Source organism: Methanosarcina sp. (genome assembly GCF_035390745.1).
Classification (GTDB): Archaea; Halobacteriota; Methanosarcinia; order Methanosarcinales; family Methanosarcinaceae; genus Methanosarcina.
On record NZ_DAOOUJ010000015.1, the window covers coordinates 1 to 44,871 of the forward strand.

A 44,871-nucleotide genomic window follows, 5' to 3' on the forward strand; every position below is an offset into this window, starting at 1 on the left:
ATTATATAAAAACACATAGAGAAGAGCTTGTCTAACGCTTAACCGATGACGCATGAAGGGCTAATGCGTATAAAGACTGCATAGCTCTGTCATACATTGTGGGAATACCTAAGGGACGTTTCTTCTTCTTACCAGGTTTATCGATGAAGACTCTTTTAAGAGGTTTTGCTTTGTATCTTTTACCAGTGAGACTAAGGGCAGCTTTTATCTTGGAGTCAGGTGTTAACCATTTCTCGCCATCGATTCCGGATGTCCTTTTTCCTTTATTTTGGGTGACTCTTCTTACTGCCAGAAGTTTGGCGAAGTAGGAATGAGTTAATAGATACTGTAATCTCTTGACAAGGTTCCATTTGTTTTGTAAGACTGCTTTTGTAATTCGGGTTTGCAACTTATTAACGCTCTTCTCTACTTGATACCAGTTGATACTTTTCCATTTCTGGGAAAGGTGAGCGTCTGTAAGCTTCTTATCCTGGAGGGATATCGTTGAAATACTTACATTCAAAAGTTTGCCTCCTTTCATACAATAGAACACCATCAGTAAGTCGGCATCCTTTCGGATCGAGGCAAAGTTTGAACCCCTATCCAATCAATTACAGATTGGCATTCGCTTTTTACTGAATCCTCTACCCTCTATGTCATTGATTCCCTTCACAGGGTCTCTACCTTCTTTTTTTTTTTAATTACAAAAGGAGCATATAGGGTTTACCAAGTTTTATGTCCTAAATAATGCAAATGCTTTAGAAGCCATCTATAGACCGGAAAGCGTCTGTCCATTTTCTGCGATGTCTGTAACACCATCGCAGCCTGCTTTCATACCGTTTGGTTCAAGCGTATCAGTCTAATTTCGCTTGTCAAAAGTCACGACCCGTACAATGGTTCAACATATGTTTCTTCATGGCATTTTTACCCTAGCAGATGACCCAAATTAGACTTTCAGGCTTCTCCACATTGTCTTACGAGCTTAGCACATCTGCATTGCTACTGATGCACCTCATAATAGGGTTACCCCAAATGGAAAGGGTAGCACAAGGCAATTTATGACATAACTTCTTGTCGCACTTACAGAACTTTCGCTACACTGCCACATAAAAACTACTCTCATCCTGGGTGACGAATAAATGGTTAGGATTCAGGAATCTTTTTTTTGATTTCAGCAATAAATTCGTTTGTTAATGCCTGATTTCGCCTTTTTGATTGAGGTCTACATGTAATTCTACTAAACCCTAAATTTTTAATAATTTGTCTCATTCTTGATTTGGAATAAGATATTCCAAATTTTTCTCTGACAAATTGAATTGCATCTTTTGTTTGCCAACCACGAGAAAAGCCATCGTCTGTTGGTATTGGCTCTGATAATGCTTTCCTCAACTCAAAAACTTGTTCTGCAGTTAAAAAAGACTTTACTCCTCGACCAGGTTTACATTTAAGGTTGTACAAACCTTCTTCTTCAGCTCGTTTCATCCAACGGTGAACTGTTGAACGGTGAACTGAAAAATCCTCTGCAACTTTAGCTGGACTCAGACCATTTTTAACCAACAATAACGCTTGAAGCCTCAACTGCTCATTCTTATCACATGAACGACATATAGCCATGGCAATATCGGATGTCGTAAACATTTCCAAACTCATAACTAACTTAATATTATCAAATCAGATATATAAATGTTGCATTATATAGAGGGATGACTATAATTGACTAAGCTTTGTTAAATAGTTTATAATTATCTAACTTTACTTACAAATAGTATAAAGAACAAATTGTTTAAGAATGTTGGAAAAAATATGGGTAATGGGCATGAGTTATTGAAAACCATATCCATAAGAATCTCTTTAAATTTCTCTCAAATACAGAGGATATACTTGCTTTTTCGGAATTGATCAATAACTTATGGACACGACCAAAATATGATAAGAGTAATTAATAAAACTCGGGGGGAAATATGAAAAACATTAATTTATTTATTAAAGTAATAACTGAAAAGAAATATAACTGCCAGCCGATTATTAAAAAAAAACAACTAAATCTGAATCCTTCAAAATTTATTCTCACATAACTTCAGCTTTTTTTTTAATTTTCATTCTTTTGACTATGTCAGATATAGCAGGTGCAACTAACTATTATGTGGCGCCTGAAGGCAACAACAATGACACCGGTTTAAGTCCTGAACATGCATGGGCGACCCCGTCTTATGCTGTTCAGAAAGTCATTGCTGGAGATAATATATGTCTTTTAGATGGAATATGGTATAGTGAGAACATTGTATCTACTAATAGTGGCACCCAAAATAATCCAATCACAATAAGAGCATATAACGGAACTCCAGTACTTGACGGTTTAGATTATAAAACAGGTGGCGTTGCAATTAATTTAAGCAACACTAGTTATTGGATTGTGGATGGGATATCTTTTAAGAATTACGAAAACGGTATTTATCTTAAAAATAGTAAAGAGTGCAAAGTTAATAACTGTACATTCGACTTTATGTATTGGACATCTGTAAGCTTTATAGACACAAAAAATTCGTCAATGGATAACAATAAAATCTCACGTATGCGATGGAACTCTATACAAATTTCTGGGACAAAAGTAGCAACAGAAAATATTCACATCACAAATAACAATATAGGTTGTGGATTAGAGCATGGACTGACAGATCTTATGTACAACTTTACAACCATATTTATCGAAAACAATACCTACCATGATTCAATATGGCCTGCTATATACTCGCATCAAACAACCGTCGATGGGTACAACAATTCAGGATATGTATATATAAAAAACAATACCTGCTATAATGTGAGTTTTGGCATACATCTCGATGATCCAACTAACAATTCAATAATAGAGAATAATACTATATATAACATATATTCACCTAATTCTTCAAATCGTCATATAAAGATAACTGACCCCACATCAAATGTAACAATTTCTAATAACAACATATGGGGAGATGCTTATGCATATCAAATGCAATTGAACGTCTTGGACTCTTTAGTAACTAATAACAATGTTACTGCCATAGATAACGATACAGAGTACAGGTTTTTAAACGGCAACAATAAATTACAAAATGCTAGAATACACGAAAAAACAAAATATAAAGTTTATGTAGATAAGGATGGACTTGATATCGAATATACAGATGGTACAGTATTCACTGCAAATGGGATCAGTGCAAGATATTATCCATATAAAAGCAACTTCACCTGTTCATCTGGCAGTAAGGTTATACAAACATATAACATAAAATTGAAACCTTCATGCGGATATATAGACGGAGTTGCAGTTAATAATTATGATTTGATAAATGATACATACAAAATCACAATGGGCTCGTCCTTTGTGGAAAACCCTACATGGATAAACATAACAGTGAATGAATCAAATAAGATATACGACATCTATATGGACAGTGAGTATTGTGGAAAAGGAGAAAGCAACTCAAAAAGTATTTTAAAGTGGAAATATAACGGTACGTGGAATACAAATCACACATTCATGTTCCAACCCAGCACTGAACAACCAGATACAGATGGCTTGTGCACAATTTCTGGTTATATTAGAGAAACAAACTGTTCTTCAATATCAAATGTTTCCGTATCTAATAATATCACACCTGAAGTAGTCTTAACAGATACTAACGGATACTACGAATTTACTGTACCGTCAAATTCAAAATTAACAATTAATGCTTCAAAAGAAGGGTATAATTCTAGTTCGATATGTTTGAATGTTTGTAAGATTAACATTTCAAACGCAAACATAATCTTAACTCAAAAAGAAAACAAGGACCAAGTAATAACACCAGAAGCAATCATTGAGATCACATCACGGATTCAGATTATTGAACCGAAAAAATCCTTTGATCTCAGCATCAAGGTTGATCCTTCAACTCCAATCTCCGGCACCCAGCTTGACTTTGTGTTCAACAGCTCAAAAACTTCAGTCAATAATGTAACAGAAGGGGACCTTCTCAAACAGGGCGGAGCTTATACAATATTCAGCAAAGGAACTATCAACAACAGCGCCGGAACAGTCAAAAACATTTACGGCTTCATCCTGGGTACATCAAACGTATCTTCACCCGGCACGATGGCAACCGTTAACCTTACTGCAGGAAGCAAAACGGGATTTGCAGAGTTCAGCCTCTCAAATGTGCTTATCAGTGATGCAGACTCAAAATCAGTTCCGTATACTGTTACAAACGCAACCGTGCTGATAGACACTGCTCCGGTAATGAGTACGATTTGCTGCCCCAAATCGGTTGACGAAAAGAGCACCCTGACCTTCAAAGTAAGTGCTAAGGATGCAGACGGAGACCGCCTCGTTCTTTCAGCATCAGGGCTTCCTCAAGGTGCCAGCTTCAACAAAACTTCCGGAAACTTTACATGGACACCGGCTGTAGGGCAGGCTGGAGTTTATACATTGACATTTGAAGTAAGCGACGGATATCTCACAGATTCCGAGAATGTCACTGTAACAGTAAACAAACTGAATAACCCGCCAGTCATCAGTTCTTTCCAGCCCATTAACGGGTCGTCCTTCAGTGAAGGGGAAAGAATAGGAATTTCAGTAAACGCATCTGATGCAGAAGGACAGGCTCTGAACTACTCAATCAGAATCGACGGAGTGGTATGCAGTACCGGCACGGAATATATCTGGGAAACCGACTATTCCAGCAGCGGAAACCACACTATAGAAGTGGTTGTAAGCGACGGAATTGACGAAGTCAAAGTTCAGCACACGATTTACATAAGCGAGTGCCGCCCGCGCTGGGACGTCAATGAAGACGGCGTGGTAAATATCCTGGACGTAACAAACGTCAGCAAGAACTACGGAGCAACTGTAAGCAAGCCTTACCCGCGCTACGACGTTAATCAGGACGGTGCTGTCAATATACTTGACCTCACTCTGGTCGGAAACCACTTTGGAGAACTTGTAAAGTAAAAGAAATGAAAGGATCGGCGCAGGCATAATTTCCTGTGCCAGTCCACTGATTTACTTTCATAATAAAAAAGATTAAGCTTCGATGCTCAATACAAATCTGAGGGGGTTAAGGTATTGAGTAAAAAACAAATTAAAAAGTAAAATTGAAACCTGTTAAAAAACAAGATGGGAGTGGGATAAATGAGAAAGATTATCGTTAGTTTAATTGCATTAATTGCGGTTCTTGCCTTTTTAAGCTCAACTGCAGCAGCGGCATCAAAAGTATCACTTCAGCCGTCATCCAAAAGTGTTTATGCAGGGGAAAATATCACACTGAACGTTGTCGTAACCCCGGATACACAGATCTCAGGAATACAGTTCGACCTTGAATATGACGGTTCATTATTCCAGGTAGCAGGTGTAACTGAAGGAAACTTATTCAGCCAGAGCGGTCAGAACACGCTTTTCAGCCCTGGACAGACAGGAAACGGGACCCTTAAAAACGTATACGGCTGTATTCTTGGAAGTTCCAGCGTTTCAACTCCCGGGACCTTTGCAACCATTACTCTGGCTTCAAACTCCGGGGTGAAGGGTACTTCGCAGTTCTATCTGAAAAACGTAACTATAAGCAGCTCTGCATCAAAGCCTGTGGATGTAAGGCTGGTAAACACGAGCATTACAGTCTCAGAGCCTAAAAGACCGAGAGGAATACTGAGCTCGTTAATCGAAAGCCTTCTGGGCTAAGTTCTGAAGAATCGATTCTTCAGATTTTTCAATTTTCATTTTTTTGAAATACCTTAAATTTTCCAAAAGATTCAAGTTTCCAGGGCTTTCGAATTTTTCTTTTTTAACCTTTCACAGCCTTCCAGGAAGTAAAATTCCTGCAACGCAGAAAACAGAAGTCAATAGAAACATTGCATAGGTCGCCTGTTTTTCATTTAACCTGTAATAGTAAGGCAAAACCCACTTTAAAGTAAGATTATTGGGAACTTCCAGAGTGCCGTCTTCCCTGATTTTTCCAAATTTAACATGAGGATACTTTTTGATTTTCCAGTAGACATACATAAGGAAATTAATCGTGTGCGGGATGAGCATAACAAAGCCGCTTATGATAAAGCCCTGGATAACAATAATAGCCCCGATTGCAGCCCCTACAGTAAGCGACCCGACATTCCCCCAGAAAATTTTAGCAGGGTACCGCTCATAGAAGTAAAAACCCAGAGTAGCTCCGGTGATAGCGACAACAGAGATTATGTTTTCTATATCGTTTATCATAACCGATTTGATAATCAACGAGACCAGAACTATTATAGCCAGTCCTGAAGAAAGCCCATTATATCCGGAATGCATATTAACAAGGTTTGACGCCACCAGCACATATGTAGGGACAATTAACTGCAGATAAATTATTCCGAGTTCGAGATCTCCAACGCTTGGAAGGGTAACCGCAGTGTGGGTTGCGTACTGGATAAGCGGATAAGAACAGTAATACATTATCAAAAACTTGGATGCCCTGCCGATATTGATCATATCGTCAAGAATACCGAATAACCCGAAAAGTGCAATAACAATCATTGCGACATAATTTGTGGACGTGAACTTGAAAAAGAGTGAGTTCATGGAAAGGGAAAGCATTGCAATCAAAAGAATTGCAGTCCCCCCGCGGTCTGCTACGGTTGGAAGGCCTTTTTTGTAAACGTCCTTTGCTACAATATTATTTTCGGTCAGCTTCCGGATAAAGTACGGCATTGATACCGCAGTTATTATTAACGGAACAAGGAAATTGCTTGTAAGCATAATATTTTGAATAAATGAAACAGAATTCAATATCATTTTTTACTTGCCCTCACCGCTTCTTTTCATGTTTTATCTGACGCGAAAATAAAGTCTGCATTTAAACTCGAAACATTTTAAGCATAATTATAGAAAATACTTATCGAAAATATTTATCATAATATATCCAGTCTGGATGCGCAGAATCGCATAACAGCTTTGAGTGGATTAAAAAATATAAGTATTCTAAGAGAAACTTTGAAAACCTCCATTTTAAAGAAGATGCAGTTAAACAATCCTAAACAGTTCTCATTATACATATTGATTTCGATGCACGGAGAAGACATCCACATAAAAGGACAAGGCTAGATGCCCACAGGTTACTTAGAAAATATTTTCCGACTACTGCGCATATTTCAGAGACATATAAACAGAAAGAAATGGTTATCACAATTAAACTTAAAAATAACCCGGAAACCTCTTATTAGATCAATGCTGAAAATAGTAAAAGATACTTAAATCAAAGATGGAAAAGTTAAGAATTATTTCTTACTACCCGAAGATTAAGTTCCAGCAACCAATTTATGGATAATATAAACAGTTCTGATCTATAAAGCAGGAAACTCACAAGATAAATAAGAAGCACTGTTCGAATATTACTGCTAATTGTTTGTTAAAACAAAGCCTTTAAATCCCGTACATGCAATAACCCTTAGAGATAAAATGGTAAAACTTGAAAAATCCCGTTTTTTTATTGTAATTACTGTCTTATATGCGATTATGGTTTTTTACCTCTCAGTTAGTTCCCAGATAGGAGATCTAAAACATTTTCTGAAATTCGGCCTTGGCTACCCGCTTAGAAACGTTCTTGTCGCCAACGACATGTCATCCATATCGAAATTCATGATCGATTGTCTGCACGCTGTCCAGGAAGCATCCTTAGACCCGGGGCATATAGGGATATATTTCGGATTTGGAGTTCTTCTGTATTTTGTATTTTTAACTTCAAAAACCCCTGCACTTGTAAGATATTCGGCAGTCTGTGCAATATTCATCGGAACCTCTTACGGCATATTGAACGAAATATTCCAGAGCTTCCTTTCTTACCGTACTGCAAGTGTTGCAGATGCCGTTTCAAACCTCATAGGGCTGGTGCTTGCACAGATTTTCGTAATCATTTTTGTGCTTGCATTAAAAATGGTTCTGGATAAAAAAAAGAGTGTTGAAGGGCCAGTAGATTAAAAAAATAGAAAAAAAGGCAAAAAATTAAAAAATGAGGAAAAAACCCTGAATAGTTGTAAGAGAAAAGGAAAGCTTTTGCTTTCCTCTGTTTAACTTTCCTCTACTTTTTTCCTTCCCATTTCAAAAGCCCTTACATTAATCTCAATCGTTTTTTGCGGCACAAGTGCCTTTACACCCTCAAGGAGAGCCTCTTTCGGAATTGGCAAATAGCTGGAGACCGCCCCGACCATTGCCACGTTCATTGCAAGCCTGTTCCCGGCTTCATAAGCAAGCTCATCCGCATTAAAGGCTTTAACCACATATTTTTCAGAAAGAACGTCAAGGATTTCCTGAACATCAGGGTACTTTGCAATGCCTGAAGTAACGGTCACAGGGATTATTGGCTGCGTGTTTACTATAATTACTCCGCCGTCTTTCAGGAAATCGAGGTACCGGACTGCTTCCATGGGCTCCAGGGCAAGCATGATATCTGCGCCCTTTTTAGGAATCATTGACCCAAGGTCAGTCCCGAGTCTTATATGGTTTACAACCGAACCTCCGCGCTGTGCCATGCCGTGAGTCTCTGCTGCCCGGATAGGAAGCCCTGAAATAACTGCGGCTTTTCCAATAATATCAGATGCAAGGATTGCACCCTGTCCGCCGACTCCTGTGATAAGGAGATCGATTTTTTTCTCTCCTGTTGCCCCGCTCATCTCTTCACCTCCCTGATAGCTTCAAACTTGCAGATCTGAGCACATACCCCGCACCCGCTGCAGAGGGAAGTAATTACAGCACACTTATTATCCTCATCAAATTCGATTGCAGGACAGCCGAATTTAATGCACTGCTTGCAGCCTTCACACTTTTCAGGATCAACAGTGTACGGGACCCTTCTGATCCCTGCCCTTTTACCTGAAATCACACAGGGCTGCCTTGCAATAACCACTGCTGTTCCTTCAAAGTCCTTTGCAGCTTTGAAAGCTTCCTGAGTCTCTTCAAGCTTGTAGGGATCAACGACAGTTACCGACCCGACTCCCATAGCCCGGCAGAGTTCGGCAAGTGAAACCTCGACAGTAGGTTCTCCTGTAACTGTATAGCCAACTCCAGGATTTGGCTGGTGACCTGTCATAGCAGTTATGCGGTTGTCAAGAATGGTGACAGTGATATTGGCTTTATTGAAAACCGCGTTCAGGAGAGAGTTCATACCTGTGTGGAAAAAGGTAGAGTCTCCTATGGAACAGCAAATTGGGCGCTTTTCCCCTGCATGATAAAGTCCGGAAGCTATGCTTATGCTTGAACCCATACAGAGCGTGGTCTCAACAGTTCCGCTCTGGATTCCAAGAGTGTAACAGCCGATGTCACTCGGGTAGATAGCATCTTTTCCAAAAACCTTTTTCATAGAATAGAAAGTTGCTCTATGAGAACAGCCAGCACAGAGAGCAGGCGGACGCGGGGCAAGTTCAAGGGAGATTTTTTCAGATTCAGGCTCGATTTCCAGGTCAAAAGCTTTCTTCAGGGCATCAAGGAAAGAATTTATGTCCAGCTCCCCTTCCCGCGAAACAAAACCACCTGTTTTCCCTAGAATGGAAACTTGAAGCCCCGACTCCTGTGCAACCATCTTTACCTGCTCTTCTACAATTGGCTCGAGCTCCTCAAAAATGAGAACTGTATCAACAGTGCTCAGCAGTTCCAGAATAAGCTTTTTCGGAACAGGATAGGTTCCTATTTTAAGGAAAGAAGCCTCAAGTTCAAGTTCCTGCAGAGCCTCTTTTGCATAAACGGATGCAATGCCTGCACCTATTACCCCGAGCTTTGCCCCGGGTTTGATTTCAAGAGAGTTCCATGGAGATTCCGCAAGCGCATCCTCCATTGGCTGCTGGATGGAAAGAATATGAGTATGGCGTGGACGTGCATTCTTGGGCAGCATAACCCAGCGGTCGAGAAGTTTTTCGAAATGTGGAGCTGCTTTTTTTACAGGGATTTCTCCGAGCTCAATATCCGACTTTCCATGTGAGATACGGGTAGTCGGCCTGAAAATTACAGGGATTTCGAACCTTTCCGAAAACTCAAAAGCATAGGGAAGCATGTCTTTGGCTTCCTGAGGGGTTGAAGGGTCAAAACAGGGAACAAGGGCAAACTGGGCATAGCGCCTTGTGTCCTGCTCATTCTGGGACGAGTGGCAGGAAGGATCATCGGCAACGATTGCGATCAGCCCGCCTTTTGTGCCTGCATAAGCAAGAGTCATGAAAGGGTCGGCTGCAACATTTAAGCCGACGTGCTTCATTGTCACGGCAGACCTGACCCCTGCCCAGGCAGCTCCGACTGCAACTTCCATTGCGACCTTTTCATTGACCGACCATTCTATGTGATAATCGCGGTCCTTGCGGGAAGCAAGCGTGTCTATAATCTCCGAAGAAGGAGTCCCGGGATAGCCTGCGATAACCTGCAAGCCGCCTTCAAGAAGCCCACGGGCAATAGCCACGTTTCCAAGCATATACTCACGCGTTTTCATAATCAAGATCTCCATATGCTAAACAATAAAATACAACTCTAATAACAGTTTAAATTCAGATATCTGTTAATCAGTGTTAATAAATCAGAAGTCAAGGAAAAGACAGCTCCGGTAAACAAAACCTGCTGTCTGCAAATTAAGTAAACTTTTGCTTTATTCAAATAACACGATCAATAATATACTTTCGGATAATTGCCAGAGAATTACTCCAGCAGGATCAGGTAAAGTACAGACATAAAGCCAAGCATATGGAAGGAAGCTCTGGAATAAACCTTGAAAAAAATATTAGCTTGCTTCAGGTAATTGGAAAAAAATTAGATTTGAGCCGCAAGTACATGGCTGGGTCCAGATACTGGGTTAAGACAGCAGAGGGGTTAAGACTACCATACGACCCCAACTTGATGCATCAAAAAGAAAGGGATGCAGGAGGAGAAAAATACTTCTCAACTGCCAAGAGCCTGTAAACAGTAAATAGATCAATGAATCAATGAACTGACTTTTCCAGAAACTCTGCAAGCTTTGCAATCCCTTCAAGTTCAATATCGAATTCTGCACCTTTCAGGGACGCCTTGAAAAGCTCACGGTCTGCAGGAATTACCGCGGCAACTTTTGAAGAATCAACCGCTTCAAGAAGCTCACCTTTAATATCTTCTTCGACCTTATTCAGCACAAAGAAAACCCTGTTTCCGGCCTGTTCTCCGAGTTCGTCGAACTTTTTGGACAACTTGAGGGATTCAAAGGAAGGGTCAATAACGACAAGGATCGTGTCAAAGTCTTTTGCAACTCCTCGCCCGAAGTGTTCCACACCTGCTTCCGTGTCCACGATAACGATATCATTTTCTGCGAGGTCAAGGTTTTCCAGAAACTCTCTGGTAAGGACACCCATGGGGCAGGCGCAGCCTTCTCCGAACTCGTGGATCTTGCCAATTGCCATGAGCTTTATCTGTCCCTTTTCTTTCACGAATTCCGAAGGCAGATCGGTAAAGCTCCACCGCTCTTCAAAAAAGCGGGACTTCTGCTGGCCTGCGGCAGCTCCTGGAACTGCAAGCCCGCCGAGAGAGGCAGTCTTCGGAGCTCTCTGCTTTTGCTTGAAACCCTGTTTTCCACCGAAGTACTCCATAAGGTCTCTTGGAGCCTCAAGCCCGAGCTGGCCGTGCAGCCCGTAGTTGGATTCATCGGTGTCGAGCACAAGCACGTTCTTTGTTTTTGCCATCTGCTTTGCAAGGAGCGCAGAAATGGTGCTCTTCCCGCTTCCGCCTTTTCCGCATACTGCGATTTTCATATAGAGTTCACCTGCTTCAGTAATTAATCCTGCAGGATTAAAAGTACTTCCTTTAAGTTGTTTTTTGAACGTGAATGAAAAAAAATCTCTCAGAAAGAACGTCGTGAGAACTAAACATAGATTCTTCACATAATAAAATAACGATAATAAGTGATGGATTAAAGTTCAAAAGGAAAATAGCCAAAAATAAAAGAAAAAGTCTAAAGCATTGGTCACAGGTTAAGGAATTTTTACCCAATCAAAGTTGCGCTGGCGCCCCCCGCTTCAAGTAAAGGAGCAGGTTCACGCCACCGCTCCAGAGATGTTCCTTTGCAATAAGCTATTAATTAATATTTATCGGTTAGATTATCGGAGCCTCACTGTCATTTATTGGTTGAAGCGCTATTCCATTAGACCCGGTATAGTATGTAATATTATACTCATAATCAGATTCCAGTGTATCCTGTCCAGCATAATACCAGTTAAGAGATGGATATGTTAGGACGTATTCATCATAATTACCTGAAGGAGCTGTAACTGTGCTGGTTTGCCAAGAAGGAACATTTACCTTGAAGACGGTTTCTTTGGACTCTAAATTTGTCCAGGCTACCAGAATATCTACTCCAAGTTCATTATTTATATGAAGAACCGCTCCACCTGCATAATTTGGAACATAATCTTCAATCCTGTATCCTCCTATAAACTGCCCGTAGGCATAAGGTGAGTTTCCAACAGGTACAGTAGATTCAACAGTTCTGGTGGATGTGTTAATTATAGAGGTGGTATTACTGCCCCAGTTTACAACGCATACTTTTGTTCCATCAGGGGTGATTGCAATTCCTTCGGGATTACTATCTACGTCCACCGTGGCTGTAACAGTATTTGTTGTTGTGTTAATTACAGAAACAGTGTTATCATAATTGTTCGCCACATACAGCTCCGTTCCCTCCGGATTGATTACGACTCCTCCAGGAACGTTTCCTACAGGCACGCTGGCTATAACCGTATTGCTTGTTGTATTAATTCTAGAAACATCGTTACTGATACCATTTGTCACATACACCTCAGTCCCGTCAGGAGTGACTGCAATCCCTAGAGGACCGGTTCCCACGGGAACCGTGGCTATAACAGTGTTTGTCGCAGTGTCAATTACGGAAGTAGTGTTTCCAAAGTAGTTAGTCACATATACCTTTGCCCCTTCAGGTGTGACTGCAACCCCTATAGGACGCGATCCTACACTTACAGTATCAGTAACATTGTTGGTTGATGTATTAATTATGGAAACAGTATCATCGAAATTATTTGCCACATAGATCTTTGATCCGTCAGGGCTGACTGCAACCATGCAGGGATATGCTCCGACACCTACCGTAGACGTGACAGTATTGGCGGTAGTGTTAATAATGGAAATATTGTTACTGTCCTGATTTGCAACATATACCTTTGTTCCATCTGGACTGACTGCAACCCCATAAGGACTGAGTCCTACGGGTACTGTAGCAATAACAGTGCTTGTTGCTATGTCAATTACAGAAACAGTGTTATCTCCATAATTTGCAATATATGCAAAAGGTGATGCGCCTGTAACACTTACTGGCATAATAAGTGCCAGAACAATTACTCCTAAAACAGTTACGAAATACCCTTTTCTTACACTTTCACATGCTATTTCTTTCATTTTAACCCCCCTATCTGGTTAATTATCAGTAAAAAAGTTATCAATAAAAAATAACTGAAAAAAATACAAGTAATCATATAATTTAAATTAATATGTAAATGTTTCCATTTAAAAGAATATATTGCAATATATAATTAATACTTGTATAATATGAGTAATACTAAAACTCAAGATTACATTCTCGAGTATCGAATTAAAAATAATTAGTTGAGTTCCTGATCACGAAAATGGTTCTAAAATTTATGAAGTTGGAAATAAAATCAGTTTTAAAACCCAGAATTTAATCCGTGACTCTCAATTTTCGTGCCTCAGAACTCATAAGAAACTAAAATTGAGTGCCTCAAACATATAGATTATTTGATACAGATGAAGCTGTAGAGTAGACATTATTGCAGACCCAAAAAGCTAAAAGGTGACTGTTTTTTCGTTAAACTTTTTGAAAATTTAATTATCAGTAAGTTCTGATAACTATTATCCATTTACCCAGGCTTTTTTTAAATAAAAAGAGTCGCCGTAAATTTCAACAAAGTTGTTATAATAGAATCTCCAATTATAATATCTTTTTGCAGGTGAGTACCAAATGACGATTACAGAGAATCAACTCGATGAATGGGTACGTGGCAATGCACGTGATGCTCAGAGCGTGATTGTTGAACTAGTCTGGCGTCTCGTTGCTGCATCGTCACCTAAACCTAAAGAACGGCGCTTTCCACTCGGCGACAGTATAGGACAGCATGGTCCTGACGGAATATTGGATGTGGATTTTCCGTTCTATCCATTCGTGCCCGAAGGAAGGTCTTTTTGGGAAATTGGTACCAACTTGGATGCTCATAAAAAGGCCACTTCTGATTATACTTCCCTTGTTAAAGTGACACCTGAAAATATTCGAAAGGAATCGGTATTCGTGTTCGTGACACCTCTTTCAGGGAGACGTGGTTGGGAGCACACATGGGATGAAGACGCACAAGCTGAATGGCTAGAAAAGCGCCGGAAACAGAATGATTGGCGGGACGTTTGCGTCATCGATGGTACTAAGCTGATCGATTGGCTTCATCAATTTCCCTCTGTAGAGCTATGGCTTGCAAAAACCATGAATAAGTATATTGACAAAGTTGATACTCTCAATAACCACTGGGATTCGCTAAAAACAATTGGTGAACCCCCTCTGCTCACACCTCATGTATTCCTAATAAACAGAAATTCTGCGTGTGCTAAGCTCAAAGAAGTATTTGACGGAAATTTAGTGCAACTCAAGTTAAACACTTATTTTCCGGATCAGGTGGTTAACTTCGTTTCTGCATACGTGGCAAACATGGACGAAGAAAGCCAATTGGATATTATCAGTCGCAGTCTTGTAATCTCAGGTTCAGATACATGGAATACGGTAGTTACCCAACAACGTGAAAAGCATTTTTTAGTTGCAGACTTTGATCTGGATCTAGCTGAAGGATCCGGGACTATAATGCTTGAGAGAGCTCGAAGAGCTGGACATGCTGTTATCTTCGGTGGTATTCCGGGGGGTATCCCCCACCCTAATTGCGAATCGATACCAAATCCAAATATATATCAAGTCAAAGAAGCTTTGGAAGAGGCAGGTTATAATGAGGAACGTGCTAGGATTCTAGCACAAAAGAGTGGGGGAGATTTAAATTCTTTGCTTAGATGTCTTCAGAACCTCTCTTTGATGCCAGAATGGGCTCAAAAAACACCAGCTGCAGAACTTGCTATCGCAGAACTTTTAGGATCTTGGAACGAAAATTCAAATGCTGATCTTGGTGCCGTGGAAGCGATATCGGGAAACTCCTATGGGGAGTGGGTAGGAAAGATGCGTGATGTTGCGCTTCTTCCAGGCACTCCCCTAACTCAAAGGGATGGAATCTGGAAGTTTGTTGCACGATATGAAGGATGGTATACTTTAGGTTCAAGGATATATGATGAGCATTTGGATAGATTATTAAAAGTAGCAATAAATGTCTTGAGTGAGAAGGACCCAAAGTTTGAGCTGCCTCAAGAAGAAAGATATGCAGCATCTGTTTATGGAAAGGTACTATCACATTCAAACTCACTGCGAAAAGGCCTTGCTGAGAGTCTGGCTCTTTTGGGTAGTCATCCCAATGCACTAATATCATGTTCATATAACAAGGCTGAAACAACAGCAATGCTTGCAGTTCGCGAAATTTTGGGAAGAGCAGATTGGGTGCAATGGGCTAGCTTAAATGATTTATTACCTCTATTGGCAGAAGCTGCTCCAACAGAGTTTTTAGATGCAGTTGACAATGCTTTAAGTAGTACATCTTGCCCTTTTGATGAGTTATTTGCTCAAGAGAGCTCTGGAGCAATGGGTGCTACTTACATGAGCGGACTGCTATGGGCATTGGAAACACTGGCATGGGATGAGGAACTTCTAACTCGTGTAGTGATGATCTTGGGTGAGCTGGCTGCACGGGATCCCGGTGGAAACTGGAGTAATCGTCCAGCAAACTCCCTAACAACGATTCTGCTTCCATGGTTGCCGCAGACATGTGCGTCAATTGACAAAAGGGAAAGATCCGTTTCAACCCTTCTTGACGAACTCCCAGATACGGGATGGTCACTTCTTCTGAGCCTTCTTCCTCAGTCCCATCGGGTTTCTAGTGGCTCTCGTAGACCATCGTGGGCTATGATAATTCCAGAGAACTGGTCTAAAGAAGTAACTCTATCTGAATACTGGGAGCAAAGCACCTTCTATGCGAAGCTTGCGATAGATTTCGCTAAAAGCGATTCTACAAAGCTCATTGAACTAATTAATCGCTTAGATGACCTACCCCTTCCGGTGTTTGAACAACTCTTAGTACACCTAGAGTCAGAGTCAGTCATGGTAATGCCTATCGATGATAGACTTCGGCTATGGACCGAACTTTTAGATCTGGTTAATAAACATCGAAAATTTGTCGATGCTAAATGGGCAATGAAACCAGAACAGGTGGATAAGATTGCAGCCATCGCTGAAAAGTTGATCCCAGACGAACCAGAATATCGTCACCAGCGTCTCTTCAGTGAACGAGATTTTGATTTATATGAAGATAAAGGGAATTATACAGATCAACGAATGAAGCTGGAAACACGTCGCCAAATAGCTGTCGAAGAGATAGCAACTAAAGGAGGAACACATGCGGTTCTCGACTTCGCTTCAGCTGTTCAGTCTCCTTGGCGTGTGGGCATAACTTTTGGAGTTATTTCAGACACGGACGTTGATGAAACAATTCTTCCGGACTTGCTTGATACAGAGCAAAAATCGCTTGTTCAGTTTGCTGGTGGGTTTGTATGGGGGCGGTTCCGTAGTAAGGGATGGCAGTGGGCTGAAGAAATTGATACTTCTCAATGGTCATCTGTACAAATAGGACAGTTTCTTACTTACTTACCATTTGCTCCTGAAGCTTGGAAATTATCTGGACAACTTCTTGGAGAGGATGAGTTACTCTATTGGACAAAAACAAACGCAAATCCATATGATACTGATAAAAATCTTGAAATGGCTATTGATTCATTGGTCAAACATGGGAGGCCATTTGCAGCAATGCGCTGCTTATACAAAATGCAAAATGAAAAGCAGTCTTTTAACAATAAAAGAGCTGTTAGCGTATTACTTGCAGCACTTGAGTCTTCTGAAAATTCTCATATGATGGATCAATACGAGATAGTGGAAATAATAAAAGTACTACAGGATGATCCAGAAACAGATAATGAAGACCTATATAGAGTTGAATGGGCATATTTACCACTTCTTGAGCACTACAATGATGCTTATCCAAAGTATTTGGAGAGTCGATTGGCGAATGAACCGAGATTCTTCTGCGAGATGATTAGGCTCGTTTTCAGGTCGAAGAAGGAAGAGCGAACAAGTGAAGAGCCAAAAGAGCAAGCAAAGAGTGTAGCAACTAATGCATATCATCTGCTGAGTGAGTGGAGGACACCTCCTGGTTGTCTGCAAGATGGAAGTTATGATGAGAGCGCATTCACTGTCTGGCTGGAAGAAGTCAAGAAAGAGTGTCTCGAAACAGGGCACTTTGAAATTGCAATGTCAATGGTAGGTCAAATGCTTATCTATGCCCCTGCAGATCCAGATGGATTATGGATTCACCAATCCGTAGCCAAAGAATTAAACGCAAAAGATGTGGATGCTATGAGGAGGGGATTTAGTACAGGACTTTTCAATTCTCGTGGAGTACACGGTTTCAGTAATGGAAAAGAAGAGCGAGAACTCGCTAGTAAGTATAGATCACAGGCTGAAGATGTTGATAAGAGTGGCTTCTATCGTTTAGCAGCTACACTTCGAGAATTAGCAACATCTTACGAGCATGAAGCTAAGAGAAACTCTTCTACAAACCCTTTCGAGGATTGAAGTGCATTAGGTTCGGTTTGTAGTAATTAAACATCTGCAATATTATTTGTAACACCACATTTTGTGAATCTAACCTATTTTAGAGTACTCCAAGGTCAATAATCAATAATAAACAGTAAAGTTTAATTAATGTAGTGTAGGAACTTCTTTAAATTCGTTTGTTAAAATCCTCTTATTTGTATAATTTTTGAGGAGGGCTTGAGTGCAATCAATTGAAAACTTATGTAAAGCACGAAATACTATCTTTGATCGAAATAGAAGAGACATAGTTCTTGATATATCAGACATATTAGAGGATAAAATAGATCCCTATACTTTTTTTGAGGAAAATTATCTTACTGAAGGTATGAGACTACTCTTTAAAGAAGCTTTCAGAAGATTTTCAAATGAGTCCGATTCTTCTGTTTTTAAATTAACTCAAGCAATGGGTGGAGGTAAAACTCATTGTATGATTGGCCTTGCTCTCCTGGCAAAAAACCCTTCTCTTAGAGAAAAAGTGATGGGTGAAGGGTTTGCAGGCAATGCTCCTGATTCGATAAAAGTTGTTGCGTTCAATGGACGAGAAAGTGATGCTCCATATGGGATTTGGGGATCTATTGCTGAACAATTAGGAAAAAAAGAACTTTTTAAAGACTACTACACACCGTTGCAAGCACCAGGGAAAACTGCGTGGGTCAACCTGCTAAAAGGTGAAAAGCTCTTAATTCTTCTTGACGAGCTTCCTCCTTATTTCGAGAACGCTAAATCCAAGACAATAGGTAACACCGATCTTTCGGTTGTTACAAAAACAGCACTTTCAAATCTTCTTGTTGCAATTGGGAGTAAAGAACTCTCACAGGTCTGCATAGTACTCTCAGATCTGAAGGCTACATATGAAAGTGGAAGCCAGCAAATAAATCAGGCATTGCACGACTTCGAAAACGAAGTCCACAGGGGTGCAGTTAATCTAGAACCTGTCGGACTCAATACTGATGAAGTATATCAAATTCTAAAAAAGCGTATCTTTTCCAAACTTCCGGATAATGATACCATCCTTTCAATTGCAAGGGACTATGGGGATGTTATAAAAATAGCAGGGCAAATGGATTTGACACATGTATCGCCTGAAAAGTTTGTCCAGCAAGTACGGGAGTCTTACCCATTCCATCCGGCAATAAAAGATTTGTATGCACGTTTCAGAGAGAATCCTGGGTTTCAGCAGACACGTGGACTTATTCGTTTCATGCGGGTGCTTGTCTCTCATCTTTATGAGGACGGAGGAGCTAAGAACGCTGTTCTGATTCATCCTCATATGATTGATTTGAATCATCCTGAGATGGTTTCAGAAATCAATCTCATCAACCCTACACTTGGAAATGCGATCAGCCATGATATTGCGTCAGATGGGAATTCTGTTTCAGAGATGGAAGACCTGAAACGCTGTGGATCTGACTGCCAAGATGTTTGTAAGTTAGTTTTGATGGCTTCCCTTGCAAATATTGAAAATTCTGTTCTGGGTCTGACTGCCTCTGAGATTATAACTGATATTGCAGCTCCAGGAAGGAACCTTACCACACTTCCTGATTCTATTTCTACTCTGGAAAGTCAGCTTTGCTGGTACCTACATCGTGCAAACGATGGCAAGGTATACTTTAAGAATACAGAAAACCTTGTAGCGAGACTTAGGTCACTTGCCGAGTCATATGGCAGGGAAGCGGCACTGAAGGAAGTAAAAGAATTTTTACAAACCATTTTTACTCCCGAGATAAAAGACTGCTATCAGGAATTCCAAATCCTCCCGGCTGTAGATGAAATCACAATTTCTCAGGATAAAGTAAAACTGATATTATACGAGCCCTATGGTGGGGACTTGCATCCACATCTTCAAGAGTTTTATAATTCACTGGATTATAAAAACCGTGTTTGTTTCCTATCCGGCCAGAGGGATACAATGAATAATTTGATTTCAGTCGGTAGGGAGTACAAAGCTATTCATTCTATTCTAAGGGAGATGGATAGTAAAGGTGTAAGGGCCGACGACACACAAAGGATCATTGCCCAAGATTTAAGAGACAATATTGTGCACCGTCTATTAAGTGCTTCTCGCGAGACATTTACTCGTCTTCATTATCCGCACAACGATGATCTTCGTGTTGCAGATCTAACAATGAATTTTGAAGGAAACAAGTGCCGTGGGGAGGAGTTGATAAAAACTACTCTTACAGATAAACAGAAATTCACCCAAGAAGTTGATGGGGACACCTTCAGGAAAAAGTGTGAGCAGCGTCTATTTACACAGCAGACAATGCAGTGGTCTGAGATAAAGAAACGTGCAGCAATTCTTACCAAGTGGCAATGGCATCACCCTAATGCCCTTGACAATTTAAAAGATGAAATGTTAAGAAAGGAGCAGTGGAGAATGGACGGTGGATATGTTGATAAAGGACCTTTCCCCGCACCTTCCACAGCAGTTCAGGTAATGGAATGGAACAGAAATGACGATACTGGAGAAGTTACCTTAAAGGTGATCCCTGTAAACGGAAATACTATCTATTATGACACCGGCGGAGAAGCAACGTCTGCTTCTGCCAAAGTTGATGATTTTCAGAACTTTGTAACAAATGATATGCGCGTTTCATTCCTTTGTGTAGATTCAAAAGGCGTTCATGAAAAAGGAGCAGTATATACATGGTCTAATTCAGTTACTTTGAAGAAAAAAGTATTCGGGAATGGTGAAAAGAAGACCGTCGAATTGAAAGCGGCTCCAGTTAACGCTACAATTAAATATACAACCGATGGTTCTAATCCAAAGAATGCCGGTGGGATATATTCCGGTCCCTTCGATGTGGATAGATCTGTCAGGGTTGTCCTCGCCTTTGCTGAGAAGGAAGGAGTTGAGTCAGAGGTACTGAAGATTGATATAGACTGGGGAAAGACCAATCCAGGTCTGAAACTGGACGAACCAGTCTCATGGAAGCGTTCTCATAGCAAAAAATCCACAAAAGATTCATTTGATTTTACGGGACTTTTGAAAAAGCATCATGCTCATGTTCCTGCAGCAAGAATATCAGTTATTGGAAAGAGCTGGGTAGATTTAAGTGTTGATTCGGCAATTGAGCTTTCAGGTGAACAAATTGAAAAACTAATAGAGTCTCTGAGGGAGATCTATTCTGATGGACAGGTTTCAATTGATGCACCAAGCATTAAATTTGTAAAAGGTCAGGATCTAAAAGATTTCGCGGACGCCGAAAAAACGGATATTAACATGGATGAGGTAAGTCAGTGAGTCGAGATAATACTCAGGTAGAAGGCTTTGGATTTAAACCAGCTGAGTCTGAACATTATTTTCTGGTATCAATTTCTTCCCAGACAGGAGATGTGCAGATATCTGAGCACATGTCCTGGGATAAAGAAATGTGGAAAGGAAAAGTCCATGCAGTAAAGGATGAGAAGGATGAACGTTTGCGTGTAGTTCTCCCGAGAGTGAAATGGGATGGCATTTCGGACGCTGTATCTGCAGAATTTAACCGTCGCCTGAAGACCATGGGATATAAGAAAGGTAGCTGGAAGGCCCGAGGCCTAACACCTATTTCACGCCTTTTTGGAAAAGAGCTTGTACTTTTAGCCTGGGCTATTGAAGACACAGACCCAGGCAGGATTCCTGCAGCAGTTGCAAACTGGCTTGGACTTTTGCCTGAAGAAAGGTGGTGGCTTTACACAATGACAAATGCTGCTACCGGACAGGCTCTCAGGGGAAGAAATATCGGCTGGAGAGCAGCAGTACGGTTTGCTCTTTGTGATAATCCGATTGCACCTAGTAAAGCAGAGCAGAGAGTCGGGCTCATTGCAAGTCTAGATGATGAAGGAAAGAGCGTTGATCAAGAGAAGAAACGCCAGGGTAATTTACTTGATTTTTAAAGATGTTTTAAAGTCATAATCAATTTTTCGGAGAAAAAGGATGCCATCCCATAATTTTTTACACAATATTTCTTTTATTGAAACCCAGTTTCCTGTTTCAAAAATATCAAAAGAAAGTTATAAGGAACGAAAAAGTGCGCAGGGGCAGACTCTAACACAGCTTGGTAAATGGTGGGGAAGAAAACCGTTGATTCTTGTTAGAGCGGCAGTTTTAGGTTTACTCCTGCCAGCAACAGATAATCCTACAAAAGACCGTGAGATATTTCTGAAACTCTTAACAATGGATGAAGAGGGAATGTGGCGGAGGAAAAAACAGTCTATTCCGGCAAATGTAGTAAGAGAGTATCTTTCTCCTCGTGAGGAGGCGGAATTCTTTGATGGAAACAAACTTCGTAATAATCTATCAAGTAAAGAGAAAAAAGAACTTCAGAGGATGGCTTTTCTGAGAATGGGTTATGATGAACGCATAGGATACTGCTATCGTCCTGAAGAAATCGAAGGACCTTCTTCTGAGATATGGAGGGAAATAAATTTCCATCTCGGAACGAAGGCTTCATCGATTCCTGAACTAGTGGAAGAACTTGGAATTCGTCAGTTTGGATCACGACCCACTGTAGGGGACTGTTTTTGCGGTGGAGGAAGTGTTCCCTTTGAAGCAGCGCGAATTGGCTGCAACGTTTTCGGTTCAGACTTAAATCCAGTTGCAGTGCTCCTAACATGGGCATCATTGAACATTATTGGTGGTGGAGAAGAAGTCGTTGAAGAAGTTAAAAAAGCCCAGCAGGAAGTCTACGATGAAGTTTACAAACAAATCACTGACTGGGAAATTGAGCATAACAAAAAAGGATGGTGGGGTTATGCATACCTGTACTGTAACGAGGTTATCTGTCCTGAATGCGGATGGAAGGTTCCTCTTCTTCCTAGTTTATCTATTGCTGAGCGCATGCAAAAAATAATTGTTGAGTTAGAACCGGATTTTGAAAATAGAAGGTATCACTTACATATCAGGCAAGCATCTCCTGAAGAATCGAAAACTGCCAGTGAATCGGGAGTGATGACATCAAATGGAATGATATGTCCTAATCCTGAATGTCCAGGACACAAGTCACCAATAACGATATCAACCATTAGGCGTGAGCACGAAGGAGGCCCACGACTCTGGGAAAATGCGGAGGTAGTTCCACGTCCAGATGATATTTTCCAGGAGAGGCTTTATTGCATCCGATGGATGGAAAAAGTTGTAGATTCATCAGGCCGTGAGCAGGTAAAATGGCACTTTTGCGAGCCTGATAACTCTGATCTTAAACGTGAAGAAAAAGTGCTTTCTCTCTTGAAGGATCGGTTCTACGAATGGCAAGATAAAGGATATCTGCCGAGTATGAAGATTGAAGAAGGAGACGAAACAACTAGGCTTTTTCGTGAACGTGGGTGGACTCACTGGCATCATTTGTTCACACCAAGACAATTGTTATATCATGGGCTATTGAATGAAAAAATTAAAACAAAGGATTTCGAGCCTTATATTAAAATTTCTTTGATAATAGGATTGAACAGATGTAGTGATTGGGATAGCAGGTTATCTGCTTGGGATAAAAGCACTGATAAACCAAAAAGTACATTTTATAATCAAGCTTTAAACACACTTTTCTCTTATCCTTCAAGAGGATTAAGCTTAATCTCAAATTCGTGGTTTTATAAGATTCCAGTTGTTCCAACAAAAACAAATAAAAATGTGTATCCATCAGACGGAAGGACTATAGATTATTCTTCAAATTACTGGATCACTGATCCGCCTTATGCTGATGCAATTAATTACCATGAACTCTCAGAATTTTTCCTTGCTTGGTATGAAAAAACAATAAAAGAGCTATTTCCCGATTGGTACACTGATTCGAAAAGAGCTCTTGCTATCAAAGGTTCTGATGAAGAATTTCGGAAAGGCATGGTAGAAGTATACAGAAATCTAACAAACCGCATGCCTGACAATGGTGCGCAGATTGTAATGTTTACTCATCAGGACGCAAGTGTCTGGGCAGATCTTGCAATTATCCTCTGGGCTGCAGGGTTGCAGGTCACAGCAGCATGGTGTATCTCTACTGAGACAAGTTCCGGTCTAAAAGTAGGTAATTATGTCCAGGGGACAGTTCTTCTTGTTCTTCGTAAGCAGACTTCTGATGATATTGCTTTCCTTGATGAAATCTATCCGGAAGTTGAAAAGGAAGTCAAAAAACAGCTTGATTCGATGATTAAAATTGATGATAAAGAAGATCCAAATTTTGGAGATACTGACTATCAGCTTGCGGCTTATGCAGCAGCCCTTCGAATACTAACCCGCTACAAACAGATCGAAGATATAGATATTGAACGCGAACTTTCCCGTGTAAGAGGGCGTGATGAGAAAAACCCACTTGAGGGTGTTATTGAGAACGCTGTAAAAATCGCTTGTGACTATCTAGTTCCAACAGGTATTGATTCATGGGTATGGAAACAACTTACACCGGAGGAACGTTTTTATCTCAAAGGACTTGAGCTTGAAAGTCACGGAGAATACAGAACTGGAGCTTATCAGGAACTCGCCCGTGGGTTTGGTATCAGGGAATACAAAAACCTTCAAAAAAGCGGTAAAGCAAATGAAACTAGGCTCAAAACTGCTTCTGAATTTAAGGATCGGGATGTTGGAGGAGACGGGTTTTCATCTTCACTTGTACGAAATATTCTTTTTGCTATCCGGCAGACAAGACAGGAAGATAACACTGCTGCTGGAAAAGTCTGGCTCAGGGAATATCCTGGATACTGGGAAAAGAGAAAAGAAATCGTGGAGTTGCTCCGCTATTTCGCTGCTTTTGGCATGAATGGTTCCATGACGCAGTGGAAAGAGGACGCTGAATCTGCAAGGCTACTTACTGTTGTTGTGGAGCAGGATCACGTGTAATATAATACACTGAGTTAATTTAAAGGGCTGATACCATGATTAATCGCTTCTCTTCCCGCCGGGAGCCTCTCGATACTTCTTTCCTTAACAAACGCCTTGAAGGGGCAAAAAACTATGATAGGATAGCTGGTTATTTTAGCTCTTCAATCCTTGAAGTTGCAGGGGAAGCCCTTGACGCAGTTGAGGGGACAGTCCGGGTAGTTTGTAACTCACAGCTTGAAGCAGAGGATGTAAAAACAGCTCGGGCTGCTCTTGCTGCTATTAGAAAGGAATGGTGTGCTGAAGAGCCTGAAAAGATGGGGGAGGAAGCACGAGGAAGATTTGCCAGGCTTTACAAATATTTAAAATCAGGAAAACTCAAGGTGAGGGTACTTCCTGATCATGCTTTTGGGCTTATTCACGGCAAAGCTGGAGTCATTACTAGATCAGATGGGACAAAAACGGCATTCATGGGAAGTATAAATGAAACATTCTCTGCCTGGAAACTCAATTACGAACTTGTGTGGGAAGATAATTCACCAGAAGCGGTAAAATGGGTACAGGAAGAGTTTGATGCTCTCTGGAACCATCCCGATTACAAAACCCTTGCAAATTTTATTATAGAAGATATCGGAAGAATTGCCAGGCGCGAACTAATACCCACACTTGTGGAATGGCAGGAAAATCCAGAGCCAGCGGCTGCAATAGTGGAAAGTCCTGTGTATAGGAAAGAGTTTGGGTTATGGGAACATCAAAAGTACTTCATTGATCTTGCCTTTAAAGCACATCAAACAGACCACGGTGCACGTCTTGTCCTTGCTGATATGGTAGGGCTCGGTAAGACATTGCAGCTTGCAATGACAGCTCAGCTTATTGCTCTTACCGGGGAACGGCCAATATTGATCCTCACACCTGCAACACTTAGATGGCAGTGGCAGGATGAGATGAGAGAACACCTTGATCTCCCTTCTGCAGTATGGGATACAGGCAGATGGGTTGATGAAGAGGGAATTGAATACCCACAGTATGGTGAAGAAGGTATACTGAAATGTCCCAGGAGAATTGGAATTATCTCCTACGGCCTGATAACTCACTCATACAACAGTGAACGTTCAAAGATGCCTCACCTGTTACTATCAAAGAAGTATGATTGCATCATAGTTGATGAGTCTCACAGAGCAAGAAGGAAAAACCTTGGCCCTAGCCATGAGGGGGAGAAACCAGATCCAAACAATCTCCTGGGATTCCTCCTTGAAATTGCAGGAAATACAAAAAGCCTGCTTTTAGCTACTGCAACACCAGTCCAGCTCTATCCTATCGAGGCTTATGATCTTTTATCCATACTCGCTGGTGGCGAAAATAAATCTGTCCTGGGGAACAAATTTAGTAAATGGAGAACGGACGCCTTTGAATCACTTAATATTATTCGGGGTGTAAGTGAGTTACAGGATACTGAGAATGAACTTTTTAGATGGATTTCGAACCCTTTACCTCCTGCTTCTGAAGGAAGGGATTATGGAATTCTTAGGAGGGCGCTTTCAGTAGAAGATTCCGAATCAGTAATCGCTCCATCGATCTGGGTAGACCTGAGTCTTCCTGATAGAGCACGGCTGGAAAGAATGAAGGAAGACTTCTTTAAAGATCACAATCCCTACATTCGGCATATCATACGCAGGACCAGAGACTTTCTGGAAAATACAAAAAATCCGGAAACCGGTGAACCTTATTTACAAAAAATAGAAGTAAAGCTCTACGGAGAATCTGACAGGGATGCAATCCCTCTCCCGACCTACCTTCGGGACGCATACGAGGCAGCAGAAGAGTTTTGTCAACTGCTTGGGGAGAGAGAAAGTGGCACTGGCTTCTTAAAAACTCTTCTTCTCCGGCGTGTTGGAAGTTCGTTGTATGCAGGAAAAGTGACCGCGAATAAGATGCTGGGCATCCGCAAGGATTTGGAGTTTGATTCAGAAGAAGACGAAGATGAAAATGCTCAAAGAAGCGAAATTTTTGTTAATATGCCTGAAGAAGAGAAGAATCTCCTCCGGAAATTTTCACAAATCCTCGAAGAACATATGGACAGCGATCCAAAATATGAACTTGTATCCAGTATCTTGAAAAAAGATAGATGGCTCGAAAGAGGCTGTATTATCTTTTCCCAGTATTATGATTCAATAGATTGGCTTGCGAATAAATTAAAGGAAGATTTTAACAAAGAAAAAATAGGGATTTATGCAGGAAGCAATCGTTCAGGCATTATTGAGAACGGAGTCTTTAAGCGGGCATCCCGTGAGGAAATTAAAGGGCTTGTTCGCAAAGGTAAAATTAAATTATTGTTAGGAACTGATGCTGCAAGTGAAGGGCTGAATCTTCAGACTCTCGGCACTCTTATTAATCTCGACCTGCCCTGGAACCCTACACGTCTTGAACAAAGAAAGGGTAGAATTCAGCGCATCGGCCAAGTATATGATGAAGTCTGGATTTACAATATGAGGTATAAAGACTCTGTAGAAGATAGAGTGCATGAACTTCTCTCGGACAGGCTTGAGAAAATAAATTCGCTTTTCGGTCAAATTCCTGATGTGTTGGAAGATGTATGGGTTGATGTAGCTTTGAATAAAATTGATGATGCATTGAGAACTATTGATGCATTACCTCCAAGGCATCCATTTGAAATTAGATATGATAAAATCGAGCCTATTGATTGGGAATCTTGTGCAAAAGTTCTTGACAGCCATGAAAAGAAGAAACATCTTTTGAAAGGGTGGTAATAACAAATGGATCTTTGGCGACAAAGAGCCGGAGGTTCTCTGTTTCTGCCTCACAGAAATCTAAAGAATAAATCAAAGGTCCTCGCCTTTTCCTTCTGCGATCTCAACTATCCTAAAGAGTTTTACCGGGTTACCCGGCTTATTCCCTCTCTTCTGATGCTAACTGATACCTTTGAATCTCAATCATAGTTTTAAGCCAGTTGTTAAGAAACTCATTAAGCTCCTTCTTGAGTTTCGGATAGTATTTCCCAGGCTCTGGATATACTTCTTGATAGATCCCCATGTAATCATTTCTAAAAGTGAGAGCTTCGGCCATTTTCAATTCTGGATAAATCCTTACTTCCATATCAGGGTCAGCCATTACATCCCCGTTTTGCTTTCCGTTGTGTGCCAGTGCGATTGTATCAGATGTAAGCTTATCTACATTTAAAGGCATTAGGAGCTTACAAACTATGTTTACTGTGGAAGATTTAAGACCCTTCTTGTTAAGGCATCAACATTGATCAATGAATTACTTTTCGATTAACCGAGGACGAAGACATGGTAGGAGAACTGTCAGTATCGCACTCAGAAAAATACAAAGTACTGGCAACACCGAATTTTGATGAAGTGCCGGTTCCCATAGAAGTTTCGGAAATTGATGAGAATGGAGATTATAATATTATTAATGCAGAAGGGTACTATGGAGAAGTTAACTCCTTTGAGCAGTATGCAGAGAAAGTAAAGACTTTGACAAAAAAGATACTCGATAAATGTAAAGCTCAGTAAATATCCCATTTACTTTTTTCACTTTCATTTATATAATAATAAGATCCTTTCCAGCGATTCCAATTCTCAGGTAGGAAGCACCAATTAGATTAATCAAACATACTCTCTCCTGCGAACCTCTAAACCTTTAATCCTACTTCTGCCGACTGAAAAAGAACAAAAAGAGTCTTAAAATCACATAACAATTATTATCTGTATATTAAAAGCTAACCTCGAAACTCTGAAATTAAATCCTTAATTATCGAGTTTGAAATAATCAGACGATTTTCGGATTGGGAAAATAGAAAAGGAGAAGGGCATAAAGCATAGAAAATGAAGATATTAATTTAATACCTCATCTTCGGTATTGTTCTGAACAGCCCCGAAAAATCAAATTTCCCTATGTTCGTTTTTTCTGACAGCTTTGAAATAGCCCATACAAGAGCATCCACCCTATCCGGGGATTTCTCAGTACCTGGTATCCATTCACACATTTGATCCTCAAGCTCTACAAAGGTCCCAAAATGGTGAACTTTACCCTGCTCGTAGAGTGCGCTTATGGGTTCTGCTCTTGTTGCCTTTCCTCTGGAAGCATGGACCGCTTTAAATGGTATTTTAGGATCAATTGTTTTAAGGGTATGTTCTACCATCTCCCCGCCGTTATTGGTTTCACCTATAATAACATTTGCCTTGTGTTTATGATAAGCGGTTATTGCTGCAGCTCCCCATTTTTGTGGAGTATCATGAATCGTATAGTCACCTAAAACATAGAAGTTCCCATTATCATCTTTACCAGCTACAATTATACCTGTATCATCGGATCCAGTTTTAGAGGTTGCCGCAGGGTCCACACCGACCACTACATAAGACAATTCTGGGATATTGTAGACTCTGTTGTTGTCGATATCGGACCGCTTCCAGAGTGCTTCCGGGTTATCGTCCAGGAAGTCGCCTTCTAATTCTTGCCTACCTAGCCTGGTCCCTTCATACTTGCTTATTATAGTTGAGATAAACACAGGAGAGAGATTCTTATAATTGTCTTGTGTCCTTCCCCTGGTTGTTACTGTGCAGGGTCTTCCCCGCTTATCCGTGCGCTTCTCCAGATCCATTAAAAACCGTGTTGGCCTGGGAGTAGAGGTAACAACACAAATAGGATTTGAGCCTAACCTTAAGCCCATCAAGAGGTTATCAAAGGTTTCCTCCGGCCTTTGCCATTTAGCTAATTCATCACACCACAAAAAGTCTGACTGAGGTCCCCTAGCTTTGTTAGGCTCTGAGCCATAATAGATGTGAGTTTCCACTCCATTAGGCCATACTAATTTTTTCAGTGATGGGATAAACTCCGGCATAAAGTCTTCCGGGACGCAAGCTAATATACCGGACTCTCCTTCAATCATTATGTCCCTGACATCTTCCGCCGTCGCTCCGGCCAGGTTAGGGTGTTCATACCCCCACTCCTTAACCGCCTTAATGAAGGTTTCAGCTGACATCCTAGTCTTCCCAAATCCACGCCCTGCCCTAACATTCCAGATAAAACAGCCATCTTTACCCCATTGATCTGGAGGGAGCTGTTCAGGTCTGGCCCAGAAATCCCAATCATGCAATAGAGCGTAAGCCTGTTCATCTGTCAAGCTGTCCAATATTTCCACTCTCTCCGACTCTGGTAGCAATGCCAGCAATTCGGCTTGTGAGCATTTCCCGGGCACTTGTTACAGCCTCCTGAACATTCAGTATATTGATGTTGGTGTTTGTTGGTCCTTTCAATTTTCCGAGCCTCTCGTCTAAACTGTCCTGCGCTTCTGTTGCCCCCCTGAGAGCCATTACAGCCGCTCGGAAATCACCACAAGACACGGCCTGATCTGCAATTGTTAGAAACTCGTCTATAATTTCCACTCGTTTTGTGATAGTGTTAATTTCGGCATCGGCAACTTTCGCCTTTAGTTTATCGCTTTTTTCAATTGCTTGAACTAAGGCTTTTTCGTTTGATTCGAAATAACGATAAACCGTAGAGATTGATATAGGTTTTTTCGCTTCTTCCGTTAAAACTTTAGAAATCTCTTCGAGTGTTCTACCTTCAGCTTTAAGGCCTTTTGCTCTCGTTTCTAAATCATGTTTTATGATATTGTTAATTCGCATTTGTGCTCCCTTGATTACGAAATAAAATTTTTAAATTCCTATGAGTTTACCGTATCGGGTAAGCGAGTTTTATAGGCTATTGTTAACGAAAAGTTAACGTAATTTTTTCTTTATATTTCGTTTTTAATGTTTATAATGTTAACGCCGTTTACAAGAGTATGCAGATGGAAGAAGAGAGCGTAGAAAGGAAAATTTGTCGCTCCTTGAATCACTCATAGCAGAATATTATATTCGAGTAAATTACCTAAAATTACCTAAAATTACTGTACTAATGTAATATTAAAATCAATCTCAATATAATTATTATTACCTAATTACCTAAAATTACCTAAATAACGCATGTACTATAAAGTTGTGTAAGCGTTTTAGAAGTAACAAAAAAGGTTCTTAAAATGTATCTGTATAAGCTATTTGTAAAAATATATGTCCCTATACTTCAAGGTAATTTAGGTAATTGGGGAAATTCTGGGAAAAACTAGTCTTCTGATTATGGTTTATATCTGGCTCGATAATTATCTGTTAGGTAATTTGGGTAATAGTAAAAAAATTAAAAATGAAACGAAGGGATTTTGTTCCATCATAAAAAAAGTAAAAAGTATATTATATCACTCTGGGAAATTCCTTCCGGCTTCTAAGATAACACTTGTATTGCTGTAATAGTCTTTATGTTGAGAGTACGTCTCGAAAAACATTTTACAAAAATCCTCTTCCTCTCCTTCTATAGGTTGTCTTCCATACAGGCTTTTCCATGCTTGAGATGTGCTTTTTACATGCTCCTGAAATATTGCTTCGCTTAGTGAAGGAAGTCCAGAGACCTTTCCTACCTCTTCCACCTGTGTTAGGTCAAGGATTTCCAATACCTTTGGTATGTTGAATGATATAGTTTTCTTTGTTTTTCCTTCAATTAACACCGCTTTACTGAATTTCGGCTTTCCGTCCTTCCCTATTTTGTCTACTCTTGTTACCCCCTTCTCTGCCCATTTCTCCAGAAGTTCCTTCTTGTTCAGTTGGTGTTTTTCACAGATATCTCTTATATTACTTTCTAAAATATTCATCCATTCGCCTGTGTAGTTCCCGCCTAAGCCTTTCCCACATTTAAGAACAGGTGCTAGAGTTCCATCCACTTCTCTCTCCTGAGTCCATGTAGAAATCTCATTATAGACAATCTCTAGACCCCTAAGCCAGTATTCTCGCTTCTGTTCGCTTGTTGCGTTTGAATCGACTACTTTCTCACATATTACATATGGATCTTTTGCAGGAGTTCCAATCTCTGAGAATATCTCTTCTATAATTTCTCCTGCAATGCATATACATGCCATCTGATCTCCTATTCTCCCGCCTATGTCCTTTCCTTCGTCCCTGAATCTGTTGCAGAGTTCAAAGTATTTCTTCTGAATTGCTTCTTTCCTCTCGAAGACCTTTTTCAGGAAAGGCTCTGTTAAGTGTCCGTAATTTGCCTTTATCGTGTCCTCGATAACCTTCGCTTTCTTTGCATTCTCCGGACTGGATTCTATTGTATTTTTGATCTCAATCACTCGTCCGTTTGCTCCCTGTGTTACAGAGTCCTTTAATAATCCCTGCTCTCCTGTGATTACATAAGAGGCGCTGTATACTTCTCCTCCCTCTAGGCTTGAGTTTGGCGCTCTGTCTTTCTTCCTGCCGTTTGAGAGCATGTAAACAAGCCCGCTATAGTCCTTTCCTTGTGTAGTGTCATCAAACACAATGTAATGCCCGTTTACACTTACAGACAGATATTCCGCCGCAGCCTGTGTAATGGTTGCAGCTCTTACTATGGATTCTCCTTTGTCATCAATTCCAGTTTTCCCCATGCCTGAACCTGCAACACTCGCTGTAAGAGTCTTTCCTCCACTCGTTCCTCCTGTGATTGAAATTATGATGTTTTGTACTCCGAGATAAGAGGATATGAAACATGCAAATGCTCCATAGAATACGAATCTAGCAACATCGTTACCCAGCCATTCTATAAGCTCAGGTTTAAGCCAGTCTTCGAGCGTTCCTTTAGTTTTATACATCTGGCCTGTTATCGGATTTGTGAGAATGACCTCGACTGCTCCTTGGTCAGAATATGCGAAGTTCCCGGATACAAATATACTTTTGTTTCTTTTCCACCCTGGCTTATTACATACCTTAAGCTTTTCACATTCTTGCTTTGCCCTTACCATTTCATGTTTAAAGTATGTTGAAATGTATCTATAATCGCCTTCTGAGGCTATCATTCCGGCTTTGATGAGTTTTACTATTCCTGCTTTTGTTAATAATTCCCCATGCTCCGGATAAAGAATTACATCACCTGTTCTTAATTTATAATGTGTAAACTTGTTAACTTCAGTGTCCTCCAGGTCAACATCTAAATTATCACTTGTCCCTATAATTTCCGTATGTTCATCAATTATTCTTAAATTAGTTATGTTTCCTCTGCTGTCGGTTTTAGTGTAGTATACCCCCCATTTGTATAACTTGAAGTTTCCATACTCACGTATAGGGGTTTCTTTCTCTCTTTTTTTTTCCTTGTCTATCTTCTCCTTCATTGGGCATTCTAAGAATTTGCAAAAATCCTCCCCAAAGTAGTCCTTTAATTCTCTGCATGAAAACTTTTTCTCAGTTTCATACATGGTTAATGCGTTATTTATCCTAAGTTCTGTTTCTGCCGGTGAAATTCCCGGAAATGTCCTAAAAAGTTCTCTCATGTGCTTTTCGGTTTCTTCTTTAGAGATTCCGCACTTCTTGCAAATAAGAAGCACAGAAACTCCTGCGTAATATCTATTTTTTTCAATCCCCGACTCAAACAATTTTTTAATACAGGGAAATTTCATGATTTCTATGCCCGTAAAATCAGCATCATTGAGCGTGTACTCATTCGCTTTTTTTGCCCTCTGTACTTCCTCCCTAAGAGCATCTAACACAATGTCTTTAAACTCGGTGCCTTCGAGTTCCCATAGCTCTACCTTTTCCGGGAATATTAGAGGAAGTTCGAACGGCTCCGGTTTGTGGTTTGGGATTTCGTCAACGAGCGTTTTGTATTGCCCCGGTGCTCTTGTAGTCCCAAACGTCCGAATCTGAGAGCCTTTACTCTCAAAATTGAAATTGATCTTTCCCCAATCAACCCGGATATCATCAAGATTTACACCTGCCTTTGTTGCAAGAGCTTTGACTAATGCTCTCCTCGCAGTCTTCAGAACATCTATACCAGTCTCTTCGATTCCCTTTTCAAGTTCTTCATCTACTCCGCACGAATCGAAGAATATACTTACATGGATTCCTTTCCCCCCGGAGAACCCGGCAATAAATGGTATGTTGTTTTTCTTGCAATACCCTGTCAGTTTTTCAATTCCGTCTTTCATCACGTCCCATTCTGGGGTATCAGGATCAATCAAAATCTCATTCGGAAGGATTCCGCGGGTATAGATCGGCTGTGTAATTTTGTGCCATATGTTCGGGTAAGGGAGCCACATGTAAAGCTCTGGATCTGCTTCCTCGGGTTTGCTTCCCTCTACTGCTTTAATTCTTATCATTTTTCTAGGAGAGACATTTTGAAGAGTTTTCAGCCATTCTTTTTGGGCTTTTATGACTTCCTTATTTGAATCCGCGTTAACAGGAAGAGACATTTAGTAAGCCTCCCCACTGTCCTGCTCTTTATGCCGTCCTGCAGGCTCCTGGCTGATCTCTACAAGGTATCTAGGCCCTTTGGATTGCTTCTCAAAAAAGAATGAAATGAGATAATCTAAGCTTGGCATCAGAGACCACCGTCCGGAAATGGTGAGATATGCTCGATTTTCCCTGATCTGACGTACTTCTTCCCGCTTTTTTGATATATGTATATACCAAAAAATTCACTCCCTTTATTTCCAATCAGGACAATTGTTTCAATGATGCCAAAAGTTCTAGACATCTCTCTTGTTGAATCGGCATCTATATCCCTGTCGAAAAAATCATTTTCATATTTTTCAAGAAATTGTTTCTCGTAGGAATTGATGAATTTGTTTGTAGATCGGGTTTTAGATCTTGTCATTTCCAGGCCTCCAGGCCTCCCCGATTTCACCCATATTTCAAAGATAAGAGGGTTTAAAATTTCTAGTAGTTGGTATTGTGGGCTTGATTGGTCATATATGGAGTCTTGAATTTGTTCGAGAACTGTCCAGACATTAAACAAAAAGGTTTGTTCTGCTGTTGGATAATTTGTTATATCTAGCGATCCAACACAATGATTGCTACTATATACGCTCATAGCGACGCTCCATTTGAACGCTAAAAACTAGAAGAGTAGCCAGACCAAAAACATTGCAAATCTATTTAAACTTGAAAGTTGTGTTTAAATTGGGCTTTGTGTTTTTTTGTCTTTGGAGTCCTGGCAGGGACTCCTAGCTACTCTTCTAGTTTTAGGGGTTGATTGCTCCTGCAGTTTGCATTATTCGTTTTGCGATAACTCGATCCAACGGGTCAGTGCTTTTGCGCATATAAGCTAGGATATCAGGATGCTGAGCATTTACCATCTTTGCCCAGTCCGAAAATGATAAATTGTTTGTGATCATAGAATTCATTACCTGCACCTATCCTTTTAGTTGGGTGTAGCACATCCAGCTATCTCAGTTCTTGGCGGTTCTGTGGAGCTGGGTGTTATCCTTAAACTGTTGTCTGGCATTAATTCTATATTCATAGAACTACCTGGTTCGATTTTTGCATTTTTTGCCCAAACTGCGGGCAACGAAATCAGTAAAGTGTATCTGATCCTTCTAACCTTTCTTTGACCTAAAAATAAAACCATTAAATTACCTCTTTTGTATTTTTTTAGGCACTCCTTTGGATAGTACCCATATATATTAATGCTATAATCAAATATAAAAATATATCGGCAGATAATAGCATATGGCTTTTTTTTCGATATCATAAGACATTATATTATTGCATTATATTAAAATAATAGCATATGCTCTAATTTTAAATACTTGCAACACTTAAGATAATTCATGGTTCGGAAGCAAGGAGATCGATTAAAACAGTCCGAGACGAAGTCTAATATCATAAAATATATTCTTGGAAAACAAGGACCTGTTAGTGAGCCTGAAATTAGAAAACACTTAGGGGAAAAATACGGGATAAAAGACCAAGGTAGGATTAACAGACATTTACACGAATTAAAAAAGGTTGAGTGTATCGAATTAATTCCTCCTATTAAAACGGGTCTAAGCAATAAATGGGATATAACTAAAACCGAACATTTGGAAAATATTCAAATCAAATTTGAAGATATAAAATTAAACGAATTTGAAAAATCATTAATCGTTATTCTCAGAGAATCAAATCTTGATATCGATCGAGATCTCGATGGACTTGAATGTTTTTTTGAATTGCTTTTGTCAACTTCTTTTTTTAATGCATGCATGGACATTGGTCTTGAAAAACTACAAAACAGAGCTTGGGAACTTTACTTATATGATAGGGGGTTTGAACGGAATAAAAACATAAAACAGCTTCTAAAGAACTGTTACGATACAAATATAAAAAAGAATCCTAATTTTATTAAAATATCAGAAGAAACTTTCCGAAAGATAATGGAAGAGATAGTAAGAAATAAAAACTCGTGGAATGTAGAAAACCCAATTTCAGAAACATTGGAAGAAAAATACCCAAATGAGGCCAAAGAAATATATGAAAAGACCAAAGAAATCTGGATTTTGATGACAAAACAAAAACTGATCTTTTTGGACACTCGTTATCATTTGCTTTTTAAACATTATTTTCATCAAGATATATTAAATGATATAGTCACTTCTGATGAAATAGAGTTTGCGATGAAAATAAAAGAGAACCAAAAAGAAAGTAGTGTTTTAGTGCGTTACTTTAAAAACCTGATATTAATAAGTGAATATGTAGTTAGATATAAAAAACCCACTTTTTTTAATGTCAATGGCACGCCAAATGAGGTACTTAAAGAGATCATAGACTTTTACAAATTAGATTATTCGACGATACCTGATGAAATTAAAAAGTTAATAGAGACCTCCTAAACAAGAGGTTTTAATTTTACAGATCATTTCCCAACTTTAAGCATCTCCTTTAACTTAGAAAGTTCCTCAAGCTCCTGCTTTAAAGTATTTTTCATTTCTTTAATTTCATCCAGATCTGAAAGCTGCATGTACTCAGTTTTGATAGATTCCACAGTGGTAACTGCTTCCTGTGTAAGAGGCAATCCACACTTAGAACAGAACTTTGCATTTACTGCAGTTAACTCGCGGCACCTGGGACATACTCCAGGCTTCAATAATTCAGGATCATCTTCAGCTTTTTTAATACCATACATTTTCAAAACAGCATCGTCCATATTCTTTCCACTCAAATGAACATATGTAGCTGGTTGGGTCGATGTAGGGGACCAGCCCAAATACATCTTAAGCTGCTGTTCTGTGAAATTTGCAGCCAAATGGGTTGCTCTATCGTGCCGGAAGGAATGTGGATTCACTTTTTTTTCGATACCTGCTTTTTCTCCACACCTGTCAAACACATTCGCAAGTCCGGTGACTGACATGGGACCAGCCTTTTTATTCAATGTGCACCACAAAGGCGCGTCCCTGTCATCCTTTCTTGGATGATCGTCCAGCCATTCCCGCAGATATGGGGTAGAGAAAATCAACCTAACTCTTCGAGCCCCTGTCTTACCTTCCGGAAATGTGAGTACAGCCCCGTACTCATCAAGCTCAACGTTCTTGAGCTTAACTGCCAGTTGCTCCCCTCTTCTTGCCCCCGATTCGTAAAAACAAGCTATGATGGCTCTGTCCCGACTATTGCTGCCTGCTTCAATCATTTTTACAATATCTTCTTTACACTTGATATCTTCAGGAAGCTTCTTTCCTTTGAGTCTCTTACACTTTATTTTTTCGTGAAGCTCGTAATTTTTGTTCCATTTTAAGAACTTCTTCAGAGATACTTTTCGAGTCTCCTTTGTTGGCTCAGAATATTTCTTTACCTTGCCTGCCCTGTCTGTGTAAGTATAGTTATCTAAAGCATCAAAAAAGAGATAAAGGTCGTCCTCTGTAAGTCTCCCCAAATCACACTCATGAAGAGCCTTTGCTATCCAGATCATATTTTCCATATGGTTTAAAGCTGTTCTTTCGCTATTCCCTTCATGCCTCAAATATCTGAAATACTTACTTAAAATTTCCCGATTACATTCTGAAAGCTCTTCAGACCTGAGGAAGTTTTCAGCATCCACTAATTTGAACATACTAAGTAAATGGTATTCTTAGTATTTAATTCATGAGGTACTCAATTTTCGTGCCTCAGAACTCATAGGGCTCATCATGAAATCAGCCAGATTTTTCATCACAGGCACGTAATTGAGATTATAAGTGTATTTTAAAATAGCTGCCTCTTTTAAGAAAAATATCCTTCAGCATTTTCCGCGGAGCTCAGCCTGAATCTCTTCAGCAATCTCACGGGCAGCTTCTTCAGGAGACTCTGCTTTGTAAATACTCCTGCCCACAATCACCCAGTCTGCCCCTGCAGCAATTACATCAGAAGCTTTTCCTCCCTGGGCACCCACTCCGGGAGAGATGATAGTAAGCTTGTCTCCTATAATTTTCCGGATTTCCTTTACCCTCTCTGGCCGTGTGGCTGGAGCGACAAGTCCGAAAGCTCCGGCTTCAAGCGCCATCTTTGCAATTGATTCTGCAACCGGCTGCATGAAATCGGCTCCGCCCGGGTGGCTCATTTCGCTTACGACAAAGACATCTTTTCCGTATTTGGAAGCAACTTCAATGCAGGCATCAAGACTGTCCCTCCCTGTAAAGCCCTGTGCTATGACCGCATCAGCCCCTGCTTCAAAGACCTGCTCACAGATAAGGCGGTTTGTGTTAGGGATATCTGCAACCTTAAAATCAGCTATCACCGGAGTGAATTCGGCAAGTTCCCTGATAATTCCAAGCCCTGTTGCAAGGATCAGAGGATAACCCACCTTTATTGCGTCCACGAATCCACTGACCTCTTCTGCAATCTTCAGCGCTTCTTTCCTGTCGGTTACGTCCAGGGCAAGGATCATACGGGTTTTCTTTTCCATCAGATCACCTCTTTGAAAGGCGTGTCCTTACAGCCGAAACGATAAGCGGAAGAGTTATTGTTGCATCTGCGTACACGGTTACGGATTTTGCATCTTCCCCGACTTTTCCCCATGACCTGGCTTCGTCGAGAGTTGCACCGCTAAGCCCTCCGGTTTCAGGATGGTCCATTGTTAGCTGAATTGCGTATTCGAAGGACTTGGGGGTCACAAGCATGGACTGGAGGATATAGTTCTTGGGAACTCCACCCCCAAGCAGCATGGCGCCTGCACTTTCAGCCTCATAGCAGATTTCCATGAACTCGTGCATATCCGCAAAGGCATCCACATGCAGAGGGTTTCCTTCCTTATAGAGCCAGGCCTGAAGCCCGATTACCGAGTCCTGAAGAGCAGGGCAGTAGACAGGCACACCCATTTCGGCAGCGGTTTTCAGGATTGAAGAATCATCGTCCAGGTTCTTTCCGATTTCGGTAAGGACCTGCCGGATAGAGAGTTTTTCCTGAGGAAGCCCCGCATAAACACCCTGCAGAAACTCTTCAAGGTCAGTAAAATGCTGGTCAGGAAGATAGACATCGTAAATCCTGTCAATACATTCATGCCTGAGCTGAATATCATTTGCGCAGTCCGAACCTTTAAAGTGGTGAAGTCCAAGGGCTTCAACGGTATCATGGACCATATTGGCACCTGTTGTAACAAGCACATCTATATGTCCGTCACGGATAAGGTCTGCAACAATAGTTCTCATGCCTGCAGGAGTCATTGCTCCCGCAAGCCCGAAAAATTTCGTTGTATTTTCGGAAGCCAGCATCTCATAATAGATGTCCACGGCTTCAGCAAGCCTGCCTGCTCCAAAGGCACAGCCGCCGTACTCTCTCACAAGATCGTCTACTGTCATATTCGGGACTATTTTTGCCCCTTTGACCGGAGTAGTAAGATTTTTAGCAGAAGCTCCACAATCCATTTTTGTTCCTCAGAGATTATAAGATTATTAAAATATAGTTGTGTTAAAGTATGTGCTGAAATAGATATACAGAACGTCAGCGTGCGTACTTAGCTTATCACCAGTTAACAAATTCGATACGATGGCAACCGAACTTGAAGCTTATCTGTCCTGCAAACAAATCTGTATTTAAGATTAAAGATTTCACAACATCCTGAGAATCTATTTATTTTCAGGATAACGGTTGCTTTAAACTTCGGATAATAGTTCCTATCATAGCGCAAGGTAACTATAATACGATTGATGTGAACACCTAAGTATAGATAAACTTTCTCTTAAAGGGGATGAAAGAAAACCTGCTTTGATGATCACGGATTTGTAAAAGAGATTTCCAGAGAGAAAGAAAAAAGAAATGTGCAGATCACACTGTACCTGACCTGGATGTCATACGTATCCTGTAATATCCTGCCCTACTGGAGTGCTTTTTCTTACGCATTCTTCACCGTACTGGATCATATCCCGGACTGCATTTTTCAGTATGGAAGGATAGATCTGCCCTACCTGCTCCCATACAGGCCTTCCGTGGCAGAAAAACTTGAACGTAGGAGTGCCCTGAACCCCGTATCTTTCTGCAGTCCACGGGTTTGCTGCTATATTTATTCTGGCAAAAACTGCCGAATTTCCATATTCTCTGGCGTAATCTTCAAAGTATGGTTCCATAGCTTTGCAATAAGGGCATACAGGGCTGTAAAACATCACAACAACAGGCTTTTTAGACTCTTCTACCTGCTGCCCCCAGGTCATATCCTCAAGTTCAATAATACTGCTTCCGTTCAACCAGCTTCCCCCCTAAAATAGTGAAATGGAATGAATTCTGAGTCTATCCGTACTTAAGTTTGATGAAATATCCTGGATAAAGAGCTTTTACATTATGCTCATCAATATTTACGCCTTCATAGCATTAAAAATTACCATCCTTAGAAAGAGTGCCTCTAATAGCATAAAATATGAAATAAAGAATCAGGATATTAAAAAATGAGGGGGCAGAGAACAGAACTCTACCTCAGGCGTTATACCAGACCTCTCGTCAAAGCTCTTCCTTTTCATATTCAGGGTTCATGGTTTCATCGAAACACGTACAGCAGATATATTTGTCTCCCATACATGTCTCTTTAAAATCTACTTTTGGACCACCGGGCTTTGTGGTCGCTTCCCTGAATACATAGAATTTTTCATTAAACTCAATTGGTTGTCCGCACCTTGTACACACAAAAGGTGGGTTTTCAACCGAATCAATTGCACATTCAATGCATATCAGATCAGACTTATCACCGTGAACGTCCTTAAATTTGATTGGTTTCATATCGAGACTGGTATCCACGACTAGCACATCTTCAAGCAGTTCCCGACCACAGATATTACAGTATTCTTTCATCGTGCCGCCTCCCTTCTTAAGAGGAATCCTCACAAAACCCTGTGCTGAGTCTACAGATTTCAAACTCTCCGTGTTCGCACTCATTTAATTCCCCATTTTATCCTGTTTTCATAATACCGAGCCAATCCATTTTCCAGGATTTCTGCTCAGGCTCAGTTCTTCCGCACCTTTTATTCGAATCCTACACCCGCCGGATAATGTTAGGTTTCCGGGTTTTATCAGAGAAGCTTTGCCCGAGAATGAGCAAAGGCAAAACGGTAAGAAACATAATTAATTTTATTAAAATGTTTCCCCTGAAATACTTAACGCATCCAGGCAAAAACAATCCTAGAAAACGATTTATAAAAATGTGTTTCAAACCGCTTTTCAGCTCTGGTTTAATTTCCCTATATAATTATTCGTGTTAAAACTATATACAGTTATCCATTTTGATCGGATCAAGCGAATAATAGCATAAAACAAAGAATTTTATTGTCCCTTGATCAATACATAAGAAGGGTAAAAAGATCATAAAAGGACTCGAAAAAATGCTTAAGCAGAGATTTGTGCTGGACACCACGGCACTAACAGATCTGCAGACCAGGGAGGTTATGGGTTATACATCCCTCTGTGAGGGGATGAAAGCAATACTTGACCTCATAGCCGATGCCCGCCTGCAGTTCGGGATCAGCTGTTATGTTCCCTATCCATCGGTGTACAAGGAGATGTACGAATTCGCAAGCCGTAACGGATGTGACAGGGAGGTAGTGGCCAAGATAGATACCTGGCTTGTAAAAAAATCGCCTGACCGCTATAGAGTGGATGTAACCTCACAGATCTTCCACGAATATGTATCTTATATGAGAGAGAGAATTAACCGCGGGATGGGGGTTGCAGAGGATGCGATATGGGAGGCAGCAACTGAATGCCTCTTCATGGAAAATCCTCAGACTAACAAAAAAGAGTACAGAGAAGAGGTCGAAAGAGAGGTTATTGGGGGAATAATCGGCAAATTCAGGAACAAATACAGGGCAGCTCTAAGATATGGGATTCTTGACAGTGCACCGGATATTGATGTCCTGATCCTTGCCAAAGAACTTGATGCGGCTGTAGTTGCAAGTGACTACGGAATTGAAAAATGGGCAGAACAGCTTGGAGTCCGCTTCGTGCCTGCAAACACCTTCCCTATGATGATTAAAGAGTACCTGAGGCACAGCCCGGAAGGCATAAAAGAACTGGAGAGTGAAGATAAAAAGAGGAAGGATCATTCAGAAAACGTAGACTTTATTTAACAGGCTCTAACAGGATCTACCAGGCGCTTATGGTTTTTCTATCTGAAGCCCTGCTCATTTCAGGTGAGCCAGAGAGACTTTATTGACAAACATAAGTATTGACAAATATAAATGAACGCCTTCACTTACATTAATAATTTCAAACCGCATCTGTCACGCCCTTAAGGGCAATCTGGGGGGAAAGAGTTTGAGAAATATTGTTATCGAAGAGTTGAAAGCTTCGGAAGTTTACCGGCAGAAAGTAGAGGTTGTTGAAAGAAAAGGGCTCGGTCACCCGGACTACATCTGCGACGCGATTATGGAACAGATTTCAGTAAACCTCTGCCAGAAATACCTTGAGACCTTCGGAACCATTCTGCACCACAACATAGACAAGGGAATGCTTGTTGCAGGGGAAGTGGAAGGAAAATTTGGAGGGGGAAAGGTTACAGGCCCTATGCGGCTGATAATAGGAGATAGGGCAACCTTCGAATATGAGGGAGTGGAAATCGATGTTTCCGGGATTGCTGTTAATACGGCAAAAGAGTGGCTCTCAGAAAAACTCCGTTTTGTAGACGCTGAAAGCGTCATTTACCAGGTGGAACTTAAAAAAGGTTCTGCAGAACTCACGGATATTTTCAGCAGGGGAGGAAAGGTACTCGGGGCAAATGACACATCTGCAGCAGTCGGATATGCACCTCTGAGCCCTGTGGAAAGGCTGGTCCTCGAGACTGAGCGGTATCTCAACTCAAAAGGGTTCAAGAAAGAATATCCGGAATCCGGAGAAGACATAAAGGTTATGGGACTCAGGAATAAAGAAGATGTGCACCTCACGGTCGCTGCACCTCTTGTGGACAGGTATGTCAGGTCTGAAGAGGATTATTTTAAAAAGAAGATGGAACTGCACGACAGGATAGAAGAGTTTACTGCCGGATTCGCAGAAAAAGAAAGAGCTGAATTTGAAGCCTGTATATGTGCAAGACCCACTGCTTCCCTTAATACCCTGGACATGCCGGGAAGGGGGATGGAAGGGATTTACACAACGGTTACCGGAACTTCTGCAGAAGACGCAGACTGCGGAGAGGTGGGGCGCGGAAACCGCGTAAACGGGATAATTCCTTTAAACCGCCCTGTCAGCAGTGAAGCTGCAGCAGGGAAAAATCCTGTAAGCCACATAGGAAAAATCTATAATCTCCTCTCCCACAGGATAGCATCTGAAATATACAGGGAAGTTCCCGATGTCTCAGAGGTATATGTCTGGCTCCTGAGTGAAATAGGGACCCCGATTGACCAGCCTCAGATTGCAACTGCCCAGCTGATTATGAAAAAAGGTGCCGCAGGTGATGTAGAAAAAGAAGCGGCAGAAGTTATAGAAAAAGAACTTGAAAACATCCATTCCTTCTCTATGGAACTTGCAGCAGGGAAAAGACCTGTATGCTGAACGAGTAACTTCACAGAAAGATTTTGACAATTAGCTGGCGAATCTATATGGCATCTGTCTGCTGTGTCTGTCTGCCGGGAAATTCTGTCTCATGGAATAAAGGTAGTAACCAGGGCCGGCATAGACAGAGTTTTTTTAAATTTATTCAGTTCATGCCCCGGCAATAAAAGCTATCAGGGCAAAGAGCATGGCTATTTTAAACATTTTAGAGGATTTTGTGGGGTTGTTCCGCACAAGGAGCTGGTTAATGGCTGCAAGAAACCCGAGGTCTGCCAGTAAGACAAGGTAGATATAACGCAGGCCAAGGACAGACATAAAATAAGGTAGAGGGCTTAAGATTACTGCAAGGAGCCCTATAAGCACCGCAAGGTAACCTGCTTTTTTCGCCCCGATTCTGAGTGGAAGGGTGTCTGCTCCTTCCTTACTGTCTCCTTCCATATCCTCAATGTCCTTTACAATTTCCCGGGCTGTAATCGCAAGAGCCGCAAGCAGGAAAAGCACGGAAAGAGCCTTAATCCCCCCTGGACCGAAAACTGAAGCTCCAAACAGGAAAACAGAACCAGTGAGGTAGCCTATACTCAGGTTTCCCAAGAGGGGTGTACCTTTAAGGGTTTTTGCATAAAGGATCAACATCAAAGAGTTAAAAAGGGCAATTAGCCCGCAGACCGGATTTATAGTAAAAGCCAGCAAAGTCCCGGCGGCAAAGAGAGAGTAAGAAAAGTAAAGGGCTTCTTTTGCCTTTACCCTCCCGGATGGAATGGGCCTTTCAGGGCGGTTGATAGAATCTATTTTTATGTCAAAGTAATCATTAATCGCGTTTCCTGCACCTGAAACAAGAAATACTACCAGAAACACGAGACCTGCATTAAGAAGAGGAAAAGTACCCTCAAAACCTGAACTTAAAGGTCCAGAGATCAGGATATTAAACGCTATCAAAGTTCCGATCACAGCCGCAAAGCCTGCCATAAGGCAGTTTCCGTACCTCATAAGCTCCAGATATGTTCGTATTCCGACAGACATCAGTAGAAACAGCATTATAAAGTATTAAAATTTTGCCAAAAAACAGGAGGAGAATACCAGTAAAATTAGATTTGAGAGTTCACATGAGATAGCTCTGCTTTTATTGGAAAAGCTAAATGTTTGAGCAGACTGTCAAAAGAAATAGAGTATAAAACATGACATCCCTTCCGTTCCTCTTCAAGGAAAATTCAAGGCTATTGTACACCCGAAAAAAGTGTCACTCTTTTGATCTACGATTTATCGAAGAAACTTATTCGAAAAAGATTCTAAACTTTTTTAGTGTGAATAATATAATAAGTTGTTAATGACTTACGTACAGCAGAGATTTCTATTTATGGACGTGCTGGTGGAAACCAAAAATGAAACCCCATTTTTTAAGTTCTTTAATTTATGTAATGCTTGTAATACTAATAATTCCTGGAATGACTCCCCACATGGCGTCTGCTGCAGATAACATTAGTGATGACAGCGGAACCGATACAGGAACTGATACAGGAAC

The 44,871-nt window shown here is 40.8% G+C and carries 32 protein-coding genes and 2 pseudogenes; 14 read left to right on the forward strand and 20 right to left on the reverse strand.

The genetic code is table 11. The features are described 5' to 3' along the window. Positions 1-31: 31 nt before the first annotated feature. Complete coding sequence (locus PLL47_RS05705; RefSeq protein ID WP_324445240.1) at positions 32-520, reverse strand: reverse transcriptase N-terminal domain-containing protein; 489 nt, start codon at positions 518-520, stop codon at positions 32-34. Between the two features lie 562 nt (positions 521-1,082). Continuing rightward, positions 1,083-1,629: pseudogene (locus PLL47_RS05710) on the reverse strand (IS630 family transposase); the annotation flags it as partial. A 460-nt stretch (positions 1,630-2,089) separates the two neighbouring features. Between PLL47_RS05710 and PLL47_RS14960 the strand changes: the two are divergent. From PLL47_RS14960 to PLL47_RS05720, 3 genes and pseudogenes are all read left to right on the forward strand, one after another. Further along, positions 2,090-2,656, forward strand: a pseudogene (locus PLL47_RS14960) (right-handed parallel beta-helix repeat-containing protein); the annotation flags it as partial. Between the two features lie 333 nt (positions 2,657-2,989). Continuing rightward, entirely contained in the window at positions 2,990-4,954 is a 1,965-nt protein-coding gene (locus PLL47_RS05715) for a putative Ig domain-containing protein (protein WP_324445241.1), read from the forward strand. A 180-nt stretch (positions 4,955-5,134) separates the two neighbouring features. Continuing rightward, a complete protein-coding gene (locus PLL47_RS05720; protein ID WP_324445242.1) occupies positions 5,135-5,677 on the forward strand; it encodes a cohesin domain-containing protein in 543 nt (180 codons plus the stop codon). A gap of 111 nt (positions 5,678-5,788) precedes the next feature. On the opposite strand, the gene PLL47_RS05725 is transcribed toward PLL47_RS05720, so the two are convergent. Then, positions 5,789-6,730, reverse strand: a complete 942-nt coding sequence (locus PLL47_RS05725) for an MraY family glycosyltransferase (protein WP_324445243.1) — start codon at positions 6,728-6,730, stop codon at positions 5,789-5,791. Positions 6,731-7,372: 642 nt separating this feature from the next. Between PLL47_RS05725 and PLL47_RS05730 the strand changes: the two genes are divergently transcribed. Then, a complete protein-coding gene (locus PLL47_RS05730; protein WP_324445244.1) occupies positions 7,373-7,948 on the forward strand; it encodes a VanZ family protein in 576 nt (191 codons plus the stop codon). An 89-nt stretch (positions 7,949-8,037) separates the two neighbouring features. On the opposite strand, the gene PLL47_RS05735 is transcribed toward PLL47_RS05730, so the two are convergent. Together PLL47_RS05735 and iorA are read right to left on the reverse strand one after the other, a co-directional pair. Further along, entirely contained in the window at positions 8,038-8,640 is a 603-nt protein-coding gene (locus PLL47_RS05735; protein ID WP_324445245.1) for an indolepyruvate oxidoreductase subunit beta, read from the reverse strand. Further along, positions 8,637-10,439 carry an indolepyruvate ferredoxin oxidoreductase subunit alpha gene (gene iorA, locus PLL47_RS05740; protein ID WP_324445246.1) on the reverse strand — a complete coding sequence of 601 codons (1,803 nt, stop codon included), beginning with the start codon at positions 10,437-10,439 and terminating at the stop codon, positions 8,637-8,639. Before iorA ends, PLL47_RS05735 begins: the two co-directional genes overlap by 4 nt. A 248-nt stretch (positions 10,440-10,687) precedes the next feature. Between iorA and PLL47_RS05745 the strand changes: the two genes are divergently transcribed. After that, complete coding sequence (locus PLL47_RS05745; protein WP_324445247.1) at positions 10,688-10,903, forward strand: hypothetical protein; 216 nt, start codon at positions 10,688-10,690, stop codon at positions 10,901-10,903. 20 nt (positions 10,904-10,923) lie between these two features. Here the strand turns inward: PLL47_RS05745 and PLL47_RS05750 are convergent, their stop codons facing one another. Beyond that, complete coding sequence (locus tag PLL47_RS05750) at positions 10,924-11,721, reverse strand: ATP-binding protein (RefSeq protein WP_324445248.1); 798 nt, start codon at positions 11,719-11,721, stop codon at positions 10,924-10,926. Positions 11,722-12,061: 340 nt separating this feature from the next. Next, entirely contained in the window at positions 12,062-13,378 is a 1,317-nt protein-coding gene (locus tag PLL47_RS05755; protein ID WP_324445249.1) for a YVTN family beta-propeller repeat protein, read from the reverse strand. A gap of 580 nt (positions 13,379-13,958) precedes the next feature. On the opposite strand from PLL47_RS05755, the gene PLL47_RS05760 reads away from it, so the two are divergent. The 5 genes from PLL47_RS05760 (at position 13,959) to PLL47_RS05780 (ending at position 27,335) form a co-directional block, all read left to right on the forward strand. Continuing rightward, positions 13,959-17,759 carry a hypothetical protein gene (locus tag PLL47_RS05760; RefSeq protein ID WP_324445250.1) on the forward strand — a complete coding sequence of 1,267 codons (3,801 nt, stop codon included), beginning with the start codon at positions 13,959-13,961 and terminating at the stop codon, positions 17,757-17,759. Positions 17,760-17,961: 202 nt separating this feature from the next. Further along, complete coding sequence (locus tag PLL47_RS05765; protein ID WP_324445251.1) at positions 17,962-21,024, forward strand: DUF499 family protein; 3,063 nt, start codon at positions 17,962-17,964, stop codon at positions 21,022-21,024. Then, positions 21,021-21,656, forward strand: a complete 636-nt coding sequence (locus PLL47_RS05770; protein ID WP_324445252.1) for a DUF3780 domain-containing protein — start codon at positions 21,021-21,023, stop codon at positions 21,654-21,656. Before PLL47_RS05765 ends, PLL47_RS05770 begins: the two co-directional genes overlap by 4 nt. Positions 21,657-21,696: 40 nt before the next feature. Beyond that, positions 21,697-24,588 carry an anti-phage-associated DUF1156 domain-containing protein gene (locus PLL47_RS05775; protein WP_324445253.1) on the forward strand — a complete coding sequence of 964 codons (2,892 nt, stop codon included), beginning with the start codon at positions 21,697-21,699 and terminating at the stop codon, positions 24,586-24,588. 35 nt (positions 24,589-24,623) lie between these two features. Further along, entirely contained in the window at positions 24,624-27,335 is a 2,712-nt protein-coding gene (locus PLL47_RS05780) for a phospholipase D-like domain-containing anti-phage protein (protein WP_324445254.1), read from the forward strand. Positions 27,336-27,474: 139 nt separating this feature from the next. Here PLL47_RS05780 and PLL47_RS05785 read toward each other — a convergent pair whose 3' ends face one another. After that, on the reverse strand, positions 27,475-27,789 hold the full coding sequence (locus tag PLL47_RS05785) for a DUF1249 domain-containing protein (RefSeq protein ID WP_502883678.1): 315 nt from the start codon (positions 27,787-27,789) through the stop codon (positions 27,475-27,477). An 86-nt stretch (positions 27,790-27,875) separates the two neighbouring features. Between PLL47_RS05785 and PLL47_RS05790 the strand changes: the two genes are divergently transcribed. Beyond that, positions 27,876-28,103: a hypothetical protein gene (locus PLL47_RS05790; RefSeq protein WP_324445256.1), complete on the forward strand. Its 228-nt coding sequence runs from the start codon at positions 27,876-27,878 to the stop codon at positions 28,101-28,103. Between the two features lie 326 nt (positions 28,104-28,429). Here the strand turns inward: PLL47_RS05790 and PLL47_RS05795 are convergent, their stop codons facing one another. From PLL47_RS05795 to PLL47_RS05820, 6 genes are all read right to left on the reverse strand, one after another. After that, positions 28,430-29,731, reverse strand: coding sequence for a DNA-packaging protein (locus tag PLL47_RS05795; RefSeq protein WP_324445257.1), 1,302 nt, complete (start codon positions 29,729-29,731; stop codon positions 28,430-28,432). Continuing rightward, the gene (locus tag PLL47_RS05800) at positions 29,703-30,218 is read right to left on the reverse strand and encodes a hypothetical protein (protein WP_324445258.1); all 516 of its coding nucleotides are present in this window, start codon (positions 30,216-30,218) and stop codon (positions 29,703-29,705) included. Before PLL47_RS05800 ends, PLL47_RS05795 begins: the two co-directional genes overlap by 29 nt. Before the next feature lie 605 nt (positions 30,219-30,823). Beyond that, on the reverse strand, positions 30,824-33,844 hold the full coding sequence (locus PLL47_RS05805; protein WP_324445259.1) for a DUF927 domain-containing protein: 3,021 nt from the start codon (positions 33,842-33,844) through the stop codon (positions 30,824-30,826). Continuing rightward, on the reverse strand, positions 33,845-33,973 hold the full coding sequence (locus PLL47_RS05810) for a hypothetical protein (protein WP_268765924.1): 129 nt from the start codon (positions 33,971-33,973) through the stop codon (positions 33,845-33,847). It lies immediately after the preceding gene. Then, positions 33,973-34,248, reverse strand: a complete 276-nt coding sequence (locus PLL47_RS05815) for a hypothetical protein (protein ID WP_273076333.1) — start codon at positions 34,246-34,248, stop codon at positions 33,973-33,975. The genes PLL47_RS05810 and PLL47_RS05815 overlap by 1 nt, the downstream gene beginning before the upstream one ends. Before the next feature lie 546 nt (positions 34,249-34,794). Then, entirely contained in the window at positions 34,795-35,124 is a 330-nt protein-coding gene (locus PLL47_RS05820) for an AbrB/MazE/SpoVT family DNA-binding domain-containing protein (protein ID WP_273076336.1), read from the reverse strand. Positions 35,125-35,203: 79 nt separating this feature from the next. Between PLL47_RS05820 and PLL47_RS05825 the strand changes: the two genes are divergently transcribed. Further along, positions 35,204-36,244, forward strand: a complete 1,041-nt coding sequence (locus PLL47_RS05825) for a hypothetical protein (protein WP_324445260.1) — start codon at positions 35,204-35,206, stop codon at positions 36,242-36,244. A 23-nt stretch (positions 36,245-36,267) separates the two neighbouring features. Here the strand turns inward: PLL47_RS05825 and PLL47_RS05830 are convergent, their stop codons facing one another. From PLL47_RS05830 to PLL47_RS05850, 5 genes are all read right to left on the reverse strand, one after another. Then, on the reverse strand, positions 36,268-37,326 hold the full coding sequence (locus tag PLL47_RS05830; RefSeq protein WP_273076341.1) for a site-specific integrase: 1,059 nt from the start codon (positions 37,324-37,326) through the stop codon (positions 36,268-36,270). Positions 37,327-37,623: 297 nt separating this feature from the next. Next, positions 37,624-38,289 (reverse strand): orotidine-5'-phosphate decarboxylase, encoded by a 666-nt coding sequence (pyrF, locus tag PLL47_RS05835; protein WP_324445261.1) that lies wholly within the window; start codon positions 38,287-38,289, stop codon positions 37,624-37,626. A gap of 4 nt (positions 38,290-38,293) precedes the next feature. Next, complete coding sequence (locus PLL47_RS05840) at positions 38,294-39,247, reverse strand: deoxyhypusine synthase (protein ID WP_324445262.1); 954 nt, start codon at positions 39,245-39,247, stop codon at positions 38,294-38,296. 423 nt (positions 39,248-39,670) lie between these two features. Then, positions 39,671-40,063, reverse strand: a complete 393-nt coding sequence (locus tag PLL47_RS05845) for a thioredoxin family protein (RefSeq protein ID WP_324445263.1) — start codon at positions 40,061-40,063, stop codon at positions 39,671-39,673. Positions 40,064-40,313: 250 nt separating this feature from the next. Then, positions 40,314-40,745: a hypothetical protein gene (locus PLL47_RS05850; RefSeq protein ID WP_324445264.1), complete on the reverse strand. Its 432-nt coding sequence runs from the start codon at positions 40,743-40,745 to the stop codon at positions 40,314-40,316. A gap of 443 nt (positions 40,746-41,188) precedes the next feature. Between PLL47_RS05850 and PLL47_RS05855 the strand changes: the two genes are divergently transcribed. Together PLL47_RS05855 and PLL47_RS05860 are read left to right on the forward strand one after the other, a co-directional pair. Continuing rightward, positions 41,189-41,932: an RNA ligase partner protein gene (locus PLL47_RS05855; protein ID WP_324445265.1), complete on the forward strand. Its 744-nt coding sequence runs from the start codon at positions 41,189-41,191 to the stop codon at positions 41,930-41,932. Between the two features lie 187 nt (positions 41,933-42,119). Continuing rightward, a complete protein-coding gene (locus PLL47_RS05860; RefSeq protein ID WP_324445266.1) occupies positions 42,120-43,352 on the forward strand; it encodes a methionine adenosyltransferase in 1,233 nt (410 codons plus the stop codon). A 150-nt stretch (positions 43,353-43,502) separates the two neighbouring features. On the opposite strand, the gene PLL47_RS05865 is transcribed toward PLL47_RS05860, so the two are convergent. After that, positions 43,503-44,372, reverse strand: coding sequence for a geranylgeranylglycerol-phosphate geranylgeranyltransferase (locus PLL47_RS05865; RefSeq protein ID WP_324445267.1), 870 nt, complete (start codon positions 44,370-44,372; stop codon positions 43,503-43,505). Between the last annotated feature and the right edge of the window lie 499 nt (positions 44,373-44,871).

What these genes read in the sequence shown, in the direction of transcription:
- PLL47_RS05720 (WP_324445242.1), top strand. Translation starts at nt 5,135, where the DNA reads ATGAGAAAGATTATCGTTAGTTTAATTGCATTAATTGCGGTTCTTGCC.
- PLL47_RS05800 (WP_324445258.1), bottom strand. Translation starts at nt 30,218, where the DNA reads ATGCGAATTAACAATATCATAAAACATGATTTAGAAACGAGAGCAAAA.
- PLL47_RS05755 (WP_324445249.1), bottom strand. Translation starts at nt 13,378, where the DNA reads ATGAAAGAAATAGCATGTGAAAGTGTAAGAAAAGGGTATTTCGTAACT.
- PLL47_RS05820 (WP_273076336.1), bottom strand. Translation starts at nt 35,124, where the DNA reads ATGATATCGAAAAAAAAGCCATATGCTATTATCTGCCGATATATTTTT.
- iorA (WP_324445246.1), bottom strand. Translation starts at nt 10,439, where the DNA reads ATGAAAACGCGTGAGTATATGCTTGGAAACGTGGCTATTGCCCGTGGG.
- PLL47_RS05850 (WP_324445264.1), bottom strand. Translation starts at nt 40,745, where the DNA reads ATGAGTGCGAACACGGAGAGTTTGAAATCTGTAGACTCAGCACAGGGT.
- PLL47_RS05760 (WP_324445250.1), top strand. Translation starts at nt 13,959, where the DNA reads ATGACGATTACAGAGAATCAACTCGATGAATGGGTACGTGGCAATGCA.
- PLL47_RS05825 (WP_324445260.1), top strand. Translation starts at nt 35,204, where the DNA reads ATGGTTCGGAAGCAAGGAGATCGATTAAAACAGTCCGAGACGAAGTCT.
- PLL47_RS05735 (WP_324445245.1), bottom strand. Translation starts at nt 8,640, where the DNA reads ATGAGCGGGGCAACAGGAGAGAAAAAAATCGATCTCCTTATCACAGGA.
- PLL47_RS05815 (WP_273076333.1), bottom strand. Translation starts at nt 34,248, where the DNA reads ATGACAAGATCTAAAACCCGATCTACAAACAAATTCATCAATTCCTAC.
- PLL47_RS05855 (WP_324445265.1), top strand. Translation starts at nt 41,189, where the DNA reads ATGCTTAAGCAGAGATTTGTGCTGGACACCACGGCACTAACAGATCTG.
- PLL47_RS05780 (WP_324445254.1), top strand. Translation starts at nt 24,624, where the DNA reads ATGATTAATCGCTTCTCTTCCCGCCGGGAGCCTCTCGATACTTCTTTC.
- PLL47_RS05775 (WP_324445253.1), top strand. Translation starts at nt 21,697, where the DNA reads ATGCCATCCCATAATTTTTTACACAATATTTCTTTTATTGAAACCCAG.
- PLL47_RS05705 (WP_324445240.1), bottom strand. Translation starts at nt 520, where the DNA reads ATGAAAGGAGGCAAACTTTTGAATGTAAGTATTTCAACGATATCCCTC.
- PLL47_RS05865 (WP_324445267.1), bottom strand. Translation starts at nt 44,372, where the DNA reads ATGTCTGTCGGAATACGAACATATCTGGAGCTTATGAGGTACGGAAAC.
- PLL47_RS05790 (WP_324445256.1), top strand. Translation starts at nt 27,876, where the DNA reads ATGGTAGGAGAACTGTCAGTATCGCACTCAGAAAAATACAAAGTACTG.
- PLL47_RS05840 (WP_324445262.1), bottom strand. Translation starts at nt 39,247, where the DNA reads ATGGATTGTGGAGCTTCTGCTAAAAATCTTACTACTCCGGTCAAAGGG.
- PLL47_RS05810 (WP_268765924.1), bottom strand. Translation starts at nt 33,973, where the DNA reads ATGCCAAGCTTAGATTATCTCATTTCATTCTTTTTTGAGAAGCAATCC.
- PLL47_RS05750 (WP_324445248.1), bottom strand. Translation starts at nt 11,721, where the DNA reads ATGAAAATCGCAGTATGCGGAAAAGGCGGAAGCGGGAAGAGCACCATT.
- PLL47_RS05830 (WP_273076341.1), bottom strand. Translation starts at nt 37,326, where the DNA reads ATGGAAAATATGATCTGGATAGCAAAGGCTCTTCATGAGTGTGATTTG.
- PLL47_RS05805 (WP_324445259.1), bottom strand. Translation starts at nt 33,844, where the DNA reads ATGTCTCTTCCTGTTAACGCGGATTCAAATAAGGAAGTCATAAAAGCC.
- PLL47_RS05725 (WP_324445243.1), bottom strand. Translation starts at nt 6,730, where the DNA reads ATGCTTACAAGCAATTTCCTTGTTCCGTTAATAATAACTGCGGTATCA.
- PLL47_RS05745 (WP_324445247.1), top strand. Translation starts at nt 10,688, where the DNA reads ATGGAAGGAAGCTCTGGAATAAACCTTGAAAAAAATATTAGCTTGCTT.
- pyrF (WP_324445261.1), bottom strand. Translation starts at nt 38,289, where the DNA reads ATGGAAAAGAAAACCCGTATGATCCTTGCCCTGGACGTAACCGACAGG.